Source organism: Ectobacillus sp. JY-23 (assembly GCF_023022965.1).
GTDB lineage: Bacteria > Bacillota > Bacilli > Bacillales > Bacillaceae_G > Ectobacillus.
In genome coordinates this window covers 3498089-3555759 of sequence record NZ_CP095462.1, presented here as the reverse complement: position 1 = coordinate 3555759, position 57671 = coordinate 3498089, and the positions used below count along the sequence as shown (strand labels likewise).

The window sequence follows — 57671 nt, the reverse complement described above, 5'->3', positions numbered from 1 at the left end:
ATCACCGTACATGTATCAGCTAAACGCTGTATATCATAAGGCTGCCGTAGTTTTTTTAACAGCACCTCGATGTCTTCAAAATCATGATACGTAGAGAATATCACATATACAGGAAGCAGAGAAATCTTGCGAAAATATGCTGACAGCATACTTTTCACTTCAGTAGGTTGAACATAATACCTATATTTCGGTGCACCTATTACTCGAAAAAAATCTTCTGTTTCACTATGTGTGTCAATAGAAACTGTAATCACGCTTCTCCTCCTTTGCTACAAGTTGCCGCTTTCCTCCATACGCTTATAGCCTTGTTTCAGTTGCTCAGTCGTAGTTGGATAACCAAGCTCTATCGATAGATCCTTATATACTCCCCTTAACCCTACATGTAATCTACAATACTAGAAAAATATGGTACAATCAAATCTAGAAAAGGAACTATCTAAGAAAGGGGCACTTTATGAACATAGTTACACTTGTTGAAATAAACGAAGACAATTGGTATACGTGCTGTCAGCTTCAAGTTTCTGCTGCACAAGCCGCGTTTTTAGAGCCGAATGCTATCTCCATTCTACAGGCTAAATTCCAGCTCACTCTCCGTCCATACGCCATCTACTACGGAGATGAAATGGCAGGATTTCTTATGTATAACACAGAGCTTGAGGAGTTGGACGGGTATTGGGTGTACCGCATTATGATTGGCGAAAGATTTCAAGGCAGAGGCATCGGGAAAGCAGCTACAAAGCTGATGCTCGCGGAGATCGCTGCACTGCCGGATGCTCGTAAAATTGTGGTCGGCTATCACCCGACGAACGAAGGTGCGCATCACTTATACAAAAGCCTCGGCTTTGTTGATGAAGGAGATCGCTTTGGGAAAGAAATGGCTGTGGTGAAGTATATAGATTAACAAAGCAATACATGCTTTTAGATTTGCATTACCCTTTCAAACAAAGAAAAAGGTTCAGCACCCCTACTGGACCTTTTCCCACTACTAGCTATTTCCCTCGCGATACTGACATAAATGAATCAATATGCTTTCTCGCAAACTCCTCAAACGTACGCGGCTGCCTGCCAGTCAGCTTTATAAAATCTGTAGTAACAGCCTTGGCCGTTCCCAGCCGCGTCATGAAATACAACGCTACTGTTACATTCACATACGCCTTATCAAGGCCTCGCTGCTTGATATAGTATCTTCTGTACTTCCAATAGCTTGGCTTTGCGTAGGTGATTGTTCTTCCTGTTACTTTTGTGAGAATATCCGCGATTTGATAATAATCAAGCGCCTCTCCCCCAGTAAGCGTATGGGCCGTATATTGATAGGTTTCAGGGCTGCGGAGCAAGATTGCCGCTGCCAAGCCAATGTCTTCCGCATCGATAAAACTGGTTTTACTGTTACCTGCCGGCACAAAAACTGCATTTCTTTCCCGAATCTCTACAGCATGTATACCCGATAGGTTTTGCATAAAAAAGCCGGGACGAATATGTGCATACGGCAGACGGGATGCTTCTATGTATTTTTCAATCTTATGATGAGGGGGAATGGTATTTTTCTCAACGCCCATCAGCGATAAAAAAGATACTAACTTTATATGATGCTGCTTCATCGCATCAATAAACGGATATAAATCCTCCGGTTTGCCAAGATGCGGTGGTCTTATCAGAAACACACGGTCTACATCTTGTAATGCTGTTTCGTAAGTAGCGGGATTTGTAAAATCCAATACAACCTTCTCCACTTCGCTACCAAACAGCTTGTCCAGCTTCTCGACACGAGTTCCCGCTGCGACAACTCTCTCCCCCATCTGTAACAGCTCATTTGTGACATACTGCCCTACATTGCCGGAGGCTCCAGTTACTAATACCTTCATCTCTTATTCCTTCCTTTCCGTAAGCTATTTAGCTAACCTAGCTCGTACAGCTGTTATGACAAATAAAAGCAGGGGGACAACAATTTGCAGGGGCACATGTACAAAGGGCGGGACGATTTCCAAGCCTAGCTTTAGATGCTGCGGGGGATTATTGGACATAAAATAGTATCCTCCCATAATGAGACTCAATCCAATTGTAGTAAGAATCCCAGGTTTTACGCGTGGTAAGCATTCCTGCATCATCCGAATCGAACCGAAGGCGAACACAAAAATCTTAAAAAAGCCACCGATAATAAAGATAATGACCGCGATGAGATCTAAGCGCTGAATGTAATTTAAGACGTGCACACGCTCAATGGCTTTTACAAGCGGAAATATATGCTGCCAGGCTAAGTCTGGGTGCAGCACGGAAATGGTAAGAAAAGCAGAAAAAGACAGTATAACGGTGGATACAAGAATCACAACACTGCCGCCTTTCCACACAACACGCTTTTCTATCACGTATGGCAGCAATGTGAAAAATACGATTAATTCGCCGAACGGAAGAGTAATCAGTAGTGGAAACACCGCTTTTCGAATATTTGCAAACGGAACCGGGAGCATAGGTTTCATGTACTCTAGATGAAACAAATCGCTTAGTAAAATGAAGGCAAACATCGCGATGATAAACAAAAGCGTCACAAACCCAAACAAGATCGCCGAGCGGATAAATGGTTCAATTCCCTTAGAATACGTGTAAAGTACCAATAACAAAATGGATACCTTGATATAAAAAGGATTCATATTATAAAGTAAGGAATTGCTGATGAACTGCGTAAAATCAATAAGCACCCTAGATGCAATAAACGAGAAATACAACGCGTATATAATCGCCAATACAAAACCAAGATATTTTCCGAATTGCTGCTTTAAAATAAAGCCTAAACTACCATAATGGTTATGCTTCCAAATGTATACGTACATACCAAACAAAAGTGTGCCTATCATACCGGCCAGCAAGATCGCAAGCCAAGCGTACTTGCGCGCCTCAAGCCCGACGCCCAGTACAATAGCGCTGCCGAGCAAAAACAAAAGCATAGTACAGCATAGTTCAATGACACCGAACGCTTGCTTGGACTGCAATTCACTCACTCCCTACTTTAAAATCACCGATGTTTGGAATCCTGATATCCGCATCAATAGAAATAGACGTTGTTTTGAGTAAAGCAGGCCACCTTGCTTTTATTGTATCCCACTCCTGCTGACTATGCTTTTCCAGCATCACACCTAACCCAAAGGGATCTATCTCATAGTTCCGAAATACCACCATGCCCTCCTCCACATGATGCTCAATATCCTTCACAAGCTCCTTTTTCAGTAATTCAATTGTCTCAGGATCACCTAAGTCATGACGACAGTTGTACTGACTGACGGTACCATCTAGCTTTAGATTAAATAGAAAACGTATGTTATCTCCATTTATCTTTACATCCCGTAGCTTCGGGCGACTGCCGGATACCTTGAAGGTAAAATAATTCTTTTCATCTTTAGGACAGCTAGCAGCCAACAGAAAATTAGATGTTTTTTTCTCTAACATGTATAGGTATAGCGATTCCCTCGAATCAATAAAGCCCTTGAGCTTTTCTCCTTTGAACAAAGCGGTTCCCCCATACGCCAAATGCGTGGGCTTTAGGGTCTCAAAGTTAGCTTGCTTCTCACCTTGCTTGCGCTTGCCCATGATGTAGATATAAGGTAGCGTCAAATCTTTTCCCTGCTGCATTAAATCGATTTTAATATCACTTGCCGTTTGCGGAATTTTTCTTCCCAGCTTTTGCAGGATGCTTGTGATTTCAAGGCCCGAAAATCCTTCCACAGGTGCAAAGACCTTGAGCATCTCATAAGCGGTTGCATCTCTTGTCGTTACAACCAGAACATTGGCTGGGATATCCGTCGCCTGCAATAGATAGTTAGCAATCTCATGAATCGGTCTGTTTCGTGCCATCTTTTCGCCAATGACGATAATTTGCATTTGCTTTAGATGCAAATGACGTGACATATACACAGACAGGTGCTCTAGGGCAGCATCAATTGTCTTACCGCTTGCTTTATATACTACATAAGGAGAGTTTTTGATCGGTTTTTCGCCCGATAAAGCGCTTGGATTGATGAGCTGCAATGACACCTCATAGCCCTTCTCTGCCTCGTCTACACCCATCGCAAAGGAAAAGCCAATTTGATTTAATTCATTTTTATCACCCTGTGAAAACGAGAGCGAAGCAGCTGACAAAATAATAAATATAACATATAGATACCTCATAACAATCACTCACTCGGCTGATTCTGTTCTGTTTTGTATTTCTTTTTCGTATTTACAATCTTTTTAAGACTCGTACGAACAAACGTGTCTTTTAAATCAGGAATATGAAGCGGCATAATGGGCGACAAGTACGGAACGCGAAAGCTCTGCAAACTGCATAGATGAATCACAAGTGCAATGGTCCCCAGCATAATGCCGTAAAACCCGAAGGTACTCGCTAGAAATACAAATAAATAGCGAATGGTTTTGACGGAATTGGCAAAAGGCTGTACCGGTACCGCGAAATTCAATACATACGTCGCCGATACCACCACCAAGGTGGCCAGCTGCACGAGGCCAGCCTGCGCCGCCGATTGTCCCAAAATGATTGTTCCAATAATCGCAAACGCTAATGTCAGCCCGTTTGGCAGCCGAATCGAGCTTTCTAGTACAATTTGAAATAGCAACATAAACAGAAGCACCTCCGCCAATACCGGTAAGGGCACAACCTGCCGCTGCGCCGCCAGGTTAATCAGTAATTCACTCGGAATCATCTCTGGATGAAACAATGTGAATGCAATATATAGTGGAATTAAATAAATGGAAACAACAAAAGACAGAATCCGCAGCAGTCGCGTCCATTCCAAAAAAGAGGGCTCATAATAATCTTCAGGCGACTGCAAAAACTGAATGAATAGGGCAGGCACAATCAGTACATTCGGAGAACCATCACATACAATCACAATCTTACCCTCAAGCAGATGCGCCGCTGTTACATCAGGTCGCTCGGTCACTAATACAAGTGGAAAGGTGGTTTGTTGCTTGTCGGTCATAACCTCTTCAATGTAGGATGAATCGAGAATGGCAGATAGCTCAATGGCGGCGAGCCGTTCTTTTACATCTCGTAAAATCTCTGTATCTACCTTCTCGGCTAAGTACACAATCGATACATTCGTTTGAGTTTCCTGACCGATGCTTTGCTCCTCGATAACCAAGTCGGCATTCTTGACAACTCTTTTAATGAGCGATAGATTATTTTTGGCCAGCTCCGTAAAGCCAATCTGCGGTCCCTTTAATACGCGCTGTGTTTGCGGCGGCGCTAAGGAACGATCCTTCCAATCTGATGTATCAGCGACGATGCAAGAATCTGTCCCCTCTATAAACAACAGCGTTTTTCCGTTTGTCAGCTCCGCAACAGCTTCCTCCATGGAAGAAAGCACCTGTGCATCTGCAATCTCAATCGTATTCATTACACTGAGCACTGCATCCTCGTGCGAAAGAGAACGCAGCTGCAGCAAGGGCCGCATGATATGATTTTGAATGACATCCTTTGATGCAATCGTGTCCACATACACCATACCAATCGCAAGCCCTGCAACGCTCACAGTTCTCGTGATGACTTCTTTGTTAAAATGAAGCGCTTGCCGCGCATAAAAAAGATTCGTTTCCACGATTGTTGATATTTGTTTCATATGTAGGCTTCCTCAATGGCAGATTCTTGTAATATGCGTTAGTATGACCTTCCTTATGTAAAGTATACTAACAGACGTTTCTACCAAAAAAGCTACCCTCCATATGGAAGATAGCTTTTAAAATTATCGTCGTTTGAAATACTTTATCATCCACAGCGTACCGCTTCACTTCATCTAAAGCATCAATCGGTAGCACACCCACAATCAGTCCAAATAAAACTAGAAGCGTCGGATACGGCTGCTTTATTTTTTCAGCTATAAAGACAACCGCTACAGCTATCGCTAACAAAGTCACCCAATAGTGCGTCACAGCGCATTCCCCCTCCTTCCCACCCTCACAACATATTTATTTCACGTGCATAGGATGTACGTTCCCCGCTTTTGTCATTCTCCCCCGCATCTTTAGATGATACAATATACAAAACACAAATAAGGAGACACTATGAATCGTATTAAAACGTGGGCAAAGCAACTCAAACAACATATTTTCGTTCTATATCTCGCCTGCAAATCGGAGGATGTGCCTTGGTACGCCAAGCTCTTTGCTGTATGTGTGGTAGCTTATGCGTTCAGCCCCATTGATCTGATACCGGACTTTATTCCGATTTTAGGCTACTTAGATGACCTAATCCTGATACCACTTGGCATTATGCTGGCACTCAAACTCATTCCTAAGCATGTGCTCGTCTCTTGCGAAGCGGAGGCACAGGAAATGATGAAAAAGGAAAAACCAAAGAACTGGTTTGTAGGCACACTCATTTTACTTATATGGGCATTCGTTTGTATCTGGGTAGTGCAGTCTCTTATCCGCAAATAAGCATTTATCTGGAGGTCTTAGTCATGAAAGCAATGATTATTGAAACATACGGAAAGGTTCCGCTGCGTCTAGCAGATATGCCACTTCCGGAAATTGGGGAACATGACGTACTCGCGGAAATTCACGCCGCAAGCATCAATCCCATTGATTTTAAAATACGTGATGGAAAGGTAAAGCTATTACTTCAATATAAGATGCCACTCATTTTAGGAAATGATTTTTCCGGCGTTATCACGAAGGTGGGAACAAAGGTCACCCGTTTTCAAGTGGGCGATGAAATATACGGTCGTCCGCGCAAGAGCCGCATTGGTACGTTTGCGGAATATATTGCCGTTCATGAGGAGGATATAGCGCACAAACCTAAAAATACAAGCTTTGAAGAAGCAGCATCTATCCCGCTTGTAGGTCTCACCTCCTACCAGGCCCTGCATGATGTTATGCATCTACAAAAGGGGCAAAAGGTTTTGATTCAAGCTGGTGCCGGCGGTGTTGGTACCTTTGCAATTCAGCTAGCGAAATACATGGGCGCCGTTGTAGCGACGACGACTAGTGAAGCCGGTACTGCGCTCGTAACATCCCTCGGCGCAGACACCATCATTAATTATAAAACGGAGCGCTTTGAAGAAGTGCTGCAGGATTATGACGCGGTATTTGACACCATCGGCGGCAAGACGCTCGAACAGGCATTTCAAGTTGTGAAACCGGGCGGCAAAATCGTTTCAGTTTCAGGCGTACCAAATGCTCGTTTTGCGGACGAGTACGGCGCAGGCTTTTTCAAAAAGCAGTTGTTCACCTTAGTCAGCCGCAAGCTGACAGCACTCGAAAAACAGCATCATGCCGAATATACCTTTTTATTCATGAAGCCAAGCGGCGAACAACTACGCATCATTGCAAATCTAATTGAAGCCGGGCACATCAAGCCTGTTATTGACAAAGTCTTTTCCTTAGAAGATGCCCAGCAAGCAATGACGTACTCTGAAACTGGGCGAGCAAAGGGCAAAATTATTATTAAAATCAAATAATCATTTGAATTCTTCTATATAGATAACGCAACAAAAATATCATCAAAAACGTTATTTCTCTTACGGAAATAACGTTTTTTATGCTTGGCTGTGTTAAAGCCCCATGTTGATCATTTGTACTTCTTGATGGGAGTGACTCCTGAGAGAAGACCTCACAGGCATATACCGAAAAATACTTCGATAAAAACACTACCTTGACAGTCGTGGTAATACGGTGTATCTTATAATCATGGAGGTGACACCATGACGGATTTTAAGGTTTCTTCTGACCTGCTTAGAGGACACACCGATACGATCATTTTAAAGCTGCTGATGAGCGGCGATAAGTATGGCTACGAAATATCTAAACTCATACTTACAAACTCTAACCATGAATATGAGCTGAAAGAATCAACGATGTTTTCTAGTTTGAAACGAATGGAGAAAGACGGGAATGTCACTTCGTATTGGGGAGATGAGAGTCAAGGCGGACGAAGAAAATATTACACCATTACAGAAAAAGGCAAAGCCACTTATCTTGAGAATAAGCAAAACTGGGACCACGCCAAGCGGATTCTTGATTTATTATTATAAAGGAGGGGCAGTGAGATGAACGAACGATTGAAAAAGTACTTAGATGCCATGTTTTCATCCTATGAACATTCGCAAGCAGTAGCGGAATTAAAAGAAGAATTATACGTAAGCTTGTGCGAAAAATATAGCGACTTAAAAGCGCAAGGCTATGATGAGGAAGCAGCTTATCAAATAACCTTCCAATCTATTGGAGATATTGAAGAAATGGTGGAAAGTGTATCGGAGAAAACAGAACCACAGATACAGAAAGCAGCAAAGCACTTGCTCAGTGAAATCATTTCGTATATTTCGCAAAAAGCAAGAGAGCTGCGTGGACCGGGAGACAACATTTCCAAAATGAATTTACGCAATTCCGATTTGTGGGATATCGTCGCGCATAACAAGAATTTTAATTACAGTGACTTGAAAGGCTCAAATTTTAGCCGGTCAGATGTAACAAACAGCTCGTTTAAATGCGCTGACTTACAAGATGTGAAATTCGACGGCGCGAATTTAACAAGAGTCACATTCAAAATGGCAAACCTTACAAACACCAGCTTTAAAGACGCCATATTAGACCATACGGACTTCAGCTATACTAGCTTATCCGGCATGTGCTTTGACGGTCAAACCTTTTCTGGAACAATCTTTAACTGTACAGACCTAACCAAGGCATCCTTTAAAAATGCGACATTCAAAAATATTTCCATCAAGTATGCAGATTTCTCAAAGGCCGTTTTTGACGGTGCTCAGATGGATAAACTCACTTACGCCGTTTTAAAGGGCGCAAAAGCCGATGTAAGCAAGGTAACGATTATATAGATTACGCATGCCAAAGAAGACATCTTTTCGGAAAGATGTCTTCTTTGCGGATTGCTACTGCTTCTTTTTTTCTTCTAGAACAGCTATACGCTGCTCCAGCTTATGTACTCTACCTTTGTAATTCTTTACAAACAAAATGAGCCATATAAACGCAATCGGTATTGCGATTAACATAGCGAAAATAACAATTTGATAGATGATTGTGCCCCAAGGCATGGATTCCATTGCATTCCCTCCTTTTCTTATTAATATATCATAAAAACAGAATATAAACATATAAATTATGAATCATATTTGATATTCACTTGAAACTACCCTAGCCCTGTCTTCGTAGCTCCCTATTTCCAAATCCGCTCATAGGTTACCTCGTCCGCCATTCGCAGCACAAATACATCCGGGTTACTCAAACTGCGCCACTCTGCAAATCCTACCTTATCATCGTAGTACTTCAGCAGAAGGCTCATGATATTGCCGTGCGTCACCAATACCGTGTGCATAGCTTCCCCTGCCCATATCTCCGCAACGACAGATGCAATCCGCTCCATTGCTTGGCGGCTGGATTCCCCGCCCGGTAAGGTGAGGTCGACATCCATAAACGTTTCCTGCAGTTTTTCAAACCAATCAGGCAGGTGTTCTGCGCTCAGTATGCGCTCTGTTAACCGCTCATCCTGTTCTACGTCCATATGTAAGCGCCCCGCAAGCGGCAGGATTGTTTGAACCGCTCTTTTGTAGGAGCTGGAAAGAATGCAATCAATAGGCTTGTCCGCCAAAAACGCTGCGAGCTCCAAAGCCTGTGCGTACCCTGCTTCAGTGAGCTCCGCCTCCCGTTCTTGTCCTTTTGCGGCGCAGTGCCTAACAAGATAAATTGTTTTCAAGGCTCCACCCTCCCTTTGCTTCTGCCTGTTCAATACTCTCTTTTAAATAGCTTGGAGCCTGCGGGTGCTGCAGGATCTCTTCCGTTGTTAACCAATACACATGCTCAACTTCTTCAAGAGATAATGGCCTAGCTTCTCCAGACTCGTGCTCACAAAGAAATACAACGTTCACCACGTGTACACCGCGCTCTGTCACAAATGAAGTACTATGGATATACGTCATGTTATTTATCTGTACACCGACTTCCTCCTCTATTTCACGCCGCAGGGTTCGCTCCAAGATATCTGTCGTGTTTCCTTCCTGCTCTACCTTCCCCCCAACAAGCGACAGCAAGCCGCCTGCATGCTCTTCCTGCCTGCTTCTTTCTATCACAAGCCATCTATCACCTTTTTTGATTGCACCTTCCACATTTACAATAAACATACCTTCCCCTCCCCTCCCAATTCTAACATATTCTAACAATACGAATATATCGAATCTTTTGCATACATGGTAGGATTTAAACAGGTACAAATGATTCAGCATCGCTTCCTATCCTCTAAAACTATTTATTAGGAGGTCTCTATGAGCAAAATAGGCGTTTATCGTACAGATATCACTCTGCCTTTAGGTATGCCGTTTATCGGCTATCATCGGCCAAATGGCCTTCGCAATGCCGATGAGCATATTTACGCAACAGCGTTTGTGTTTTATGCAAATTAGCAAAAGGCTGTTCTCATCGGCATGCTAGTAGATGACACGACCACCATTCGTACGCAGCTGCGCTTTCCCTTGTTAAACAAAAAACGCCTCTCGCCTTTTTTGGCGGCTATACAAATGGCTACATTGATTACCGGCCAACAAAGGAAGCCTATGTACAATGCGGATATGAAGCAGTTATGTACTAATTTCTCCTCAATAACCGCCCTCTTAATTCGGCTACAGCCAGCCTTTTTCCTCTGCCACAGCAATGGCTTCAATACGATTACGAACATGAAGCTTATTCAAAACTTCAGACATATAGTTTCGCACTGTTCCTGCAGATAAATACATAAGCATAGCAATCTCATTGGTCGTCTTTCCTTCCCGTGCGAACAAAAGCAATTCTCTTTCTCTCTCTGTTAACGGGTTAACTTCCTGCCACATTCCAAACATTAGATCTTGAGAAATCTCACGCTTTCCGTCCATTACATTACGAAGAGATACGGCCAAATCTTCTACTGGTCCATCTTTAAGTAAATAACCGTAAATGCCAGCTTTCATTGCACGTCCAAAGTATCCCGGACGCGCAAATGTCGTCAAAATGACGACTCGACATGTAGATTTTTGTTTTTGTAGCTCTTCTGCCACATCCAAGCCGCTTTTTAGTGGCATCTCAATATCTAATATACAGATATCTGGCTTTACATTTGCAATTAACATCAGGGCTTCTTCCCCGTTCGCTGCCTGCCCTACTACTTCTATATCATTCTCCAAATCTAACAAAGCTCCGAGCGCTCCTCGAAGCATGCGTTGATCTTCAGCAATTATAACCCGTATCACCCTGTCATCCCGTCCTTTTGTTTTCTCACGATGGGAATCGCAATTATTAATGTCGTGCCTTGGTCTCCGGAAACAATGCGTAGTATTCCTTCAAGTAAGCCAATTCTCTCTAAGATGCCATTCAACCCGTTTCCTTCTTTTTTTTGAATGCCAATTCCGTCATCACGTATCTCAAGCACAGTTTCCCCTTTCGTCACATACACTCCGACTCTGCATTCCTTTGCTTGGCTGTGCTTCACGACATTTGTCACAGCCTCACGCAAGCACATGCCCAGGACATTTTGTGTAAGTGGGGGGATATTCTCTAAATCTGCTTCTACATCGTAGATAAACGCAATATCCGCTGCCTGCAAAATCGCTTGCACCTGCATAATTTCTTCGGCAATCGTAACAGAGCGCATATCTGTAATCAACTCCCGTACCTGCTTCAATGCCGCGCGGGAGGTTTTTGCAATCTCTTTCGCCTCCATTTGTGCACGTTCTGGCTGCTTCGTGACAAGTCTTTCCACAAGCTGACTTTTCAACGTAATCAATGATAACGTATGACCTAGTGTGTCATGCAAATCGCGCGCAATCCGTTGGCGCTCTTCCTTCTTAGTCAAAAGTTGAATTTGCTCGTTCGCTTCCTTCAATTGCAACTGAAGTTCGTGCCGCTTCATCATAGAGCGGTTGACAAACGGAAAGACGAACATGAGAACAAATGCAGGCGTGGCGCCCAATATATCTTTAATAGAACCCCTCAACCCATATTTCCAAAGCACCAAGGCAACTAATGCCGCTAGCATGGCAAATAACGCCGCAAAGGTTTTTCGAGTTTTGGCGGCACCTATGAAGTTCGCCGGGAAAAAGCCCATATATATATAATTGACATGATAAAACCACGACAACGTGAAAATGATGAGCATTTGTAACGCAATCAAACCAAAGAAATACTTTGTTGCAAAATAAGCCTGCCTATAGATAACAACAAAGATTGCCAGCATAATACAACCGGCAATCCTTTTTCCTATCGGTTCTTGTAGCACATAATATAATGGCATCAATAAGTAAATTAACCATACAAGGGGGAAATGGCCCATATTGTCCGGGAACAGCCGGAATTTCGTTTTTCTCATTCATATCGCTCCCTGACGTTTTCTGATATATATTGATAATACTATAAAGACCATCATATATCCTGCTAACGCCATAATACTAGTCATGTCCGGCATTTTTCCAGCGACAATGTTCCAGGCACCGTGACCAAATCGGTATGTCGGCAGCCATTCGCCGATGGCACGGATTGTTTTCGGCATGATTTCAAGCGGCATCCATAAGCCTCCCAGTATCGAAAGCAGCATATACAAGACATTGCCTACAGCCGCCGCCGTATCAATGCTTTTGAAAGTACCAATGAATGTGCCCAGTGCCAAAAAAGGAAATGCCCCAATTAAAATCCATGCACCGCTGCCAATCCACTGCATAGCACTCAACTCGACGTTGTTGATTAAAGCTCCTACCAAAAAGATGACAATAATAGAAAACAAGTTGATGATTGTTTGTGCTACCATTTTCGCCACCAAATACGTACCAGCAGGTAGCGGTGTGATATCCATCAAGCGTGACCATCCTTGGCTTTTTTCTTGCACAAGTCGAAGACCTAACGTATTAATAGCGGATCCGATTATGCTGAACGCTGTCATTGAGATTAGATATTGTGCCTGCCAGGCCTTATCATTCGCCGCTCCGCTCAGGGTGTTTGTGAAAATATAATAGAACATGACAGGCATTACTAAAGATGCGATGATAAAATGACGGTTTCTAAGCACACGAATAATTTCCATTCTGCACTGCGACATGAGCATGTTCATACAGCTTCTCCTTTCTGTTCTACAAGCTTTTCAAATGCATCTTCCAGTCCGCCGCGTTCAACGAGCACATCATACACAGGAAGCTTCTTTTCAAATATATACCTGAGCACCGCATCTGAATCAGTGGTGGCAACTGATATACCTTCCCCTTCCGCGATTACTTCTGTCACATACGGGAGCGATGAAAGCTCTGTGTCTGCAAACAGTCCATGCGTACGGAACAGGACTGCCTGCTTCGTAAAGGCGGATTTCATTCCTTCGGGTGTATCGTCAGCAATGATTTTCCCGTCGGCCACAAGAATGATTCGATCAGCAAGTTGATCCGCCTCTTCCAAGTAATGCGTTGTCAAAATGATTGTTTTTCCAGATTTGGCAAGTAAACGGATGCTCTCCCAAAATCGCTTTCGTGACGCGATGTCCATACCCACGGTCGGCTCATCTAGGAAAAGAAGATCGGGATCGCCGGCCAACGCAAGAGCGAAGCCTAAACGACGCTTCTGTCCCCCGGAAAGCTTATGGGCCATGGACTTTTCTTCCGCCTCTAAATCCGCCATTTCCAAGAGCCTTTTCTTGGGCATCGGATGTGTGTAGTAGCCGCGGAATAGGTCTATCGTCTCTCCCACCGTCACGCTATCAATCACACTTACCTCCTGCAGCATGGCCCCCATTCTGTTACGTACATATGAAGCTTTCGGACGCCTGCCAAATAATTTCACTTCTCCTTCCGTTGGCTCTAAAAGCCCCAGTAGCATGGAAAGCATTGTTGTTTTCCCAGCTCCGTTCGGTCCTAAAACCGCCGTAACAGTCCCCTTTTCAACAGAAAACGAAATATTGTCCACAGCCTTTTTATTTTTAAACACTTTAGAAACACGGTTTGCTTCAATAATATATTCCATTTTTCCACCTCCACTGTTCTATTTTCATTGTATGAGTTTCCCAGCTCCATAAAAAGTAAGTGATGTCACAATAGAGAGATGACAATTGTCATGAAAACGCCAGAGGCATTTCCGAAAAACGATTATGTTATAATGAGATGTATAAGATCATTTTGATTAGCACTTTAAAGAATTTGCGATACGGGAAAGCCCACTACGGTGCAATAGCACCGCCTTTAGGCGTGGGATGCAATAGAAAAACATATGTTTGTATGCTATACTTGGTTCATAGACAAGCAAAAGTCTCTAAAACGACATGTTCTCTGAAAACAGAATACATATGAGGTTGGAGTAGCAAATTCTTCTACTCCGTAAAATGTATTAAGTCGTCAAGAATAAGACGCTAAAACACATTTGAGAACCAAAAGCTAGGCTATTTGGTAACAGAATAGTCGCCATAGGTGCTATACGCACTGCCTATGGAAGGGTGATGGCACACCCTCATCTTGTAGGCTGTTCAAAACAGAAATGGACTGCGAACGCAAAGTCATACAAGAATCCCACTGGCGTTAGCCAGCTTGCCCCTTTAGGGGTGGGAGTGTCAATAAAATGTGAAACACATCTAATTTCGGATGCCAAACCTCTTTATCTGGCAGGGCAGATGCTTTTTGATTCGTACATTAGGTAAAAGAACGTGGAACGACTGATTTAGCCGTTCCACGTTCTTTTACCTTTATGTATAAATTTATGTGATTTACATATAGGGGTAAGAGTAAACGCAGCTTACAGATATAAACATATACAAACATCTAGATTAGGAGACTTTAGGAAAGATATTTACTATCCATTCAGAACTAGATACGCCTGGAAAAAACATAAGCCTCAGTCAAGAGACTGAGGTTTTGAACGGAGGGGAAAAATTGGGCCGATTATTGCTATTATTCGTTGTCGGTGCGATTGCTATGACGGCGCGCTTTTTCATATTAGGTGTCTATGACTGGGAACAAATGTTAACATTACTACTATTTCCAGCCGGTGCCTTGGTGCTATTTTTCATACGCCTATGGGAGCTGCATCAAGAAGCACGCTACGTACCGAAATCAACTCAAAACGTCTGGCATACCTATACACGAGAAAAATATGCAACAAATGTAAAAATACTCTACAAGGGGATAGAACAAATCGCAACCTATCAGCGCTTTTATCGGCACTGGTGGCAAAAAGTAGTCACTATGATTCTAGAAGGCGAAGGAAAATGGTATATGAACCTTTCCTTTACGATGCAGGATAATTCGCAAATTACGTTTGTAGAACAGCAAAGCTCGATTTGGAAAGCGAACGAGATGTGGCACATTGTACGTGATGGCGAGATCATCGGCAGTGTAGAAACGGACTATTCCCTAAAAAATGCGGTAAAGCTGCAGGAAGGTCTGTTTTTACAGCTTGGGGATACAGCCTATTATTATAAATCCTTCGGTATCGGCTCAAAAACAGAGGTTCTTCGTGAAGGTACAGTCATTGCCACCGGCAAGCGTATCACACGCTGGGAATACAGCTTTGATGGAGAGGATCTCCCCCTCGTTATGACGTATATTCTCTTCAACTATGTGTTTAGTCAATAACACTTACACACCAAGCCATTTTTTCAGCATAAGCACCGCAGCTAAAAACAACAGCGCATACGACATGTGAAGCAGTTGCTTCTCATAAAAGCGATTGCCTTGCAAAATAGCTTGCCGCACGTTAATATTTTCTTTTGTTTGTTCAATCTGCTTTACAACATCTGCATATTTGCTTTCCCAGTGCATAAAATGAGTGTTCGGTAGGTTGATTGTTTCAGCGAGAATGCGCATTTCCTCCAGCTTTCGCTTTTGCAGGCGATAGGCGGCAAGCTGCTGCTTTTCCATGTGACAATCAGCCTCGGCCTGCTTTCTCTTTTTATGCATATAACGGCAGAAAAAAGCGGCGCCTATACACGCAAACAGTAAAATAAAAACCATCACACAGCCCCCTTGAAAGCGGTTTATATTTCCATCCTATGAGCATGCTAGAAGGGTTATGAAAAGGAAAGGACGCGATGCTATGCAAGAGTGGCAACAAGAACAGCAGCGAGTCAACGAAGTAACAAAAAAGATACGTACAAAAGCCGCTGCGCTTGAAAAACAAACCGGCACTGTACGTTCGGAGGTAACGGAAATTCGCCAAAACTTTTGGGAGGATGTGACCGTTAACTTTGACAATGCCGAAGAAGCGGCCGAAACACATGCCAGCATTAAACAACAGGCAGAAATGCTGGCCGAGCGCGAGCGCAGCCATCACCACCATACGAACCAGCTGAAGCTGCTGCGCCGCTTGATGAACACACCTTACTTTGGCAGAATTGATTTTGCTGAAGAAGGCGAACCGGCTGAAGCCATTTATCTTGGCATCGGTTCATTTTATGATGAAGAACAAGAAGAATTTCTCATATACGATTGGCGCGCACCAATTTCAAGCGTGTACTACGATTATGCGGCCGGCCCGGCAGCATATACAGCCCCAAGCGGTACTGTGCACGGCACACTTCAGCTCAAGCGGCAGTTTGTGATTCGAAATGCGCAAATTGAGGGTATGTTTGATACGGGTGTGACAATCGGCGATGTGATGCTGCAGGAAGTGCTTGGCAAGCAATCCAACACACAAATGAAAAATATTGTCGCCACCATTCAAAAAGAGCAAAATCTCATTATCCGCAACGAAAGCAGCCGTCTTCTTATCGTGCAAGGCGCGGCCGGAAGCGGTAAAACATCAGCAGCACTGCAGCGCGTTGCCTATCTGCTGTATCGCTATCGCGGCTCGCTGCGCGCGGATCAAATGATTTTATTTTCACCAAATCCGCTCTTTAACAGCTACGTTTCCACTGTTTTGCCGGAGCTTGGCGAAGAAAACATGCAGCAAACCACCTTTCAAGATTATCTAGCGCATCAGGTAACTGGATTTACACTTGAGGACCCGTTCACACAGCTAGAGTACATGCTGCGCAGCAATGACGCGGTGCGCCGCTCTGTTATTCGTTATAAAGCAGAGCTCGATTTTATGAAGCTCATTGACAGCTATGCGGCGCATTTACAAATACAAGATATGCGCTTTACGGATATTAAGTTTCGCGGCACGGTCCTGCTTACTGCCCGTGAAATTGCGGCATACTTTTATAGTGTTCCGGTCGACTCGCTCCCAAGTCGTATGGAGGAAACCGCGCGCTGGATTAAGCGCGAGCTAAAAAAGCACGAAAAACGTGAGCGCACGCGTCCTTGGGTCGAAGAAGAAATGGAGCTTCTCGATAAAGACACACTCCAGGAAGCTTATGAAACACTGCAAAGCAAGCAGCGTTACTCTGAGCACACCTTCAACGACTTTGAGCGCGAGCAAGCGCTGCTGCGGGCCATTGTGGTGCGCAAGCATTTTAAAAAGCTGTACGTACATGCAAAAAAGCTGCGCTTTGCTGATGTACCGGCGATTTACGCCCAGCTGTTTGCACCTGGCTTTGCACAGTTTGATCAGCTACCCACCAACTGGCAGGATATATGTGATTATACAACAAAGGAATTGATGCGCCGCAGCCTGCCGTATGAGGATGCTACACCATTTATCTATTTGAAGGAGCAAATTGAAGGCTTTCGCCGCAATACATCGATGCGCCATATTTTTATCGATGAGGCACAGGACTACGCACCGTTTCAGTTCGCCTTTTTAAAACGCTTGTTTCCGCTTGCGAAAATGACTGTGCTCGGTGACCTGAACCAAGCCATTCATGCCCAATCCGCACATGTCAGCCTGTTTACCCTTTCGTCCTTATACGACCAATCGGAAACCATTGAACTGACGCGCAGCTACCGCTCTACGAAGCAAATCATCGAATTCACACGGCAATTCGTAACAGGCGGCGAACGCATCGAAGCCTTCCAGCGCGAAGGTGCTCTGCCTGTTGTCGAGCAAGTCCCTGCTGATGGGCTGCCTGGTCAAATAGCCGCACGCATCGCTACTTTACAAGGCGCAGGTCATCAAAACATTGCCGTGATTTGCAAAACAGCGCATGAAAGCAAGCAGATGCATCAGCAATTACAGCCGCTTATCTCACTCCGTCTCATTACGAAGGAAACGTCCTCCTTCGAGCCGGGCGTATCCATACTGCCCTCTTATCTCGCAAAGGGTGTGGAATTTGACGCTGTCATTGTTTGCGACGCTGCTGCTGACGTATACGGTGAGCAGGATGGTAAGCTGTTTTACACAGTATGCACGAGAGCCATGCACGAGCTGCATCTCTTTACGACCAAGCAAATCTCACCGCTGCTGCGACTGGCCAAAGCCGAGACATACGAAAACCGCCCTTAATTTTTTGGGGGCGGTTTTTTACAAGGAATATTTTCCTTTTTGTCGAATATTCGTGTGAAGGGATGTGATAAAATGTGCACTAGCTTTGTTTGGTACGGCACAGAGACGTTGATTGGAATGAACTTTGATATTAGCGAACGACCGATTAAGCTTTCCCTGCAAGACAATCGTTTTCTGGTCCTGCAGCGTGAAAACGGACAATTTCTCCCGGCATTTGGCGTCAATGCAAACGGCACGTTTATGAATCTGTTAATGGTGGAGGAATGTGAGGAAGGTAGGTATCGCCGCGGTAAGAACTGCGTACATATAATGCGGCTATTTGATGATGTACTCACAGAACGCATCGAGCTATCCGACCTGCCCTCTTTTTTAGCAGAAAAAACGATTGTCAATGTACCCCATTACAGCGTACATAGCATGATTGCCGGAAAGAACGTATCTTACATCGTCGAACCAGGGCGCGCGAACATACATACAAGCTCACAGGACCAACATTTCACGGTCTTAACCAACTTTCCTCTTTCCGATTACGCACATGAAACATACGATTGCGTCCAAGGATGCGGGAGCGAACGCTACCAAACAGCTTATGCCATTCTTGAAAAAGAGCATACATTTGATGTAGATACGGCGTTTTCTATCCTCCAAAAAACAGCACAAACAGACGGCGATTTTCCGACGCAGCTTTCCCTGGTAGTGATACCCGAGCAGGGCATCATCTCTTTTACAGTCGGACAACATTTTCATACGAGATTTCAATTCTCGTTTGCAACACAGCAAATAACAGGCGGTACCAAGCCTATTACACTTTCTAAAAAAGGCGTTTTGCTTTCAGAACTGCAGAAGGCGTGAACTTCTGCAGTTTCCCCCCTTTGGTGATATAAAGGGCTATGTAGGCCTTTACCCACAATCGGTACAATCCCCATTTTACAAACGATCTATCAAGGCAATTAGCTACAGAAGTATATGATGAATCCTCCAATCTTCCCACATAAGTCGGCTTGACGCTGCAAAAGTACTCCTGCTATCCTTACATGTATCATTAGTTATGGAGGTCTTTTCTTGAAGTACAAATCTTTTTTTCTGTATGCACTATTACTCTGTCTTTTCATCGGCTCTATCGTTTTCGTCAACCACAACGACTTTTTATATAAACAACACATCGCAAAGGTTGTAAAAGCAACATCGGCAGAAGCGGAAACAGTAACCGATATGTATGGCAATAGCGATCGGATCTTTAAGCAACGCATTACCGCCAAGCTCCAAAACGGTCCGCACAAGGGCGAGCGGATTTACTTAAGCAATGAGTACTCCATCTCGGGCGCCTATGATCAAAAGTACACCGCGGGTGACAAGCTATTTGTTTCGATTCGCACCCATACACAAAACGGTGAATTAACCGGCCTCATCAAAGATGCCAAACGCGATACGAACGTACTCATCATCAGCTGGATTTTTATCTTTGCTTTGCTTGTAGTCGGAAAAAAACAGGGATTTCTTTCTCTCATTAGTTTAGCAGTCAACAGCGTGCTTCTTTCCTACGCCTTAGATATGTATATTACGACATCGGGGACGAGTCTATTATTCATTTGCGGCATCAGTGCAATTCTATTCACCTTTGTCTCTTTATTACTTGTAAATGGCTTAAATGAGAAAACATATGCGGCTATGCTTGCAACATTGCTTGGCACCTTTATTGCGCTTCTTATTATGTACTTGGTAATGAAAACAACGGGTGAAAAAGGACTGCGTTACGAAGAAATGCAGTTTTTAACAAGGCCGCCTCGTGTGGTGTTCATGGCAGGTATTTTAATTGGCTCGCTAGGCGCTGTGATGGATGTGGCGATTACAATGTGTGCCTCCATGTTCGAGCTGTACGAAAAAAACCGCGATATTACCGTGCAAGCACTGAAGACTTCCGGAAAAGCGATTGGGAGAGACATTATGGGACCGATGACTAACATTTTGTTTTTTGCTTATATCAGCGGCTCGATTCCTATGCTGATTTTATACATCAAAAATCATGCGCCGCTCGGCTATACCTTTTCGATGAATTTGTCCCTAGAGCTGGCCCGGGCCCTAGCCGGCGGAATTGGGATTGTTTTGACCGTACCGCTCGCTTTATATATATCCATTTTCTTTATTGAAAGAAAGAGGCGCACAGCATGAGTACATTATTTTGCTTAAGTATGTTACTCCTTATTTGCATGTTGCTTGTTGGCGGACGAAAAGGGCTGCGGTCGTTTATCGCATTATTTATCAATTTTGGAATTTTGTTTATTTCCATTTTATTTATGGCAGATCCGACCGTAAATCCGGTTATCATAACATTCATCGGCAGTGTCCTTATCAGCTGCGTAAGCTTATTTTATATCAACGGTATGAACGTAAAGACGAAAACAGCGTTGCTGGCGACGGGGATTGTATTTGTCATTTTGCTTGTATGTATTGTTGCCTTTACAGATCGCTTTATGATTAAAGGCTTTGGCGAAGAGGAAGTGGCCGAGCTCAGCATGTTTTCGCTGTTTGTCGGCGTCGACTTTTCTAAAATAGCTGTGTCTGTTATCATTATGAGCACAATCGGGGCCATCGTAGATTTGGCAATCTCTATTGCTTCACCCCTTCGTGAAATCTATACGCAAAGTCCCGCTCTAAGCAGAAAAGACTTATATCAATCTGGTTTAGGCATTGGCCGCGATATTTTAGGCACTACCACAAACACCTTATTTTTTGCCTTTTTTGGAAGCTATTTGGGATTGTTTATTTGGTTTAAGGACGCGACGTATTCGCTTGGGGAAATCATCAACTCCAAGGTATTCAGCGGTGAAATGCTCACCATTCTGTTTGCGGGAACGGCGGTTACCCTGACCATTCCCGTCACATCCTGGGTGACAGCTTACTTTTTAACCAAAAAATAAAGGCATGCTACAGGCATGCCTCTACCTCTCTTCGCCAAATCATATGATGATACCCTTCATCCCAAAAATCGGTCAGTACATATGTTGGTTCTCCAAACTTTTGCTGCCAAACTTGCTGTGCACGTTTGTAGCCGCTATCCAGACAAAACTCATGTATACCTCTCTCCTTCATTAGTCTCAGCATTGCCTGTACAAGCTGAGAACCAATCCCCTGCCCCTGATGACCCGGGTGCACAAAAACAGTCCCCACCTTATCAAGGTGCGCTAGTGCGCCGTTTGTATGTGTAGACACAAATTCACCGGCTTTTCCGTATTCAATGCACCCTATCACCTTAGCACCTTTCGTCGCAACTAAGAAAGACCGTGCGCCGCCATTTATATATTCCTGCCAGTATGTTTCCTTTTGATGGATTTCTTGTGCCAACTCCTCTTGTAAGTGTCCAATTCCTTCGCTTTCAAACGTATGTACAATCACCGTACGAAACAATTTATGCATATGTGCCGTATCATCGGCAGTTGGATGTTTGATGGTAATCAATATACTCACTCCTCTGCCGAGCTATATACGACACATATCATCATATCTCCTGCTTTACCTGTGCGTTGCCACGCGTTTCCATATGTAACTCCTCTTTTCGCAGCGTCTCCTCGACATGATGCATCGTTTCGTATTGTTGTCTGTAGATGGAGACATCCTCAAGAACAGTCGGATGCTTGACAACCTCTACACGCTCTTCACAAATAGGAATTCGAATCACCTCGTCGCCATTTTTTATGACCAGTTCTTCACGCGTGACAGGCACAACAATCGTTCGATTCTCGGTAATCACTTCTTTGTGCACCTCAACATCACCAGTGGCCACCCATTGCTTCACAATATCTAATTCCTCTTGACGTAGCTGCATCTTTTCCATCGGCACTCCTCCTAAAAAGCACCCCGGCCAAGGCCGAGGTGCTTCACTTCATTTATTCGTAGCGTGGCTCTTCATCATGTACCACATGAGCCTCGCCCGTTGTTTCAACGCGCGCTTCCTCACGTCGTAGCACCTCGTCCACATGATGCGTTTCTTCTACTGCACGCTTATAAGCGGAAACCTCGCCAGTAACCACCGTATGCTTCCCAACCTCTACGCGCTCTTCGCCCACTGGAATATGAATTGTTTCTTCTGCGTTGATAAATTCATCCGTAGGCTCATGGTCAATAGCTCTTCTCTCGATAACCACTTCTTCATGCATAACCGGAACGTCAACGACTTTGTGTTCTTCTACAATTTCTTTACTTAAAATAACTTCTCCTGTATCCACACGGTCTTTATGAATATCAAGCTCCTCTTGATGCAGACGAAGCTTGCCATCTTCTACAACATCCGTGCGCTCACGTCGGTCTTCTCTTTCGCGAATTTCTTCTCTCTCACGAATGTCTTCTTTTTCATCGTCAAATAATCCAAAAAAATCGTTCATCACGCATTCCCCCCTGTGCAATTTATGTTGCACCCCTAATTTGTGCTCATCAGACATATATCATGCGGTGTAGAATTTGGTACACATAAAAAAGCGACGCACCGTGGTGCATCGCTTTTTACTATTTAGGGCGAAGGAGGAAAATTGCGTGACGTATCCTTATACGTGTTTGCTTCATTCATCTCTTGGTTCAAGCTTTTTTCAGGAGAAGCCTGTTCCTTATTTTTCCGTATACTCCAAAGTGAATAACCAACAATCATTATGCACAAACTCCAAAAGATAATCATAAACCAGCTCATGCAATCACCTCCTTTTATTGCCCTAAATACGTTGCAGCTACAGAAATTTCTTCTGCTCCCTTCAATTGATACGCACCTGCCTCAGGACGGGAGCTGACAATACGATGTAATGCATCGCCTATGTAATGCAGCGCTACACTATCATCCGCCGCAATGCCGCCTTTGATTTGCCCTGCTGCCACCAGCTTTTGATAAGCCGGTCGGCGCTCTGGTTCACCGTCATAATGCGGACAATTGCTTCCTTTTAAAAAGCCGAGGCAGCGCAAGGGTTCTAGACCGTCGCCGTAGGAATCGGTCACACCCTCTTCAAACCAGCAAATCGAGCCCGCGCTAATCCCGGCTAAAATGATGCCCTGCTCCCACGCTTCTTGTAAGATAGAATCAAGGCCCCACTCGCGCCAGATGGCGAGCATATTTTTCGTATTGCCACCGCCTACATAAATGATGTCCTGCGACAATAAAAATCCGCGCACATCTCTTGTATGCGGCTTAAACAAAGACATGTGCGAAGGAACGCATGCTTGTTTTTCAAAAAAATCATAAAACCTTTTGATATACGAGTCCGCGTCACCGCTCGCCGTCGGTATAAAACAAATCTTCGGCTGCGGCTTATTTGTCTGTGCTAATATGTATTGATCTAAAAGCGGATTGTCCGGCTCCATCGAAAAGCCCCCGCCGCCAAGTGCGATAATTTGCTTCATCTTGCTCCTCCCGTAAATTCATATACCTTATAACGACCGTTGTCAGATGAGAAACGCAAAATATTGCCGTCCTCTGGCAAGCCGTGAAAATAAGCGCCCATACAGCCGGTCGTGCAGCGATGACCTGCAATCAAAATGGGCACATCATGTCCGTATGTTTCCTCGATTTCTCGCATAAAGCTGAAAATCCGCTTTGCGAATGCTTCCGGCTTTTCCATGCTTGGATACGCCTCTGCATCAAACATGGCACCCTTCCTTTTGACCTCATCAATCGGCAGACCGTCCGCTTCCCCTAAGTCAAATACATCTAAGCGCGGATCTGTCTGCACCGTCTTGCCCGTAATCAGCGCTGCCGTTTGGACAGCTCGCTCCTGCGGTGAAGAAAACACGTACTGGAACGGAATTTCACGAAGCTCCTGCCGCAATGCTTCTGCCTGTGCCACACCCGTTTCGTTCAAAGGCAATCCGTTTTTTCCTTGCATTTTTCTCTCCACATTGAAATCTGTTTGCCCATGCCTCACAATATAAATCATACAGTTACCTCGCTCATAAACGCATGTGTATTGCCCTCTGTGTCCTTGAAAAACACCATCCACGTTTCAACATTGCCGATTTTCGCAACGACATGCGGTTCGTCAGTAAACTGCATGCGTGCCTGCAAACTTTCGTATGTTCTATGAATATTTGCCGTCTTAAAATATAGAACAGAACTACAGCCCGTAAATTCTGGCTCTGGCTCGCTCAGCAGCAAGCGCACACCATCGCAATCAAAAAAAGCAAGTGAACTCGCCGTAAACAGCAGTGGCAACTGAAGAATATCGCGGTAAAAAGCGATCGCTCTTTCTAGATTTTGTACAGGTACAGCAATTTGTCCAATCGTTTGAATCGTACTCATCTCATACAACCCCTTTTTCATACTCTTCTGTCTATTATACACGACACATACATTCTATTTGGACTATTCTGTAAATATTTTGTCTGGTTCAGCTATTTATTTGGCAACTTTGAGCAATAATCTGGCGACTCCCTCCAATTGTTATATAATGGAATTACCCCACCTAAAGGAGGTCCTGTTATGAATCTACAATCTGTACAGCTGCATTACATACGTGAAGGGCAAGGTCAGCCTGTACTGCTCCTGCATGGCTGGCCTGGCTTTTCCTATGATTGGCGCCGCGTCGTGCCGCTACTTGCTCCGTTTTGCGATGTGATTGCCCCTGATTTTAGAGGCTTTGGGCAGTCACCAAAGCCACAGGGCACAGCTTACACACCGCAGCATCTCGCCGCGGACATTATTGCCCTTTTGGATGAACTTGCTCTGTCAAAGGTCATCGTTGCCGCGCATGATATGGGGTCTACCATCGCGCAAACCTTGGCGCAGACGTATCCAGAGCGCATTGCTTCACTTATTTTGCTAAACCCGCCTTACCCAGGTATTGGCCTTCGCCGCTTTGACAAAGATGTGCAGCATGAGTTTTGGTATCAGCAGTTTCATAACATGCCTTGGGCCGGTGCTGTCATCGGCAGTTCAAAAGAAAATGTGCGATTATATCTCAGCCACTTCTACGAGCACTGGGCGGGAAAAGCTGCTATCACGCCAGACGAACTCGACACCATTATCGACATGTACAGCAAGCCAGGGCACTTTGAAGCGAGCATCGCCTACTATAAGGCGCGCGCCGCAGCAAAAACAGCAAGTGCCATCACAACAGCCGCACCCGTTACCATTCCCCACCGCACGACCGTACTGTGGGGCGATGCTGACCCGGTTATGCGGTCGGATTGGAGCGATCGACTAGCAGACTATTTCGACCAAGTGACTATCACCCTATTGCCTGGCATCGGACATTTCGTACCAACAGAAGCACCGCAGGATGTCGCCGCTGCCATTCGCTCACATTTACAAAAAAGCGAATGAGATGGTAAGATAATGCAGTTATCAATAATCTAATCAAATGCAGCAATATTCCGGTCAAACTCAGTAGCATTCCGGCCACTTTACAAATATTCCGGTCAAATGCACCAGCATTCCGGCCACTTCACACATACAGGAGGACAACATGGAAGATTACCTATGGACCCTACATCAACACAGCAGCAACCATCGCACCGTACTCGAACAAGACAGCTTATGCGGTTGTTTTCATTGCTTGCGCTTGTTTCATCCCTCTCTTATTGACGAATGGATTGATGATACCGCATGCTGTCCGTACTGCGGCATGGATGCAATCATCAGCGAAAGCGCCGGTGCTCCAATGACCAAGGAATTTCTGCAGCAAATGAAGGATGTGTTCTTTTACCTATGAAGCTACTGCTCTTTCGCTACTTTTTATTCTTTTTTGGCTTAACATGCTTTGGACTTGGTAGCGCCACCGCGGTTCAGGTGCAGTTTCTCGGTCTGCATCCATGGGACGTATTAAACGTTGCTTTATTTGATAAATTCGGGTTTACAATCGGTACATGGAGTGTTCTTTGCGGCTTCATCCTTCTCATCATTTCATTTGTCGTTGACCGAAAATATATTAATATCGGAACCTTTTTGAATGCGCTCTTAATCGGGCCGATTATGGACTTCTTTCTGCGCTCCGGCTGGCTGCCGCAGGCGACCGACTCACTCCTCCTAAACATTGGTATTTTACTGATGGGTGTCACTATCACAGGCATCGGCGGCGGGGTGTATGTTGCAGCTGGAATCGGCGCGGGGCCACGCGATGGGTTCATGCTTTCTCTATCTGATAAAACCGGACTATCTGTAAGCCGGGCGCGCATGCTTGTGGAAAGCGCCGTGCTTGTTGTCGGCTTTTTTCTGGGCGGACCGGTGTTTATCGCTTCCTTTTTGTACACCTTTGTGCAAAGCCCGATTTTTCAGCTAGCATTAAAAGCAATGCGGACCCTTATGCATATACTAGAAAGCAAGCAGACGATGAATGTGCAAGGCTGACATTCATCGTCTGTTTGGTTTATTTTGAAATTATATTTCTATAAAAATATAATTATTTATGAAATTAAGTTCAAAAATGACTAGAACTCTCTTTTTATCTTTGTTATTCTTAAAATGTAAGCGTTATATTTAGAAGATTCGAATAAAGGGGGAAGGAATATGAAAAAAAGATTAGGCTTGGCGTTAGCCGCTTCCTTGTTACTTGGCGGTGTGCCAAACACACAAGCAAGCAGTGTGACCATTCCATTAGAAACACCCATCGTAAAGCATGAAATGCGCGCCGCATGGATTGCATCCGTTGTCAACATTGACTGGCCTTCTAAACCGGGGCTGTCGATGATGCAGCAAAAAACTGAGTTTTTAAAGTTACTAGATGATGTACAAGCTATGGGAATGAACGCGATTGTCATGCAAATCAAACCGACAGCAGACGCATTTTACCCTTCTCAATATGGCCCGTGGTCTAAATACTTAACAGGTGTCGCTGGAAAAGACCCTGGCTATGACCCGCTTGCATTTATGGTCGAGGAAGCCCACAAGCGCAATATTGAGTTTCACGCTTGGTTCAACCCGTATCGCATTACAATGCCCGGTGCAGGCTCAACCGATCTAAACTCACTTGTGGAATCCCACCCTGCGCGTCAGCACCCGGACTGGGTTGTCACATACGGACAACAGCTTTACTACAACCCAGGTATTCCGGAAGCACAACAATTCATTATTGATGGGATTATGGAGGTTGTAAAGCATTATGACATCGATGCGGTGCATATGGACGATTACTTCTACCCGTACCGAATCGCGGGCGTTGATTTCCCAGACCAGGCTACATACGAAACCTACGGGGCAGACCGTTTTGCGAACAAAGATGACTGGCGCCGCGACAATGTAAATAACCTTGTTAAAAAGATTAACGAAACCATTAAAGCGGAAAAACCATATGTAAAATTTGGTATTAGCCCGTTCGGTGTATGGCGTAATATTGCCAAAGACCCGACTGGCTCTAACACAACAGCCGGACAAACGAACTATGATGATTTATTCGCTGACACACGCGAGTGGATTAACAAAGGCTATATCGATTATATGACACCACAAATCTATTGGAATATCGGCTTTGAGCCAGCTGCCTATGATATTTTACTAGATTGGTGGGCAAAGGAAGTCCGCGGTAAAAATGTGGATTTATATATCGGACAAGCCGACTATAAGATCAACGCTAACAACGCGGCGTGGACAAACCCGCAAGAAATGCCAAATCAAATTAAGCTAAACCGTACGTATCCAGAAGTTGACGGCAGCATGCATTTCAGTCTCAAAGATTTAAACAAAAATCCGCTCGGTATCAAAGATATATTAATGAACGACTTATATAAGCCGAAAGCGTTAATTCCGGCCATGCCTTGGCTAGATAACGAAGCACCCAAAACACCGAAGCTTCGTGATGCGGCGAGAACAGAAGAAGGCATCGCCCTCAACATCGAAGACCATCAGCTCAATCAAGACGTAACGTATTATGCGGTATATCGCTTTGATGGCACGAAAAAAGGAAGCACGGAAGATGCGACAAAGCTTTTGACTACTGTTCGTAAAACCGGCGCTGAGCAAGTATTCGTTGACGAAACAGCAGATCCGCACAAAGCATACACGTATGTCATCACTTCGGTGGATCGCATTCACAATGAAAGCAAAGAAACACGAGAAATTACGATTAAATAGAGGATGCATTGCATCCTCTTTTTTGATTCTGTTCCTGCTCCTTGTGCCATAAAATACAGTAGGAGGGGATCGAATGCATATGCAAGCATTTTTACCGCCACATGCGGTTTTGCTTACGTACAACGGCTTTCCCGCCGTTGGGACAGGCGATGTAGATGGAGACGGGCAGGCTGAAATAGCCTGCGTCTATCGATATTTTCATACAAGCTATATTTTACTGCTGAAGCAGCACCGCGGCATGTGGTATATGCTTAGTCATACAGAAGGCAAAGGCACGCGCCTGTCTCACTTCGGCATGGCACCCGTCACAACACCAAGCCGAACCGATTTGATGATTCATTGGGAGGATGCACGCTCATTATCTGTCTATCACTGGACGCCGTCAGGTCTTCAGGATGTAAGTCGGCAAACCGAACATTTGCATCCAGCACCGGTGTCTACAGCAACCGGAATCAAATGGGGTTATATCAACGATACGGGTCAAATGGTGCTGAAGCCGCAGTATGAACAGGCGCTTCCGTTTCAAACGAACGGACTTGCAGCGGTAGAGGCTACAGGACGCTACGGACTCATTGACACCACAGGTCAATACCGTGTTCCCCCACGCTATGATATGGCACCGTCCTTTACAGAAGGACGCGCGGTTGTCACGCAAAACAATCGCTTTTACGTGATTAACGAACAGGGAAACACACTTTCTGAAGGATATGACTATATCAGCATGTACAAATCAGGCCGAGCTGTGTACGGTATAGGAGATGCATATGGTTATCTTGATGAGAGCGGGAAGGCACTAACAAAGGCGCTCTATAAACGTGCCGACGACTTTGTCGGTGACAAAGCGGTCGTACAGCTACAAAATGATACATATGCTCTCCTTGGTCGTAGCGGTGTGCAAATCCAGCCCTATCCCCACGCATTCGTCGGTATGCTAGGTGACGGCTTACTTGCGTTCACAGCTGAAAGCGGCGGCTTATACGGATATATGGATGAGAACGGAAAAACAGTCATTCCCCCGCAATATACCGGCGCACAGGTATTTGCCAAAGGACGTGCCATCGTAAATACCGGCAAGGATTTTACCAATCAATACGGCCTAATTGACCATACGGGGCGCTTTGTTATACAACCCGTTTATGAAAGCCTTCTATCCCTCGGTGAAAAACGCTTTGCAGTCGGCAAAGCGCTTGATCCGGCACAACCCTTTCTCGGCTCTCGGTACGCACTTGCTGATCAAAATGGGCGCTTTTTCAGCAGCTTTATCTATGAAACCATTGAACCCTTTCAAAACGGTCTTGCCTCGGCATCCGACCGAACTCGCACCTTTTTTCTTACTCGAAATGGACATGTGCATCATCCCGTTTTAAACGGCCGCGGTACATTATCTCAGGAAGGCGCGCTCATCCGTGCTCATATTGATGACCGACTTTCCTATTACCGAGACAATCGCCTGATTTGGCAACAAAACATGACTATTTCTTTTGGCACACTTACCGTGCAGCAGCATACCTACAAGCCGCGCCCTGACTATATCGTGTACTATCCACAAATCCAAGACATACCACAGCAAGCTATGTTAAATAAAATCCTAAGAGACATCTCACAGGTTAAGCAACCTGAGCCGGGTGAATACAGCTACAGCGGTGATTATGAGGTGTTCTTTTATAAACCGAATTTGCTTATTCTTCGGCTTTCTGGCTACACATTTTATTACGGTGCAGCGCACGGTATGTCAACGATGCGATACGTTCACATCAACACGGAAACAGGTGAGATGTATGCGCTCAAGGACTTGTTTCTACCAAACAGCGACTATGTAAAAACAATTAGCGATATCATCGCCAAGCAAATTCAAACAGACCCGACATATAGCTATGTATTTCCTGATACCTATAAAGGAATTGCACCCAATCAGCCATTTTATGTAGATGAGCAGGCACTCTATGTGTATTTCACACCATATGAGATTGGTCCGTATGCCGCTGGCTTTCCAACGTTCACCATTTCGTTTCCATCTCTGACTGCAATTTTATATAAAGAGGGGTCGTTCTGGCGCTCTTTTCATTAGGCTCTTTTCTAAGCGATTGTTGTCTTTAGATAGGTTTAGTTGGAGTGGAAGGCGCGAGACTCCTGCGGAAAACGAGCAACCCCGAGCGGAAATCAACTACTCGCCACTATTTGTTACATCGCAACAAAGTTTACGAAAACAGCCTTTCATTAAAACCCGTTCGGACGCATCATCAACCATCTTGCCAAGTGTGTATTGCAGTTCTTCTTCCATATACAAAAAAATGTTGTTTTTATAAACAAAACGTAGCTTTCACATGACTTTTCCAAATCGTACCCATATAGTTCACCTCACAATTATGTTAGAATGAGGGGTGGATAAAATGGATTGAAGGTGACTGTAATGCTTGTACTCAATCAAGATGTAATTAACAACTTTTTTTATATTTTATTAAGTATTTTTCTCGCTTTCTTCTTAATAGAGAAAAAATATGTGCCTTTGCACCGAGCAAAGCCTGTGTTACTGATAGCTGCAGCTGTTTCCATTGTGCTATGTATGCTCTCTCCTATCGATGTAATTGCAAACTGTGTACATGATATGAGGCAAATTCCATTTATGCTTGGTATTTTATACGGCGGCTGGCCCATCGGTGGCATCTTATTAGCGGTCTTAATCGGATTTCGCACAATGATTTACGGCTACACCATGATTTCGACTGTCGTCTACATCACCATGTTTGTCTTAACACTTTTCTTTGTCAAACCGTTCGCACGCATGAAAAGTAAACAAAGGGTGCGATTGGCGACACTGCTGTACATCATTCTCGCTACTGTTGCAGCCATGCAAGCGCAGCTTTTAAACAATTTCCAAATCACGTGGAGCTATGTAATCAATTTTATTTTGTTTCCTGCGGCAGGAATGTTTATGATTGCCTCTATTGTAGAAACACTGCGAAATCATTTGAGCTTCAGCAATAAGATGGTACGTCTTGAAAAAATGGAAGTTGTCAGCCAGCTAGCAGCCAGCATTTCACACGAAGTGCGAAATCCGTTAACAGTTGTGAAGGGGTTTTTGCAGCTGTTTAAAATGGACGGTTTAACGGAAGAAGAAAAAAAACGCTATATTGATACAGCTCTGATTGAACTGGACCGTGCGGAAGGAATTATTAGCGATTACTTAACGTTTGCCAAACCAACTTCAGCAAATATAACTACCATTGATGTAAAACAAGAAATGCAACGAATACTTGATATGCTTCGTCCATTCGCTTATGAAAACAGCGTCCTGATACACGAACATCTCGAAGAATGCAGCGTGAAAGGAAATGTACAAAACGTTCAGCAGGTACTATTGAACATTGTGAAAAATGCCATTGAGTCGATGCCAAATGGCGGTGTATTGCGAATTCAAACCAAAAAAACACGCAATAAAGTAATCATTCATATTCAAGACACGGGATGCGGCTTAACAAGTGAACAGCGCGCCCGTTTAGGAGAGCCTTACTTTTCCACAAAGGAAAAGGGAACGGGTCTTGGCTTAATGGTTTCTTATCGCATTATTGAAGCCATGAAAGGAACCATAGAAGTGGAAAGTCAATTGGGAACGGGTACTACGTTTACAATTGCGCTGCCAGTACCACTTTGCAATAAAGCACACAATGTCTCGCCCAAAACAAACAAGGAAACCGTCAGCTCACTATAAGCTGACGGTCTCTTTTATTCCTCATTCACTTCTTCTTCCGTCTTAACAGGTACGCTTTGCACCGGCTCGTTGATGGACACCACAACATGTCCCTCACCTTTACACACCTTGCAAGTCATAAACGAAAGCAAGCGCAGCTTGTACTGTGTCCCACTGCCTTGACAATGCGGACAAATATATCGAAATGGCATATTGTAACCTCTTTTCATAATCGCTGATCCATGCAGGTGCTCCTGCTAGCGCTATTATAACGAAGGAAGTTTCAGATCACGTTACAGCCATATGAAAAGTTCATTACAACCCGTATTTACATCTATATATAAAAGTTCATTGTTGCTTTTCAGCTGCCTAACACCGTATAGGCATAAAATAAGGCTGTTCCCTCATGTGGAACAGCCTTCGCTTATTCATCCATGCAAAAACTTCACACAAACTGGATATGGTACAGCTACATCTTTTTGCAGCAGCGTAAGTGTTCCTGCTTCCGCATCTCTTGCGAACAACGTTAAGCTGCCGGATTCTTGGTTGGAAGCGACCAGAAACTGTTCTGTCGGATCGAACATAAAATCACGCGGCCAGTCACCTTCCGTATGCGTGTGCGCCACAAACGCAAGCTCACCTGTTTCTTGTGTTTGAAACACGGCGATGCTGTTATGGCCGCGGTTGCCTGCGTACACAAAACGTCCGTCACTTGACACATGAATGGCGCTGCCCTGGTTGTTTTCTGTAAAATCGCCTGGAATCGTGGAAATGTACTGCATTTCTTGGAATACGCCCTCTTGATAGGACAATACGATGACTTCAGAGCTCAGCTCCGTCATCACATACGCAAGCTTGCCATTTGGATGGAATGCGATATGACGCGGTCCGCTTCCCGCCTTGACCTTTAACGTATGTACCCTTGTAAGCTTGCTATCCTTTACCTCATATGTAATGACTTCATCTGTTCCTAAATCTACCCCGATTACATACGTTTCATCAGGTGTAAATCCTGCATAGTGCGCATGCGGCTTTTCTTGTCTTTCCTCATTTGGACCAGAACCGCTATGCTCCATCACCGATAAAACGGAACGCAAGCTACCGTCTTCATTCACCTGATAAGACTCAATCGTTCCTTTATGATAATTCGCCGTCACGACTGTGCGCTTTTCGCTGTCCACACTCACATGACAGGGTGATGCGCCTTCTGTTACCTGCGTGCCTAAAGCCTCTAGACGTCCGCCCTCGATACGGTATGCGGCAGCTCCGCCCTTGTCTCCCTCTTTTACAACCGCATACAAGTAACGGTTGTCCTTACTCACTGTTACGTATGTAGGATTATCAAGCTCCGCCGCTAATTGTACGTCACGAATTTGCTGCGCTTCTGTGTCAAGCGTGAAGGAATAAATACCCTTGCTGTCACCTTTTGTATAGGTGCCGATATAGCCTGTAAAGTTGCTCATCCATGCTGCTCCTCTCAAATGGTTTGTCTCCATTATACCTGAACTTCAATCATGTTTATACTTTTACCCCCTCATACATATAAATTCATTTCACCAAGCTTCCGAAAAAAGCGTATACGCGGTCCGCAAACGTAGGCAAATGCTCATGACCGTATTCAGGGAAAATGACCATCTCCTTGGAGGATTGTATTTTATTATAAGCCGCAAACTGCGTGGAAGGCGGACAAATCGCATCCTCTAGCGCCGTTGCCCACAGCACGTCCGCTTGAATTCTGTCTGCTAAGTGCTGGATGTCAATATAGCCAAGCCTATTAAAAAACGCAGCCTCCCGCTCATGTGTTGGATCGAAAAACCTGAAATAATAATGTATTTCTTCATAGGCGGAATTACGGATATCCAACTCCCACACTCGTTTATAATCCGATAAAAACGGATATACAGCCGCCGCTCGTTTAATTCTCGGCTCCAGCGCCGCACACGCGATGGCGAGCGCGCCGCCTTGGGATGCACCGTACACACCGATCCGCTCCGCGTCCACCTCTTCCATCGCACATAAAATCCGCGCCGCCTGCACCGTATCCAAAAATACATTGCGATAATAAAAGCGCTCGGGATCCGGATCGTCGATGCCGCGGATGATATGTCCCTTCAGCGTGGGACCCTTCACCTGCAGATTGTCCTCGGACAATCCCCCCTGTCCTCGGCAATCCATCGCCAAAATAGTAAACCCCTCCGCCGCGTACGCCAGCTTTCCGACCCAATCTCCGCTGTCGCAATGATAGCCATGAAAGAATAAGAGTCCCGGTCCTTTTCCCTGTTTCCGCTTCGGCTTCACTAGCTGACAATGCACACGCGCACCGCCAACACCTGTGAAATACAGATGATAGCAATCCGCGACTTGAGATGGAAATGCTGCCGGCACAAGCTCATAATCTTTCCCTCTTTCCTCCACATCGCGCAAGCCCTTCTCCCAAAATGCGTCAAAATCCGCCGGCTTTGAATTTGTTCCTTTATACGCCCATAAGTCCGCAAGCTTCATATCAAATTTCATTACCCTCCGCTCCTTCCCCGATCCGCAGCCGTTCCAGCAGCTCTAGACAGCATCTTGAATTATGGTACAGCACCTTCCAATCATTCGAAACATCGAGCTTCATGGCGATGCCTTGTTCATCAACAGCCCAGTGCCATTCCCCATTCTTGCGTGTATCGCTCATATACACCTTCACATACGTCCAAAGCCTTTCTACCAGCTGTAAAAAACGCTTATCCCTCGTGCGTTCGTACGCGTTGAAAAAGCCGACCAGCGCTTCTGCCTGTACCCACCAAACACGCGTCGTATCCAAATCCTTCCCTACACGTTCGTTCGCCAAGGAGCCGTCAGCCAACACCGCGCAATCTGCAATACAAGAAGCGATATGCTGCACCATTACACCGCACTCGCTCTCCCTTAGCCCAAGCTCCTTCAAAGCATCATCAATCAGCCAGCTCGCCTCAATATCATGACCGTACGAATGTACATCCACAAGACTATTCCAATTCTCATCAAAAAAAGCGTGCATTCGTTTTGAATCTGCATCATAAATCCGTTCATGAAACACGCGAAGCAGAAGCAGCAATTTATCGCGCAGTTCTGCAGACGGCCACACTCGGTACAGGTTCGTATAGGCCTCCAGCACATGCAGAATCGTGTTCGTGGTGATGGGAGCTGAACAAGTGCCCCCAAGCTTATCATTAGGAAGCGCCTGCCAATCTCTTGTGAACTGTTCCGCATATGCGTTCCTTTCCGCTTGGTACGCCCGCTCCTCCACGAGCCGAAACAATGCCTTGGCCCGTTCAAGCGCCTCCTGCTGTCCTGTCGCCCTCGCGTATTCACTGAGTGCATACATGCCGAAAGCTTGTACATACACATGCTTTGTCGCATCCTTTACATTTCCTTTATAATCAAGCATCCAATACAAGCCGCCCGCTTCCTGGTCATACAGCCGCTCTGTCAACAACAAATACGCATGACGGGCGCAGGAAAGGTACACATCCCGCTTCGTGACGCGATATGCCGCCGAAAACGCCCAAAGATATCTTGCGGTCGCCACGCCGCCTTTATCAGCAAAATGGTCAACGCGCAGCTCGTGATTGACGCGTCCGTAAAACCCACCGTTTTTTTCATCCTTCAGTTTCATCCAAAAGGGCAGAATATGGTGCTCCAGCTCGTACGCGACTTCATCGAACATCTCTTTCATGCCAAGCACCTCCCCTCGCATTTGTATCTACCATCACATTGCGAATCCATTTCCCCGACAGCGTCCGTTTTACGCCGAAAATTGCCCGGGCACATTCATGAACGTTTGCAAGTCCGTAAACTGCATAAATCGGAAGCTGCAAATACGCGCCGACAGCGGCCAGCGGCAATCCCAAGGCCCACACGCCAATTGTATCCACGTAAAACACAAACCTCGTGTCTCCTCCTGCTCTCAAAATGCCGATATTGTTCACCATGTTGAGCATTTTGGCCACGAAGATGATGGCATACACGAACAAAACATCTTTTGCGTATGTGGCCACGGCAGGTGATACCCTATATATATCGATGAAAACAGATGACAAAATCACAATCCCAACAGAAGACAAGATTGCCATTTTGGTTGTGATGGACAAGAAGCGTCTGGCATACGCTTGTGCACTTCGTTCCTCTCCTGCGCCGATGCTGTTGCCAATGATAGTTGCCGCGGCCTGGCTGATGCCTGAAAAAAGCGCAATGAAAATGAAAATCAAAGGATCTACTAGTGAAACGGCCGCCGTCTCGTCTGTCCCCATACTCGCATATATCCAAAAATACGTCACATCTCCTAATGTCCAGGTAATATGATTCAAAATGGAGGGCGTGGCAATCCGAAAGAAATCCCTTTTGAGCGGTCCTCTCCAAGAAGCCTTGAACATAGATCGTTTTATGGAAAACAATTGCTGATGCCATACGAGCCAAAACAGCACAGTACACTGCACAAATCTAGAAACAACGGTTGCAATAGCCGCTCCTTCCACGCCAAGCGCCGGTAGACCTAGGTTTCCGCCAATGAGCAAATAGTTCAGCACTGTATTTAGCAACAAGGCGAACACGCTCCCGTACATCGGGACTTTGACCTGCCCGACCGAGGCGAGGACACCTGAAAATAGAATGGTGGCCGCCGTAAAAAAATAGCTGTACGACAAAATCTGTATAAAGCTGGCTCCTTGCTTGATTACTGCAGGATCATTTGAAAACAGTGCGATCCATTCATGAGAGAATACAAGTGTCGTTCCCATAAAAAGAAGAGAAAAAAGCGACATGATTCCGAAGGTGAGCAGCAGGATATGCTTAATACCCGTCATGTCCTTTTTCCCCCAATATTGCGCTGTAAAGATCGCAGCTCCGCTTCCAAAGCCCTGTAACATGATAATTAGAATTGTGGTATATTTATTGGCAATACCCACAGCCGCGATGCTGCTTTCTCCCAGCTGTCCCACCATCACCGAATCCACCATGTTCAGACTGGAGGTGATCAGGGACTGAATTGTGACAGGAATAACAAACGCCAGCATCATGTGATAAAAACTGTTATGATCTCCCTTTTCCATGCTTCTTCCTCACAAAAGCTGCCGCATCTTTAGAAAATGATACAGTGCCCCAATTTTGCCGGCTTGGTTCCGAAACTGGCAAACATCAATCTCTGTCAGCTCGGCGGTTTCTGGTCGTATCTCCTTCATATTCATCCGAATGCGTGAAGCAAAATCCTCTCTGGCGCTGATTGCCCCGCCCAGCAAAATCTTTTCAGGTGCCAGGCTGTACACGATATTATGCAAACCAATGGCCAAAAACGTATAGAACTTGTCAATTGCTGCAAGCGCCGCCTCGTCCCCCTGCGCCGCCAGCTCAAATACGCGCTTACCGTCCGCGTCCGGGTATTTATTTGCAACATTGTCAATCAAGGAACGTGTAGATGCACTTTGACTGAAGGAGTGAGTTTGCACCAGCTGCGCAAGCTCTCCTTCCGCGTGCAGCGTCATCAAGCCAAATTCACCGGCCATGGAGTGCTTGCCCCGATATAAGTCGCCATTGATGAAGATACCGCCGCCAATACCCGTTCCAACCGTGACGCAAACGAAGTTTTCACAATCTTGGGCGTTGCCCTTCCATTTTTCCGCAAGCGCGACGCAGTTCACGTCATTATCGGCTTCGACCGGCAAGCCAGTTCGTTCTTCTAAAACATGTTTGATGTTGATATGCTGTAAATCCGTAACTGCGCCCATAAAATAGACATAGCCGCTTTTCACCTCGATTGCGCCGGGTACGCTCATGGCGATGCCGGATACCGGCGATTTCTCCTTATATGCCTCGATGATAGAAGCAAGAAGCGGTATCGTCTCGCCGTTTCCCTGTCCTGGCGTAGGTACGCTACCTTCCTCCAAGATGTTTCCTTCCTTTGTCATCAAAGCATGCTTAATTGCCGTGCCGCCAATATCGAATACCACAAATGTTTCCATAACCGTTCCTCCTTATAGGACAAGTGCCTGTTCAGGTGCTGAAGCTTGCCGCTGCTTTCTTTATGAAAAATGACCTGCAAAGAGGTCATTTTTCCTTGGTTTTATTCATCAAAAGCCGCCGTTCTTCGTGACTTCCTTAAACCAAAGACCGCTCTTTTTCACGGTGCGCTTGCAGTTGTTCTGCAGGTCGATGGAAACGAAGCCGTAGCGGTTCTTGTAAGCATTCGTCCAGGACCAGTTGTCCATGAACGTCCATAGATGGTACCCCTTCACGTTGCTGCCTTCTTCGAGCGCTTTATGCAGCCATTTCAAATGGTCGGCGATGAACTCGATGCGATAATCATCCTGAATCATACCGTCCTGCATAAAGCGTTCTTCTCCCTCGACACCCATGCCGTTTTCGGAGATAAAGCATTCGATGTTTCCGTAATTTTCTTTCACGTTCATTAAAATATCATAAATACCCTTTTCATAAATCTCCCATCCACGGTAGACGTTCATTTTGCGGCCCGGCATCACGTAGTTATCGAACAGGTGCTCAGGCATAAACGGTGCATCTGGATGCGGCATACTTTCTTTGGCCTTCACGCGGCGTGGCTGATAGTAGTTCACGCCAAGTAAATCTACCGTATTTTCGCGAATGATGTCCAAATCGCCTGCCTCCATCTGCGGGAGCAAGCCACGCTCCTTTAAAATCTCAACCAGCTCCCCAGGAAACTCGCCTTTTACAGAAGGATCTAAGAACGAACGGTTGAAAATGGCATCCGCGATGCGAGACGCCTGCAAATCGGCAGGGTTTTGGCTTCTAGGATAAGATGGTGTCAAATTCAAAATGATGCCGATTTTTCCGTCTTGCCCGCTGTCTCTATAGGCTTTGATTGCCAGTGCGCTCGAGAGCATCGTATGATACGCGACCTGCACCGCACGTTGAAAATCCACCACGTTCGGATAATGAAAATCATATAAATAACCGCCCTCGACCGGCACGATTGGCTCATTGTGTGTGAACCATTTTTTCACGCGATCGCCGAACAATGAAAAACATGTCGCCGCGAAACGCACATAGGCATCCACAACCTCTCTGTTTTCCCAACCGCCGATGCTTTGCATCTCGTAAGGCATATCAAAATGAAACAGGTTCATGAACGGCTCGATACCGCAAGCAATCATCTTATCAATTACCTTGTTATAAAACGCCACAGCTTCGGAATTCACCTCTCCCCTTCCGTCTGGAATAAGACGTGACCAGGAAATGGAGAAGCGGAAGGAATTGTGACCAAGACGTTGCATCAATTCTAAATCCTCTTCATATGTGTGATAAAAGTTTGACGTGCGCTCTGGTCCCACACCATCGTGGAACCGATTCGGCTCTTGCTCATACCAATGGTCCCAAATGCTTTTACCTTTTCCACCCTCACTTGCCGCTCCCTCCGTTTGCGGAGCTGAAGAAGCCGTTCCCCACCAAAAATCCTTTGGAAATGCGTATTTCACCATGTTAATCCACCTCTTTGTTTTATTTTGGCGCAGCCTCTCATCAAGGATGGGAGACGATGATTTCACAGCGCCCTTCAATTTCAAAATCCCTGAATCCCACCGGCAGCAAGAAATGTGCTCCCTTTTGCAGCACATAGACTTCATCGCCATAGGTCATATTTCCTTCCCCTTGAATGACGCTAGCGAGCAAGTACCGATCCTTGCACGAAAATCCTGCCCTACCACTCACTTCCCATTTATAAACGGAAAAGAAATCTGATTGAACAAACGCTGTGACAACCACAGCTTCTCTTGTTTCCACAAAGACTTGGCCACCTTCGGCACGATGAGGCACCGTGGTCACCTCAATCGCTTTGTCCAAATGTAGCTCCCGCTTATTGCCATCTGTGTCCGTCCGATCATAGTCGTACACCCGATAGGTCGTATCTGAGCTTTGCTGCGTTTCTAGCACGAGCGTTCCCTCACAGAGTGCATGAATCGTGCCGCTTGGGACATAAAAAAAGTCGCCAGGCTTAATCGGCACCCGCCGCAGCAAGCCGTCCCAATCACCATGGTCAATCGCAGCTGCCAATTCTTCCTTCGTTTGTGCATGATGACCGAATATCATTTCAGCGTTTTCCTTACAGTCAATGATGTACCAGCATTCCGTTTTGCCAAGTTCGCCATTTTCATGGACATTCGCATACACATCGTCGGGATGCACCTGTACAGAAAGGTCCATGTTCGCATCCAAAATCTTCGTCAATAGCGGAAATACAGGATGTACCGGATTTCCGAACAGCTCCGGGTTCTCGTCCCACAGCTGCGCTAATGTTTTACCGGCGTATATGCCGTTGGCGACGCGAGAGGAGCCATTTGGATGTGCTGAAATCGCCCAGCACTCCCCCGTTCTTTCAGAAGGAATATCATACTGAAACTCCCTCTGAAGCGCTGTTCCGCCCCAAATTCTTTCTTTGAATACTGGTGTAAAAAAAAGCGGTTGCAACTCAATCCCTCCAAACTCCTATGAAACTATGCTTGTATACTCCTTCTTATATGCCTGCTCGGCGATTAACAATGAACCGATCACACCTGGATCCTCCAGAGCAGGGGGCACGATATACGACTCCAACGCCGGAAGCTTCACGTACCCGCTCAGCAACGCTTCCACATGCTTAAAAATGTGCGGAAACAGCTGCTTTTGTCCCATCACGCCGCCGCCAAGAACGATTCGTTTCGGAGAAAGAATTAAAATGTATTGCAGCAGCGCCTGTGCAATATAGTAGCCTTCCATTTCCCAAACCTCGCTGCGGTCCGCTAAAGCAGCGCCCTCTGCACCCCAGCGCTCCTTCAGCGCCGGTCCCGCCGCAAGACCCTCTAGACAATCCGCATGATACGGACACCTTCCTCGATATAAATCCTCAGGGTGACGCCGCACAACGGTATGACCCATTTCAGGATGAGATAAGCCTTCTAGTAACTTCCCTCCAACAATTGCTCCCGCACCGATTCCTGTACCAATTGTTACGTACAAGCAGCTATCCAATCCCTTTGCCGCACCGTACGTCGCTTCTCCGAGCGCCGCGGCGTTGACATCGGTATGAAAACCGACAGGAATGTGAAAGGCTTCCTGCAGCGTACGCACAATCGGATACTGGCGCCATGCCACTTTCGGTGTTGTCGTGATGCAGCCGTATGTCGCACTGCCCCGATCTACATCAATTGGTCCGAACGAACCTACGCCAATGGCCACAAGCTCGAACGCTTTGAAAAAGTCCATCACCCGGCCCATCGTTTCCTCAGGCACAGTCGTGGGAATCCGCACTTTTTGTATGATGTTTCCGTTTTGATCGCCGACCGCACAAACAAACTTTGTGCCGCCGGCTTCGATTCCCCCAAATAGCATATCAATACCTCCTGCTTCCCTATGCTTCTAAAAAACTTGTAACCTAGCCTTTACCTCCTCGTCCGTTCCGCTGAGCAAAAGGCAAGCAAGACAGGTCACGCTAAAGGTGAAAAAGAAAAGCAGAATTTGCATATGTAGGCTTACCCACCCGCACAGCAGCAGCGTCGCCAAAATCGCGATGCTGGACACTGGCTTGTAAAACACCCGCAGCAAGCCTTGCTTACCCAGCTCTTTCACTTTCCAAGTACCTCCGCCCAAGCACAGCATATAAAACGAGGCGATGAGAAGGACACAGCCGACATACAGCAGCACAAAGAATGCTAGCTGTGAAAAAGTGCCCTTCATGTGCCAAAGCACATACAGATCGGATAGGAGAATGGCAGCGCACACTAACAAACAAGCACCCAACCGGTTTGCATACAGAAAAGAACGCCTATATGTCCGCCAAAACATGCGGACAGGCCGTGTCTCCTCGCCGCGCAGCCATTGCCGCAGCACCGATATCATCGCGAACAGAGCTGGAAAGACACCGAACAGCCCGAAGCCGAGAAGAGTAAAGAGTAAAAACAAGATGTTCAAACATGCCAATCTCGCAATCCACAAGGAAGCGGTATACAGCCAAAGCGTACCTTTATTCTGTGGCATCCTTTCTCCTCCTTACTTCACGGCACCATTGGAGATGCCCTCATAAATATGCTTTTGCAGGAACAAAAACAGCACAATCGTCGGAATGAGGACGATAAGAACGCCTGCGCAAATCACATTCCATTCCGCTCCGAGCGGCCCCATGAATTTATAGGCAACCGTTGATACAACCCCCATGTCCTCACCTGGCATATACAAAAACGGAATATAAAAGTCGTTATAAATATTAATTGTTTTGATAATAACAACTGTTGCGGTTGCTGGCGCGAGCATCGGGAAAATGATAGAACGATAGATTTTAAAATACGACGCACCCTCAAGCATCGCTGCTTCATCAAGCTCCATTGGAATCGTGTCGATGAATTGAATGTAAATATAAATCATCACTACATCCGCTCCCAAATACAGGAGAATCGGTGCCCAAATGGTATTAACCAATCCCAAGTTGCTTACAATTCCAAAAGTAGATACCTGCGTGGTTACCAAAGGAATTAACGTAGCAACCAAATATGCGCCCAAAATGAGCTTTTTCAGCTTGAAATCAAAGCGACTCAGCGCATAGGCGACCATCGTTCCGATAATGACGTTACCAATGACGGCCAACCCAATGATGGTAATCGTATTTTTAAAGGCGATACCTAATCCTCCGGCTTCAAACACTCTCACAAAGTTATCGAGATGCAGAAAGCTTTCCGGGAGCGCAAGGCGGCTCGTCAAGTTATATTCTTCCTTTGTTTTAAAGGCGGAGAACACGATCACAATGAGCGGAAGCAACACGGTGAACGCTCCTGCCACCAGGGATAGATATTTCATAATTTTCCAAAGCAGCGCCGATACGCGGCGGTCCGGCAACGCTGGCTGCACGTCGGCACGCGCCTTGAGATTCGTTTTCACGGTTTGCATATCAGTCACGCTCCTTCAGCAAAATTCTTTGCAGGGAAATGACCACTACGACCACAGCCAGCAACACAATTGCCATCGCAGAAGCAAGGCCGATATTGCTAAACCGGAACGCAGTGTCGACGGTTTGAATGACAAACGTCATGCTGCCATTTGCACCCTTTGTCATGATGAACGGTATTTCGAACACGGAAATGGCCCCTGAAATGGTCAAAATCATGTTGAGCTCTAAAATACGGCGGATACTCGGCAGCGTGATATACCGGAATTGCTGCCACTCTGAAGCGCCGTCAATTTTTGCCGCCTCATATACATCCTGCGGAATCGATTGCAGAACACCGAAGAAGATAATCAAGTTCAAGCCCATGTATCGCCAAATGGACGTAAACGCCAAGGAATAGTTGATTAAATCCGGATTTCCAAGCCAGCTTTGCTTCCAGTACTCCAAACCCAACAGTGTCAAAAAGCTGTTCAGCGTTCCTTTCGGATCAAAAAACACGGTAAAAATTAACGCGATCGCCACGCTGTTCATGATGAAAGGGAGAAACAGCGTCGCTTTGAAAAAGTTTTTCCCACGTACCTTCGAATTGAGGATGACTGCGAAATACAAGGCCAATGCCAATTGAACCAATCCGCCTATGAAATAATAGATGCTCGTGCCGAACACCTTAAACATATCGGAGCTGCTGAAGATTTCCTTATAATTTCCGAGTCCTACCCAATTTTTCTCCGGACTTAAGCCGTCCCAAGAGGTGAAGCTGTAGTAAAAGAGCTGTGTGGCGGGATAGTACGTGAATGTGACCAGCAAGGTCAAAGGTATCAATAAGAACGAAAACAAAATGATATATCGCTGTGCTTTATAGCTGAGTTTCGACATATGGCCAGCCCCCTTTTGCATCACAATGAAGGAAAGAGGGGCTTGCGCCGCCTCTTCCTAGGATTACTTGATGTTCAAGCTATCCTTTGCTTTTTTCCACTTTTCATTTAAGTCCTTCAGACCGTTTTCGTAATTTTTATTCAGCATCAAATCTTGTACGTATTTACCGCCGTAGAAATCGATTTGCGCTTTGTTCGCGATATTCGTCAGCTCCGGTTGGTCAGATACACTGTAAATCAGCTCAGGCTTGTAGCTTAAGAATTCTTGTAGCTGCGGAATTTTCGGTTCTTTATCCTTAATTGTTGGAATCAAACCAGAAAAATCATCATAGCCGGACTCTTCTACCAGGAATTTCACGAACGCTTTCGCTGTTGCCACGTTTTTACTGTTTTTGCTGACTGCGTAGCACCAGTCGCTGCCCATCAAGGATTTCACTTTGCCGGAATTGTCCGTTGGGAATGGGAAGAACCCAATATCTGCTGGCTTCGCGCCGTTTTCAATGATCTGGTTGATCACCCAGTTGCCTAAGAACATCATGCCGAATTTTCCTTGCGCCATGTCGCCTTTTGAGCTTTCCCAGTCAGTCGCGATCAAATCAGGCTCTGTGTAGCCTTTATCAATAAACGTTTTCAAAATGCTCAACGATTGTTCATATGGTGTGCCCTTGGCAAACGGTTCGTTTTCTTTAATCAGTGTGTTGCGGAAATCTGCATTGCCTGTCATGATTTGCGGCAGCTTATCCCACTGCTGCAGCGGCCATTGCGCGTTGAAGTTTGTCGCCAGCGGCACGATGCCAGCCTGCTTCAACTTTTCAGCAGCTGCATATAATTCATCTAAGGTTTTCGGGACCTGCTGAATACCTGCTTTTTCAAAAGCTTTTTTGTTGTATACGATGCCTTCCGCAACCACACCAGATGTCACACCGTACATTTTGTCTTTATATGCCTTGATATCAGGGAAATATACCTTGTCTTCTAGTCCCAAATCATTGAGCGGCTCGAAATAATTGGCAAATTGCTCAGGAGATACTCCATTTGGAATCAAAAGCGCATCGCCGTATTGCTTCGAGGAAAGACGCACTTTAATATCACCGTCATAATTACGCAGCGCTTCAAATTTTACATCCTTTACATCCGGATACTTCTTCTTAAAGGCCTCTTCAATTTTCTTGTATTCTGTATCTACCAAATCCGTACGATTCGTAATAAAAGTGATCGTACCACCTATTTTGTCGCTTTGTTTCTCTGTACTTGTGCTTTCTTTGCTGCTGCAGCCCACTAATGCGAGAGAAGCTGTCAAAAAAGCGACAGACAACACCTTCGTTACCTTCTTCATCCCCTTTAACCCCCTATAAACCGAAATGAGTGTGCAAACGCTATCAGGAAACGCTTACACACTCATTATCTCTTACTCCCCTTATGGTCACAATGTACGCTCTTTACATTTTCTTGTTCAATTTTGAGGTCCTATATTCCTTAGGTGTAACCCCTTCTCTTTTCTTAAATACTTTGTTGAAATAAATAGGATCGCTATACCCCACTGCATGTCCTACTTCATATGTTTTCAATGCTGCTGATGCTACTAGCAGCTCCTTAGCCCTTTCAATTCGCACACTCATAATAAAGTCCGTGATGGTTTCTCCTGTATTTTCTTTAAACAATCTGCTTAAATAGCTCGGATCAAGAAATACCTGTTCCGCCAGAATTTGGAGTTCAATTTTCTCTTGATAGTGATTAACAATATAGCTCTTTACCTTCCGCACCGTTTGATGCTCACCCAGATCGTAAGCTTGTTCCTTTTTCCCATGAATGCTTTGTAGTACATGAAATACTTCCCGTTTATTGACCGGCTTTACTAAATAGTCCTGCACACCGTAGCGGATTGCTTGCTGTGCGTAAGGAAAATCGCTGAAGCCTGACAAAATGATGCATGGCAAATTGGGATAAGTCTCTTTCACTTCTTTGACCAAGGTTAAACCATCCATTTCAGGCATTTGAATATCGGTAATAATTACATCGATATCTGGCGTAAAACGTTCTAGTGCTTCCTTTCCATTTCGGCAAAGAGCTACAGCCTGATAAGCATCATTTCCCTTCTCAATCATTCGTGCCAAGCCAGCACGAATAATCTCTTCATCATCGACAATCATGATTTTCAACATGCTATTCCCTCCCCATAACACACGGAAGTTTGACTTCCACTGTTGTGCCGGCTCCTTTCACACTGTAAACCTGCAGACCATACATCTTTCCGTACAGGACTTGAATGCGCTCATTCACATTTCGCAGACCAATGCTTTTCTTTTGTGTTTCGATTGGATACTGCTGCTCTGTCTTCAGATTGTTGCGAACCTGCGTCAGCCTCTCCTCGCTCATGCCAACACCGTCATCTTTTATATATAAATAGAAGGCCTCCTCCGTTCGTTTGCAGGAAATCGTAATGTTCATCTTTTCGGTGTTACTATCATAGCCATGCATGGTCGCATTTTCCACAAGCGGCTGCAGCAGCATCTTCATTACTGGATACCCTCGATATATCTCTTCTGTCTGGAGGTGCAGCATAAACTGATTACCGAATCGAAAGTTCATGAGTTTCATATAATTCTCAACATATTGCAATTCTTCGCCTAGCGTACATGTTTCAAAACCGCGCTTCATGCTGTACCTCATCAGCTGACTTAGCTGATAAATCATGTCTCCTGTTTCCTCATCATCATGCATTTCCGCGTTCATCCGAATTGTTTCTAGCGTATTGTAAATGAAATGCGGATTAATTTGGCCCTGCAGAGCATCGAGTTCTACCTCTCTGTGCTTTCGCTCCATTTGCTTCGTCTGCAGCATCAGCTCGCGTATATTTTGAAACATACTATTAAACTGCAAATATAATTGCCCGATTTCATCCTTCCGATCCGTATTAAATGTCGCCTTTAAATCATCTGTTTCTTTGATGCTTCTCATTTTTCTCATTAACCCCTGCAAAGGAGTGACAATGTTTTTGGATATAAGTAAAATCACCAAGATTGTAATGCACATCAAAAACACAATTGCCCCCAGCAGGACAACCTGAATCTGCGTGATATCAGACACAAGCTGATGTACAGGCACCGTAATAGATAGCTTCCAATTATACAACTTCGACGGCACTTCAATCGTAATGGCCTGTTTAGCAGCATCATAGTATTCTGGGTTTGGCATCCACATATCAAAAATCTTCTGATTCCACGATTGTTTCCGCTCTGTACGCTGTTCATCAGCGTTCGCTTCTGTAATCGTCACCTTTCCTTTTGTAATCGAATTCAGCTTCTCGAGGGCATCCTCCACAACAGAAACATCTGTTTCCGCCACAACCATGCCGAGTACTTCCTGCGTATACAAATCCCGAATTTCCCTTAGTACGGAAAATGTATAAAAGGTTTTGGAGTGATTTTCCGCTGGCACTTGATTCAAGATAACAATGGGAACACCTTGTGTTCTCGCTTTATACAGCAAATTTTGCAGTGTAATATAATCTTCCCTTGTATAAGCAGACGTTTGTGAGTTCTTTTTATCGTAATACGCTCGCCCATCGCGATTAAAAATATAAAGAGAGTTACTGCCTTTCCCTAAATTGTTATAGACTTTAAGACTTCTAATAAAGTCTAGTTCCCTGCGATACACCTCTTTTTTCTCTTCTACATTCATCGTATACATAGCTATGTTATTAGATTGAATGAGAAAGCTTTGAATATCACTGGAACGATTCGGAATATCTGCCGTACTAAGCGCATCACCAATAATACTCTCTATGGCTGCTGTGGTTTGTTCTCCTAGAATTTGTGTATTTTCAATTGTTTTCGATTGCATCAAATGAATCATGCTGCTGTAGGAAATAAATACGACCGCGATTAAGCAAATGGTATAAAAAAGTAGGACATACGTCAGTCGTTTTGACAAACTGATTTCTTGAAAAAATTGCAGTATTCTCTTTTTCATCCTGTATTAAACCCTCTATGAATATCGTGAAGAGAGGCGCTCCTTCTTTTTGATATACTACATCTATAAATCACACTTTAATACTAGATATGTAAAACGCTTTCATAAATAGTAGCTTGCCGTTTTTAAGAATGCAACGTAAAGTTTTGACCTTTTATTGTTTTTTCTTGTGTTATTTCACAACAACAAAGAGCATCGTTTCTCTAGAAACGATGCTCTTTGTATAGCTACTGCATAATATTGAGTTTGATGTCCTCATAAAACATGTCTTTTACTTTTTGCAAATCTGCGATTGTCACATTTCCCTTTTCCTGCAAATCTGCCAGCATAGCATCTCTTTTCTTAAGCTCCTCACTCACCAGCTCTTTCATTTTTTCAGGCATTAAAGGCAGATCCTGCTTTTGAAATTTGGCAATTTCATCTCTCATACGTGCCATCGCGTCTTTGACCTGTTGCTGATCTATCTGTTGTCCTTGCTTCATGAAATCATTCACATCATCTCGAAACATCTCCACTTTCTTCCCAAATGCATCCGCTTGTTTTGCAAATACATCTGCTTCTTGTTCGAATTGATTTACCTTCTCCTCAAGCTGCTTTGCCTTTTTTTCTACATCAAACGAACAACCAGCTAAACATAAAACGGCAATGCCTGCCATCATCATATGCCTCATTCTACAACACTCCCTTTTCTTGATACTTTCATTATAGGCAGAAAAAGTAATACCCTAACCTGACTTTCGGATAAAAATCAGTCATAAAATGACTGAAAAACTTCATTTGAAGCAAATCTGCAAACTACGCTATACTGAAAGGACTATATCTAAAGGAGAATATTATGGCTGCTAAAAAATACTATGTCGTCTGGAAGGGACGAAAAACAGGCATTTTCAACACATGGGCGGAATGTGAGGCACAAACAAAAGGATTTACTGGCGCTCGCTTCAAATCATTTCCAACGCTGGCGGAGGCACAAGCTGCCTTTAACGGTACTGCAACAACTGCAAGCAAGCCAAAAGCAAAAGCAACGGAACCGATTGCTATTGACGAAAACAGCATTTCCGTTGATGCTGCCTGCAGCGGCAATCCAGGTATGATGGAATACAAAGGTGTTGATACCAAAACAGGGGCAGTACTTTTTCATTTTGGTCCTATTCTTGGTACAAATAATATCGGTGAATTTTTAGCAATCGTGCATGCACTTAGCATGCTGAAAAAACAAGGCTCAGCAAAAACCATTTACACGGACTCTAAAACGGCACTCGCTTGGGTACGCAATAAAAAAGCAAACACCACACTGCGCCGCGATGCCGGTACCGAACAGGTGTGGACAATGGTGGAGCGTGCAGAGAAATGGCTGCGTGAAAACACCTATCCCAATAAAATTATCAAATGGGATACCGCACAGCTTGGTGAAATTAAGGCTGATTTTGGGCGGAAGTAACAGCTGACTTTTACATGAAGGTTTCCTCGCTTTACAATGCGTATTGCGACCATTATGAAATTTAGAGAAAAACAGCAGATTACCAAAAACGCTAGCCTCTTTCTAAATCATCTAAACAAAAATCAGTCGCGATGATTCTAATCTTAATTATTTCATTTGTCACATCATATAAAATCCCCTGGGACGCCCCTGGGGATTTTGGATTTAACAGCGCGGATATACTGGTCGGCAAAGCGGTTGCGGCGATTGTGTCGGTTGCGGATACGAAATAATGTTTGTATTGCTTTGTACGGTTTGTCGATTTGATGATGAACCGAGTATGAAAGATAGATTAGCTGTGTTAAGGAAGACAAACCGCGGCGGTACAGCAACAACCCTTACAGAAAAGCTGACTGTTACGGTTGCGCCAGGTGCAATGTCAGAAAGGTATATTCCTTGTATTGGGTTGACGTTTGGCAAAGGCTCTTCATCGACAGTTACAGAATTGATGATAAACTCTGTTCCTTGCGGCGGTGTATCCTGGAAAATCACTTTCGTCAATGGAACTGTGTTTGGATTAATAATATCAACGGTATACACAATAGTTTGCCCTCTTCTAGCACTACTTCTGTCCGCCCGCTTCCGTAACGTGACCTGTTGCGGCACTTGTTCGAATGGAATAATATTTGTATTACTTTCTGCTGTGCCTCGAGCTGCAACGCTACCAGGTGGTTGATATACAAACGACAGTGTTGCTGTATTTGCAATATCCTCATCTTCCGACCCACTCACAACAGTGACATCAAAGCTTACTGCTACTGTATCTTGTGCAGCGATTGTACCAATTGTAAATCCTGCTACAGGACTAGCAGTTCCAAACTCTGCACCGTCTACACGAACTGTTCCTTCTACAAAGTCTAGCTCTGGTGGAAGTGGATCTTGGAAGAACACCTCTGTTATAGGGAATTCTAGTACGTTTTGAATGCTGACCGTGTACGTGAACCTTGTTCCCACAGTCGCACTGGATACGTTTGCTGTTTTTATTACGACTGGTAACGGGAACTGCACATAATTGACGCTATTCGAATTGCTTCTCGTCGTTCCTGGAATTGGCGCGATTACACCGGACGGCTGATACGTGTACGTGACAGTCGCTGTATTATCAAAGCTTTCATCCTCTGGTTCTGCAGTAACAGTTGCCGAAAAAGTGATAATAGCGGTTTCTCCGGCGGCTAACGTATCAATTGTGAAGCCGGCGATCGGATTCAAGTCCGTAAACGCTTCTCCGTTAAGTGTCACGCTTCCTTCATTGAAAGCAAGCTCTGGTGTGAGTAAGTCACGGAAGAACACGCTTGTAACTGGAATAGTTGCCGCATTTTCCACACGAACTGTATAAACGATTGTTTGCCCTAGAGACGCTTCGCTCACATCCGATGTTTTAGTGACACCCAATAACGTCGGTAATGGTGCTTGATAAGTGACTGTGCTCGGATTACTTGTGTTCGTTTGCGAAATGATTGGGTCAGTCGGTGTTGGACGGTACATGAACGAAATACTCACTACGTTCACATATTGATCTTGAGCCGGTTCGACGATGACCACCGCTTGAAATGTGATTGTAGTAGAGGTATTTGGCTGGATATCAGCAATTTGGAAACCATTAATTGGATTAGCACCTGGAACAGGTACAGTATTCACTCTCACAGAGTTTTCAACAAATTGTAGCTCAGGAACAAGAACGTCACGGAATATAGGATTCATAATTACAAACGTATTTGGATTGTTTGCAATCACTCGATACGTAATCGTATCACCAATTCGCGCCTGCACAACGTCCGCTGTTTTCGTAATGCCTAGAACCACTTGATCAATAGATGTTGTGACAATATTAGACGCTGCGTTACCCGGTACTGGCAATGCTTGCGGATCAACCACATATTGATAATTTGTCGTCGAATTGTTGCGCACTAATGCATTCGCCGGTGCTGACGTAATCACCACTTGATACGTAACTTGTGCGCTCTCACCTGGTTGTAAATCAGGCAAGGCAATTCCCGTTCGGGCATCAGCGTTCGTATTAGCTACACCGTTTACCGTGACACTACCTGGAATAAAAGACGTGCTCGGGTTGCTCGATGAAGACAAGAAAACCGTTTGTGCTACTGTATTGCCCGTGTTTGTTACCGTAACAGTATACGTTAGCGTATCTCCTACTTGCGCAGTTGCTTTATCAACAATTTGGACAGCTCCTAAAATGGCTGTGTTAATTCTTGTTTGCGTTTGTCCTGACGTTGCCAAAGCCGACACTTGCGGAGCAGTCGGATCTACCGTATATCTATACTGTGCATTTGCCGTATTCAATACTGGATTTTGTTGCGGAATCCCCGTTGGTGTGATGCCGAATCGGACGATTACATTCTGTCCTGGCGCAATGGTTCCCAGCTCTAATCCCGCTCCTGGATTACCAGAAACAAGTGCACCATCAACTGTAAGGGTGCCGTTCACCAGTGCTGTATCCGGCGGAAGCAAGTCGGTGAATATCACCTGATTTGCAGGGGTGTTTCCTGTATTCGTAATCGTAATCGTATACGTGATGGTACTGTTAATATCTGCAAAGGCTAAGTCTGCTTCTTTTACAACTACAAGATTTGCATTGTTCACCTGTACCGTCACCGGCCCAGATGTTGTGGTTCGCAACGAGGATGCGCCGATCGGACTTACCCGATACGTATAGGACACACCGACTGTATTCACAACGTCATTAGCAGATGGCAGTGCTGTTACAGTCACTTGGAAGGTGATGGTTGAAGTTGCCCCTGGTGCAATGACGCCCACAGCAATATTCGCCGGTGTTCCGGCTTGCGGCACACCATCTACCTGCAGCGTACCGTCCACGAATGTGATGCCGCTTGGCAGGTTATCCGTGGCAATGACGTTCAATGCGTTGACATTTCCTGTATTGGTCAGCGGAATCGTGTACGTTAACGTATCGCCTATGTTGGCAAACGCAGGTGTTACCGATTTTTCCGCAACGATATTCGCACGGTTGATTTGAACGAGGACTGTGCCAGAAGTAGTGCTTCCCTGTACAGGTGGTTTAGCCGGATCTCCCGTGTAGCTGAATGTAGCGTTGCTCACGTTCGGAATCGGATTCACAACCGGGAAGTTGATGACTCGGACGCTGAACAGGACATGCACCGCAGCACCTGGTGCCAAGCTGCCAAGGTCGATACCAGTGTTCGGGTCACCTGGGAATAACACTCCATTTACGAACAACGTGTTCGGTACAAAGATCAAGTCATCGTCTACAATATCAGTGAACCTAATGCTGCTGGCAGTAGTGTTTCCAGTATTGACAATGTTGGACATATACCAATACGTCGTGCCAATATCGGCGAATTCCACCGAGCTTGACTTGGTGATGGACAATTGCGCTAAGTTTACTTGCGTCGTCACCATGTTGCTGAGAGATGTTTGTGAAATGGGCGGATTGAGCGGGTCCGTTTGGAACGTATAATTTGTTGCAGACATGTTGGATACAGCTGTACTGCCTGTAATCGTCACCTGAAACGACACTGTTGCCGTGCCGAGTGCCGCAAGAGTTCCTACGTTCACATTGGCAGGAGTTACGCCCGGCTGCGAAATACCATTAACAGTCACACTGTCAAGTACAAATACAGTACCGCTTGGAATGGTGTCTGTAAGGGTAACATCATTAGCTACTGTGTTTCCTTCATTCGTCAAGGTGATCGTATACGTTAATACATCGCCAATCGCCGCCTGGGTAGTATTCACAGTTTTATTGGAAAGAACGATAGCGTCCGTAACCGTCGTGAACACTGTATTAGAGGAAGCGGTGCGCGATACTGGCGGATCCTGCGCCGTTTTTATGAACTGATAAGAAAGGGTGGCGCTGTCTGGAATCGGGTTCACCGCAGGAATGTTTGTCACTGTCACCTCAAAGCTCAAGGAAATGCTGCCGCCCGTAGGAGCCATTCCCAAATTCACACCGCCCGCAGGATTTATATTGTTGATTGCTCCATTGATAATCAAACTGTTCGGCACAAACGCTGTTCCTTGTGGAATCAAATCAGTAAATACAACATTTGACGCATTCGCGTTACCCGTATTTGTGATGGTGAACGTGTACGCTAGAATATCATTAACCCTGGCAAGCGTACGATTCACCGCTTTGTTGATAACAAGAGTCGCATCCACGACTGTCGTGGTGACTTCGTTCGCTGTGACCACTTTTGTGACCGGTGCAGTGGCTGGATCGACAACGAATGTGTAGGAAGTGAAGTTCGTATTTGGAATAATACCTCCAGGCGGAATTGAAATAACGGTAGCTTGATACGAAACCGTCACACTTCCTCCCACAGGAATATCTCCTACATTGAATCCATTCGCGGGATCGAACGTTATCGGAACGCCATTGATAGTCACACTGTTCGGTACGAACGCCGTTCCCAAAGGTGCAATGTTCATGAAAAACGGATTTATGGCTGTCACGTTTCCTATATTGGTTAATACAGTTGTATACGTAATCGTATCGCCGACCGATGCCACCCGTGTAGCACTTTGCACAGCTGTAATGGTCGCTTCACGAATTTCCGTGGAAACCGCATTTGTTTGCGAACTTCCCGCAACAGGAGGCTGCCCAGGTGTAACAACATAATTATAGGAAATAGAGGCTGTATTTGTTGCAGTGGACGGAGTGGGAACACCTGTTACTACCGCTTGAAAACTTACCGTTGCAGTCGCGCCGCCAAGGATGCTCGGCACGGAAATTCCCACGCTCGGACTCGCTGCTGGTTGTGTTGTGCCATTGATAGTGACGCTATTTGGTACAAACGCTAAGCCTGCTGGAATACTATCAGTAAGCGTAATATTATTTGCAGACACGTTACCCGTATTTGTCAGCACGAAGCTATATGTCACTGTATCACCAATTGTCGCGAATGCTTTATCAACACTCTTCACACCCTGTACATTGGCATTGTTTACTGTCACAAATACCGTATTAGAAGAAGTTGTCGCGGCTACTGGTGCCCTCGCTGGATCAACAACAAAGTCATAAGACACTTGCGCTTGGTTCGGAATGGGATTCGGTGTCGGCAATGTTGTCACATTAACAAAGAAGGTGACAGACACAGAGTCATTAGCGGCAAGGGTGCCAACAGGAATACCTACCGCAGGATCTGACCCTGGCTGTGTCACGCCTCCCACCCGGACGCTGTTTGGTACAAATGCTGTTCCGCTTGGAATTATATCTGTCACTGTAATATTATTTGCCGCAACATTTCCTGTATTGGAAAGAGTAATCGTATATAGAATGGGCTCGCCAATTTGTGCAAATGTGAGATTTGCAGCCTTAGTTGCGGAAAGAATCGCTTGATTGATTTGCGTCGTAACAGGGTTGCTGACAGATGTTTGCACGACCGGCGGCTGATCTGGATTAACTCTGATGTTATAGACAGTGGAAGCTGCATTGATGATGGGATTGATGCTTGGTACAGATACAACCTGCACTTGGAAGGAAATAGTCACTGTCGCAAACGCATCGATGGTGCCAATTGTAATGCCATTAGCCGGATTGATGCCAAGATGCTGCACACCATTAATTGTAATGCTGTTTGGTACAAAAGTCGTTCCTGGTGGCAGGATATCTGTGAGAACACTATTATTCGCCGGCACATTACCTGTATTTGTCAACGTCACCGTATACGTGATTGTATCCCCAATCGTCGCCGCGTTCGTTGCAGAAGTCCGCAACACACCGTTATTAACAGCTCCTTCTTTAATGGAAACGACTGTCGCATCATTAACCTGCGTAAACACCGTGTTCGTACTTCCGCTTCTTGCAATAGTACCGCCGCGCTCAAAGCTGTACGTAAACGTTCCGCTGTTCGGAATTGGATTGACCGCAGGTACACTTGTAACCGTCACCTGGAAGGAAACCGCTACTGTTGCCTCCGGTGCTAGTGGCCCAAATGGAATTCCGCTTGCTGGATTCAAGCCAGACTGCGGTACACCATTGATAGAAACACTGTCCCCGACAAACGTCGTTCCTTGTGGAATTAGGTCTGTGAAAACGAGATTGTTGGCAACAACATTTCCCGTATTTGTAAGAATTGTTTCATATATGAGTGTATCATTGAGCTTTGCAAATGTGGAGCTAACCACCTTTTGTCCGGTCACGATCGCTTCGATAATTTGTGTCGTTACACTATTGGAAGTGAACGGTTTTGTCACAATGGACTGACCGGCACCTACTACATACTGATACGTACCTATAATTGTATCCACTACCGTATTACTAGGAGGTATGCTTGTCACCTGGGACTGATAAGTCACCAAAATAGTCGTTCCTGGTGCAATACTTGCTACCGTGGCAAAATTCGTGATATCAACACCTGGTTGTGCGACTCCGTTGATAATCACGCTACCTGATACAAAGACCGTTCCTGGTGGATTACCACTGGTGAACTCAACATTAGTAGCATTGACATTCCCATTATTCGTTAATGCAATTGTATACGTCAAAATGTCATTGATTGAGGCGGTTGCCTCATTAACGCTCAAGGTCGCTGTTACCACTGCGGTATTAATTTGGGTAGAGACTGTATTGCTCGTTGTCGATGCTGGCACAGAAGGCCCAAGCGGATTCACTTGATACGCATACGCCACATTCGCGCTATTTTGAATCGGAGACGCAGGCAATGTGATGACGGTAACCTGGAAGCTTACCGTGTATGTCGCGCCCGGCGCAATTGTCCCAATATTAATTCCCGCTCCTGGATTACCGGGCTGCGGTGTGCCATTTACTACTACACTGTTCGGCACAAATGCCGTTCCAGCCGGAATTGCATCAGTGAATATCACGCCTGTGGCCGCGACATTTCCTGTGTTAGTAATTTGGGTTGTATAGGTCAAAACAGTGCCTACATCGGCTACCGTATTACTTACCTGCTTTACGGCTGTCAATATGGCGCGATTGACCTGTGTTGTGACCGTATCCGAAACGGCCGTCGCCGAAATTGTCGTTGCATCCGGTGTATACTGATACGTCGCGCGGCTTGTATTTGGAATCGGATTAGGCGTCGGAATGGCTGTGACTGTAACCGTAAATATGACTGTCGTTGTTGCACCTGGCGCAATAGAACCAATAGAAAAGCCAGCTTGCGGATTTCCTGCCTGTGGTACACCATTTACAAGTACACTACCAGCGTTGAATACAGTACCAGCTGGGATGCTGTCACTAAAGGTAACTGCATTAGCTATAATATTTCCCGTATTCGTAAGCGTCGTCGTATACGTTACAACCTGCCCAACGTCCGCATATGCTGCATCTACAGACTTATCCAGCACAAGCGTCGCGTTTCGTACCTCGGTGACAACCGTGTTTGTCGTCGCACTGCCGCTGGCCGGCGGTCTTGTCGGATCGAACGTATATTGATACGTGGCTGCCGCGAAATTGGACAATGTGTTTGATACTGGAATCGTATTTACAACGACCTGGAAGGTAACATTTACGACACCCCCTGCTGGGAGGCTTCCGATTGGAACACCCGTGGCGGGGTTAGCGCCAAGCTGTGGTACCACACCGATATTGAAGCTATTCGGAACAAACGATGTGCCTGCCGGAATAATATCTGTTACCACGATATTATCAGCTGCTACGTTTCCACTGTTTGTGAGCTTAATCGCGTACGTGAGGGTTTGACCCACATCGGTAATCGCTGCGCTCGCGCTCTTTTGCGCCGTAACAATCGCTGTGTTGATTCGCGTCGCAAGCGGATTGCTACTAGCTGTTTCAGGCAAAGAGGGATTATACGTGATAGAAGCAGTATTAACAGTTGGGTTAACCGCCGGAATACTTGTCGCTGTTGCCTGGAAGGTAATCGTGACGCTTCCGCCTACCGGAATATCGCTCAGTAATACCGGACCTGCCGGATCCACACCAGGCTGTGGTACACCATTGATTGTGAAACTATCGGCTACAAAAGTAAGCCCGGGCGGCAATACGTCCGTAAATTGCGGCGCCTCAGCCGCTGCCGTACCATTGTTCGTCAGCGTCACCGTATATGTCAGCACTTCACCTACATTAATAGTAGCTTGATTGGCTGTTTTTACCACCACAACATCTGCATCCGTAACCTGTGTGAGGACGGTATTAGATGACGCTGTTTCAAAGGCAGGTGCTTGGTTTGGATCAACGCTGAAATTGTAGGAAGCAGAAGCTGCGTTCGGAATCGGATTCGGTGTCGGTATGCTTACGACCTGTACGGTGAACGACACCTGTGCCGTACCACCTGCTGCAATACTGCCTATTGTGATGCCTGATGGATTCGCTCCCGGCTGCGTCACACCATTCACCACAACGCTGTTTGGCACAAGAACGGTTCCCGGTGGTACAGCATCGCTAAAAAATACATTGAACGCCTGCACATTTCCTT

Annotated in this window: 56 protein-coding genes (2 of these 56 running past the window's edge); 18 read left to right on the top strand and 38 right to left on the bottom strand. The window is 45.3% G+C overall.

All coding sequences use genetic code 11. The annotated features are described in order from the left end of the window. Positions 1–254: the 5' end (the start) of a hypothetical protein gene (locus MUG87_RS17910; RefSeq protein ID WP_247083992.1), read on the bottom strand. It extends 331 nt beyond the left edge of the window; only the first 254 of its 585 coding nucleotides appear in the window; its start codon is at positions 252–254; its stop codon lies off the left edge, out of view. A gap of 200 nt (positions 255–454) precedes the next feature. On the opposite strand from MUG87_RS17910, the gene MUG87_RS17905 reads away from it, so the two are divergent. Further along, the gene (locus MUG87_RS17905) at positions 455–901 is read left to right on the top strand and encodes a GNAT family N-acetyltransferase (RefSeq protein ID WP_247083991.1); all 447 of its coding nucleotides are present in this window, start codon (positions 455–457) and stop codon (positions 899–901) included. An 88-nt stretch (positions 902–989) separates the two neighbouring features. On the opposite strand, the gene MUG87_RS17900 is transcribed toward MUG87_RS17905, so the two are convergent. The 5 genes from MUG87_RS17900 to MUG87_RS17880 all read right to left on the bottom strand — a co-directional run bounded on the left by MUG87_RS17900 (position 990) and on the right by MUG87_RS17880 (position 5919). Then, positions 990–1862 (bottom strand): SDR family oxidoreductase, encoded by an 873-nt coding sequence (locus tag MUG87_RS17900; protein ID WP_247083990.1) that lies wholly within the window; start codon positions 1860–1862, stop codon positions 990–992. Between the two features lie 24 nt (positions 1863–1886). After that, entirely contained in the window at positions 1887–2984 is a 1098-nt protein-coding gene (locus tag MUG87_RS17895; RefSeq protein WP_247083989.1) for a GerAB/ArcD/ProY family transporter, read from the bottom strand. A 1-nt stretch (position 2985) separates the two neighbouring features. Beyond that, the gene (locus MUG87_RS17890) at positions 2986–4158 is read right to left on the bottom strand and encodes a Ger(x)C family spore germination protein (RefSeq protein ID WP_247083988.1); all 1173 of its coding nucleotides are present in this window, start codon (positions 4156–4158) and stop codon (positions 2986–2988) included. 5 nt (positions 4159–4163) lie between these two features. Then, entirely contained in the window at positions 4164–5609 is a 1446-nt protein-coding gene (locus tag MUG87_RS17885; protein ID WP_247083987.1) for a spore germination protein, read from the bottom strand. A 67-nt stretch (positions 5610–5676) separates the two neighbouring features. Beyond that, a complete protein-coding gene (locus MUG87_RS17880) occupies positions 5677–5919 on the bottom strand; it encodes a hypothetical protein (protein ID WP_247083986.1) in 243 nt (80 codons plus the stop codon). Positions 5920–6051: 132 nt separating this feature from the next. Here MUG87_RS17880 and MUG87_RS17875 point away from each other — a divergent pair, with 132 nt between their 5' ends. The 4 genes from MUG87_RS17875 to MUG87_RS17860 all read left to right on the top strand — a co-directional run bounded on the left by MUG87_RS17875 (position 6052) and on the right by MUG87_RS17860 (position 8822). Continuing rightward, positions 6052–6426, top strand: a complete 375-nt coding sequence (locus MUG87_RS17875; RefSeq protein WP_247083985.1) for a YkvA family protein — start codon at positions 6052–6054, stop codon at positions 6424–6426. A 23-nt stretch (positions 6427–6449) separates the two neighbouring features. Then, on the top strand, positions 6450–7448 hold the full coding sequence (locus tag MUG87_RS17870; protein WP_247083982.1) for an NADP-dependent oxidoreductase: 999 nt from the start codon (positions 6450–6452) through the stop codon (positions 7446–7448). A gap of 243 nt (positions 7449–7691) precedes the next feature. Next, positions 7692–8021 (top strand): PadR family transcriptional regulator, encoded by a 330-nt coding sequence (locus MUG87_RS17865; protein ID WP_247083980.1) that lies wholly within the window; start codon positions 7692–7694, stop codon positions 8019–8021. A 15-nt stretch (positions 8022–8036) separates the two neighbouring features. Then, positions 8037–8822, top strand: a complete 786-nt coding sequence (locus tag MUG87_RS17860; protein ID WP_247083978.1) for a pentapeptide repeat-containing protein — start codon at positions 8037–8039, stop codon at positions 8820–8822. Between the two features lie 54 nt (positions 8823–8876). On the opposite strand, the gene MUG87_RS17855 is transcribed toward MUG87_RS17860, so the two are convergent. The 3 genes from MUG87_RS17855 to MUG87_RS17845 all read right to left on the bottom strand — a co-directional run bounded on the left by MUG87_RS17855 (position 8877) and on the right by MUG87_RS17845 (position 10121). Then, a complete protein-coding gene (locus MUG87_RS17855) occupies positions 8877–9047 on the bottom strand; it encodes a hypothetical protein (RefSeq protein ID WP_247083976.1) in 171 nt (56 codons plus the stop codon). A 113-nt stretch (positions 9048–9160) separates the two neighbouring features. Beyond that, positions 9161–9697, bottom strand: a complete 537-nt coding sequence (locus tag MUG87_RS17850) for a histidine phosphatase family protein (protein WP_247083974.1) — start codon at positions 9695–9697, stop codon at positions 9161–9163. After that, on the bottom strand, positions 9675–10121 hold the full coding sequence (locus MUG87_RS17845) for an NUDIX hydrolase (RefSeq protein WP_247083972.1): 447 nt from the start codon (positions 10119–10121) through the stop codon (positions 9675–9677). The genes MUG87_RS17850 and MUG87_RS17845 overlap by 23 nt, the downstream gene beginning before the upstream one ends. Positions 10122–10262: 141 nt before the next feature. Here MUG87_RS17845 and MUG87_RS17840 point away from each other — a divergent pair, with 141 nt between their 5' ends. Continuing rightward, positions 10263–10400, top strand: coding sequence for a hypothetical protein (locus tag MUG87_RS17840; RefSeq protein WP_247083970.1), 138 nt, complete (start codon positions 10263–10265; stop codon positions 10398–10400). Between the two features lie 216 nt (positions 10401–10616). Here the strand turns inward: MUG87_RS17840 and MUG87_RS17835 are convergent, their stop codons facing one another. The 4 genes from MUG87_RS17835 to MUG87_RS17820 are packed head-to-tail and all read right to left on the bottom strand — an operon-like array spanning position 10617 to position 13965. Then, on the bottom strand, positions 10617–11219 hold the full coding sequence (locus tag MUG87_RS17835; protein WP_124565170.1) for a response regulator transcription factor: 603 nt from the start codon (positions 11217–11219) through the stop codon (positions 10617–10619). Further along, positions 11216–12334: a sensor histidine kinase gene (locus tag MUG87_RS17830; protein WP_247083969.1), complete on the bottom strand. Its 1119-nt coding sequence runs from the start codon at positions 12332–12334 to the stop codon at positions 11216–11218. Before MUG87_RS17830 ends, MUG87_RS17835 begins: the two co-directional genes overlap by 4 nt. Next, complete coding sequence (locus MUG87_RS17825; RefSeq protein ID WP_247083968.1) at positions 12335–13069, bottom strand: ABC transporter permease; 735 nt, start codon at positions 13067–13069, stop codon at positions 12335–12337. Next, a complete protein-coding gene (locus tag MUG87_RS17820) occupies positions 13066–13965 on the bottom strand; it encodes an ABC transporter ATP-binding protein (RefSeq protein ID WP_247083967.1) in 900 nt (299 codons plus the stop codon). Before MUG87_RS17820 ends, MUG87_RS17825 begins: the two co-directional genes overlap by 4 nt. Before the next feature lie 899 nt (positions 13966–14864). On the opposite strand from MUG87_RS17820, the gene MUG87_RS17815 reads away from it, so the two are divergent. Continuing rightward, positions 14865–15566, top strand: a complete 702-nt coding sequence (locus MUG87_RS17815; protein ID WP_247083966.1) for a tubby C-terminal domain-like protein — start codon at positions 14865–14867, stop codon at positions 15564–15566. 3 nt (positions 15567–15569) lie between these two features. On the opposite strand, the gene MUG87_RS17810 is transcribed toward MUG87_RS17815, so the two are convergent. Then, the gene (locus MUG87_RS17810) at positions 15570–15944 is read right to left on the bottom strand and encodes a hypothetical protein (protein WP_247083965.1); all 375 of its coding nucleotides are present in this window, start codon (positions 15942–15944) and stop codon (positions 15570–15572) included. Positions 15945–16026: 82 nt separating this feature from the next. Here MUG87_RS17810 and helD point away from each other — a divergent pair, with 82 nt between their 5' ends. The 4 genes from helD (at position 16027) to MUG87_RS17790 (ending at position 21233) form a co-directional block, all read left to right on the top strand. Further along, positions 16027–18315, top strand: a complete 2289-nt coding sequence (gene helD / locus MUG87_RS17805; RefSeq protein ID WP_247083964.1) for an RNA polymerase recycling motor HelD — start codon at positions 16027–16029, stop codon at positions 18313–18315. 72 nt (positions 18316–18387) lie between these two features. After that, a complete protein-coding gene (locus tag MUG87_RS17800) occupies positions 18388–19167 on the top strand; it encodes a hypothetical protein (RefSeq protein WP_247083962.1) in 780 nt (259 codons plus the stop codon). A 210-nt stretch (positions 19168–19377) separates the two neighbouring features. Beyond that, positions 19378–20484: a YibE/F family protein gene (locus MUG87_RS17795; protein ID WP_247083961.1), complete on the top strand. Its 1107-nt coding sequence runs from the start codon at positions 19378–19380 to the stop codon at positions 20482–20484. Continuing rightward, positions 20481–21233 (top strand): YibE/F family protein, encoded by a 753-nt coding sequence (locus tag MUG87_RS17790; RefSeq protein WP_247083960.1) that lies wholly within the window; start codon positions 20481–20483, stop codon positions 21231–21233. The genes MUG87_RS17795 and MUG87_RS17790 overlap by 4 nt, the downstream gene beginning before the upstream one ends. Before the next feature lie 7 nt (positions 21234–21240). On the opposite strand, the gene MUG87_RS17785 is transcribed toward MUG87_RS17790, so the two are convergent. From MUG87_RS17785 to MUG87_RS17755, 7 genes are all read right to left on the bottom strand, one after another. Further along, positions 21241–21771 carry a GNAT family N-acetyltransferase gene (locus MUG87_RS17785; protein WP_247083959.1) on the bottom strand — a complete coding sequence of 177 codons (531 nt, stop codon included), beginning with the start codon at positions 21769–21771 and terminating at the stop codon, positions 21241–21243. Between the two features lie 40 nt (positions 21772–21811). Then, on the bottom strand, positions 21812–22147 hold the full coding sequence (locus MUG87_RS17780; protein WP_247083958.1) for a YsnF/AvaK domain-containing protein: 336 nt from the start codon (positions 22145–22147) through the stop codon (positions 21812–21814). 52 nt (positions 22148–22199) lie between these two features. Continuing rightward, positions 22200–22694 (bottom strand): YsnF/AvaK domain-containing protein, encoded by a 495-nt coding sequence (locus MUG87_RS17775; protein WP_247083957.1) that lies wholly within the window; start codon positions 22692–22694, stop codon positions 22200–22202. 125 nt (positions 22695–22819) lie between these two features. After that, complete coding sequence (locus MUG87_RS17770) at positions 22820–22993, bottom strand: hypothetical protein (RefSeq protein WP_247083956.1); 174 nt, start codon at positions 22991–22993, stop codon at positions 22820–22822. 14 nt (positions 22994–23007) lie between these two features. Then, positions 23008–23694 (bottom strand): Type 1 glutamine amidotransferase-like domain-containing protein, encoded by a 687-nt coding sequence (locus tag MUG87_RS17765; RefSeq protein WP_247083955.1) that lies wholly within the window; start codon positions 23692–23694, stop codon positions 23008–23010. Then, positions 23691–24227 (bottom strand): histidine phosphatase family protein, encoded by a 537-nt coding sequence (locus tag MUG87_RS17760; protein ID WP_247083954.1) that lies wholly within the window; start codon positions 24225–24227, stop codon positions 23691–23693. The genes MUG87_RS17765 and MUG87_RS17760 overlap by 4 nt, the downstream gene beginning before the upstream one ends. After that, positions 24224–24589 carry a VOC family protein gene (locus MUG87_RS17755; RefSeq protein ID WP_247083953.1) on the bottom strand — a complete coding sequence of 122 codons (366 nt, stop codon included), beginning with the start codon at positions 24587–24589 and terminating at the stop codon, positions 24224–24226. The genes MUG87_RS17760 and MUG87_RS17755 overlap by 4 nt, the downstream gene beginning before the upstream one ends. Positions 24590–24769: 180 nt before the next feature. Here MUG87_RS17755 and MUG87_RS17750 point away from each other — a divergent pair, with 180 nt between their 5' ends. The 6 genes from MUG87_RS17750 to MUG87_RS17725 all read left to right on the top strand — a co-directional run bounded on the left by MUG87_RS17750 (position 24770) and on the right by MUG87_RS17725 (position 32063). After that, the gene (locus MUG87_RS17750; protein WP_247083952.1) at positions 24770–25612 is read left to right on the top strand and encodes an alpha/beta fold hydrolase; all 843 of its coding nucleotides are present in this window, start codon (positions 24770–24772) and stop codon (positions 25610–25612) included. Between the two features lie 142 nt (positions 25613–25754). Beyond that, positions 25755–26000: a cytoplasmic protein gene (locus MUG87_RS17745; RefSeq protein WP_247083951.1), complete on the top strand. Its 246-nt coding sequence runs from the start codon at positions 25755–25757 to the stop codon at positions 25998–26000. After that, positions 25997–26635 (top strand): YczE/YyaS/YitT family protein, encoded by a 639-nt coding sequence (locus MUG87_RS17740; protein WP_247083950.1) that lies wholly within the window; start codon positions 25997–25999, stop codon positions 26633–26635. The genes MUG87_RS17745 and MUG87_RS17740 overlap by 4 nt, the downstream gene beginning before the upstream one ends. Positions 26636–26794: 159 nt before the next feature. Continuing rightward, positions 26795–28354 carry a glycoside hydrolase family 10-like protein gene (locus tag MUG87_RS17735; RefSeq protein WP_247083949.1) on the top strand — a complete coding sequence of 520 codons (1560 nt, stop codon included), beginning with the start codon at positions 26795–26797 and terminating at the stop codon, positions 28352–28354. A 73-nt stretch (positions 28355–28427) separates the two neighbouring features. After that, the gene (locus MUG87_RS17730; protein WP_247083948.1) at positions 28428–30422 is read left to right on the top strand and encodes a WG repeat-containing protein; all 1995 of its coding nucleotides are present in this window, start codon (positions 28428–28430) and stop codon (positions 30420–30422) included. Between the two features lie 333 nt (positions 30423–30755). After that, the gene (locus tag MUG87_RS17725) at positions 30756–32063 is read left to right on the top strand and encodes an ATP-binding protein (protein ID WP_247087772.1); all 1308 of its coding nucleotides are present in this window, start codon (positions 30756–30758) and stop codon (positions 32061–32063) included. 14 nt (positions 32064–32077) lie between these two features. Here MUG87_RS17725 and MUG87_RS17720 read toward each other — a convergent pair whose 3' ends face one another. From MUG87_RS17720 to MUG87_RS17645, 16 genes are all read right to left on the bottom strand, one after another. Further along, on the bottom strand, positions 32078–32254 hold the full coding sequence (locus MUG87_RS17720) for a hypothetical protein (protein ID WP_247083947.1): 177 nt from the start codon (positions 32252–32254) through the stop codon (positions 32078–32080). Positions 32255–32470: 216 nt separating this feature from the next. Next, positions 32471–33505: a lactonase family protein gene (locus MUG87_RS17715; protein ID WP_247083946.1), complete on the bottom strand. Its 1035-nt coding sequence runs from the start codon at positions 33503–33505 to the stop codon at positions 32471–32473. A gap of 85 nt (positions 33506–33590) precedes the next feature. Further along, a complete protein-coding gene (locus MUG87_RS17710) occupies positions 33591–34556 on the bottom strand; it encodes an acetylxylan esterase (protein WP_247083945.1) in 966 nt (321 codons plus the stop codon). Then, positions 34546–35742 (bottom strand): AGE family epimerase/isomerase, encoded by a 1197-nt coding sequence (locus MUG87_RS17705; RefSeq protein ID WP_247083944.1) that lies wholly within the window; start codon positions 35740–35742, stop codon positions 34546–34548. Before MUG87_RS17705 ends, MUG87_RS17710 begins: the two co-directional genes overlap by 11 nt. Further along, the gene (locus MUG87_RS17700; RefSeq protein ID WP_281503705.1) at positions 35723–37078 is read right to left on the bottom strand and encodes an MATE family efflux transporter; all 1356 of its coding nucleotides are present in this window, start codon (positions 37076–37078) and stop codon (positions 35723–35725) included. Before MUG87_RS17700 ends, MUG87_RS17705 begins: the two co-directional genes overlap by 20 nt. A 45-nt stretch (positions 37079–37123) precedes the next feature. Further along, positions 37124–38020, bottom strand: coding sequence for an ROK family protein (locus tag MUG87_RS17695; RefSeq protein ID WP_247083942.1), 897 nt, complete (start codon positions 38018–38020; stop codon positions 37124–37126). 108 nt (positions 38021–38128) lie between these two features. Then, positions 38129–39514 (bottom strand): glycoside hydrolase family 1 protein, encoded by a 1386-nt coding sequence (locus MUG87_RS17690; protein WP_247087770.1) that lies wholly within the window; start codon positions 39512–39514, stop codon positions 38129–38131. Between the two features lie 40 nt (positions 39515–39554). Next, the gene (gene manA / locus MUG87_RS17685; protein WP_247087768.1) at positions 39555–40505 is read right to left on the bottom strand and encodes a mannose-6-phosphate isomerase, class I; all 951 of its coding nucleotides are present in this window, start codon (positions 40503–40505) and stop codon (positions 39555–39557) included. A gap of 12 nt (positions 40506–40517) precedes the next feature. Then, complete coding sequence (locus MUG87_RS17680) at positions 40518–41399, bottom strand: ROK family protein (protein ID WP_247083941.1); 882 nt, start codon at positions 41397–41399, stop codon at positions 40518–40520. Positions 41400–41426: 27 nt separating this feature from the next. Next, a complete protein-coding gene (locus MUG87_RS17675; protein WP_247083940.1) occupies positions 41427–42044 on the bottom strand; it encodes a YesL family protein in 618 nt (205 codons plus the stop codon). A gap of 12 nt (positions 42045–42056) precedes the next feature. Next, positions 42057–42947, bottom strand: coding sequence for a carbohydrate ABC transporter permease (locus tag MUG87_RS17670; protein ID WP_247083938.1), 891 nt, complete (start codon positions 42945–42947; stop codon positions 42057–42059). A gap of 1 nt (position 42948) precedes the next feature. Further along, positions 42949–43821: a carbohydrate ABC transporter permease gene (locus MUG87_RS17665; RefSeq protein ID WP_247083936.1), complete on the bottom strand. Its 873-nt coding sequence runs from the start codon at positions 43819–43821 to the stop codon at positions 42949–42951. 63 nt (positions 43822–43884) lie between these two features. Further along, positions 43885–45156: an ABC transporter substrate-binding protein gene (locus tag MUG87_RS17660; RefSeq protein ID WP_247083934.1), complete on the bottom strand. Its 1272-nt coding sequence runs from the start codon at positions 45154–45156 to the stop codon at positions 43885–43887. 103 nt (positions 45157–45259) lie between these two features. Then, positions 45260–45982 (bottom strand): response regulator transcription factor, encoded by a 723-nt coding sequence (locus MUG87_RS17655; RefSeq protein ID WP_247083932.1) that lies wholly within the window; start codon positions 45980–45982, stop codon positions 45260–45262. A gap of 1 nt (position 45983) precedes the next feature. Continuing rightward, positions 45984–47792: a sensor histidine kinase gene (locus MUG87_RS17650; protein WP_247083930.1), complete on the bottom strand. Its 1809-nt coding sequence runs from the start codon at positions 47790–47792 to the stop codon at positions 45984–45986. 227 nt (positions 47793–48019) lie between these two features. Then, positions 48020–48463 (bottom strand): hypothetical protein, encoded by a 444-nt coding sequence (locus MUG87_RS17645; RefSeq protein WP_247083927.1) that lies wholly within the window; start codon positions 48461–48463, stop codon positions 48020–48022. A 164-nt stretch (positions 48464–48627) separates the two neighbouring features. Here MUG87_RS17645 and MUG87_RS17640 point away from each other — a divergent pair, with 164 nt between their 5' ends. Continuing rightward, positions 48628–49233 (top strand): ribonuclease H1 domain-containing protein, encoded by a 606-nt coding sequence (locus MUG87_RS17640; RefSeq protein WP_247083925.1) that lies wholly within the window; start codon positions 48628–48630, stop codon positions 49231–49233. A 204-nt stretch (positions 49234–49437) separates the two neighbouring features. On the opposite strand, the gene MUG87_RS17635 is transcribed toward MUG87_RS17640, so the two are convergent. Continuing rightward, positions 49438–57671, bottom strand: partial view of a DUF7507 domain-containing protein gene (locus tag MUG87_RS17635; protein WP_247083923.1) — the 3' portion only. The gene runs 2761 nt beyond the window's last position; the window shows 8234 of its 10995 coding nt (coding positions 2762–10995); its start codon lies off the right edge, out of view; its stop codon occupies positions 49438–49440.

Coding starts and splice junctions, on each gene's coding strand:
- MUG87_RS17845 (WP_247083972.1), bottom strand. CDS start 10,121: ATGTTTATTGTAAATGTGGAAGGTGCAATCAAAAAAGGTGATAGATGG.
- MUG87_RS17775 (WP_247083957.1), bottom strand. CDS start 22,694: ATGAACGATTTTTTTGGATTATTTGACGATGAAAAAGAAGACATTCGT.
- MUG87_RS17900 (WP_247083990.1), bottom strand. CDS start 1,862: ATGAAGGTATTAGTAACTGGAGCCTCCGGCAATGTAGGGCAGTATGTC.
- MUG87_RS17885 (WP_247083987.1), bottom strand. CDS start 5,609: ATGAAACAAATATCAACAATCGTGGAAACGAATCTTTTTTATGCGCGG.
- MUG87_RS17855 (WP_247083976.1), bottom strand. CDS start 9,047: ATGGAATCCATGCCTTGGGGCACAATCATCTATCAAATTGTTATTTTC.
- MUG87_RS17760 (WP_247083954.1), bottom strand. CDS start 24,227: ATGATTTATATTGTGAGGCATGGGCAAACAGATTTCAATGTGGAGAGA.
- MUG87_RS17770 (WP_247083956.1), bottom strand. CDS start 22,993: ATGAGCTGGTTTATGATTATCTTTTGGAGTTTGTGCATAATGATTGTT.
- MUG87_RS17890 (WP_247083988.1), bottom strand. CDS start 4,158: ATGAGGTATCTATATGTTATATTTATTATTTTGTCAGCTGCTTCGCTC.
- MUG87_RS17820 (WP_247083967.1), bottom strand. CDS start 13,965: ATGGAATATATTATTGAAGCAAACCGTGTTTCTAAAGTGTTTAAAAAT.
- MUG87_RS17825 (WP_247083968.1), bottom strand. CDS start 13,069: ATGAACATGCTCATGTCGCAGTGCAGAATGGAAATTATTCGTGTGCTT.
- MUG87_RS17720 (WP_247083947.1), bottom strand. CDS start 32,254: ATGCCATTTCGATATATTTGTCCGCATTGTCAAGGCAGTGGGACACAG.
- MUG87_RS17680 (WP_247083941.1), bottom strand. CDS start 41,399: ATGCTATTTGGGGGAATCGAAGCCGGCGGCACAAAGTTTGTTTGTGCG.
- MUG87_RS17640 (WP_247083925.1), top strand. CDS start 48,628: ATGGCTGCTAAAAAATACTATGTCGTCTGGAAGGGACGAAAAACAGGC.
- MUG87_RS17840 (WP_247083970.1), top strand. CDS start 10,263: ATGAGCAAAATAGGCGTTTATCGTACAGATATCACTCTGCCTTTAGGT.
- MUG87_RS17690 (WP_247087770.1), bottom strand. CDS start 39,514: ATGGTGAAATACGCATTTCCAAAGGATTTTTGGTGGGGAACGGCTTCT.
- MUG87_RS17705 (WP_247083944.1), bottom strand. CDS start 35,742: ATGAAAGAGATGTTCGATGAAGTCGCGTACGAGCTGGAGCACCATATT.
- MUG87_RS17665 (WP_247083936.1), bottom strand. CDS start 43,821: ATGTCGAAACTCAGCTATAAAGCACAGCGATATATCATTTTGTTTTCG.
- MUG87_RS17730 (WP_247083948.1), top strand. CDS start 28,428: ATGCATATGCAAGCATTTTTACCGCCACATGCGGTTTTGCTTACGTAC.
- MUG87_RS17865 (WP_247083980.1), top strand. CDS start 7,692: ATGACGGATTTTAAGGTTTCTTCTGACCTGCTTAGAGGACACACCGAT.
- MUG87_RS17700 (WP_281503705.1), bottom strand. CDS start 37,078: ATGCTGGCGTTTGTTATTCCTGTCACAATTCAGTCCCTGATCACCTCC.
- MUG87_RS17860 (WP_247083978.1), top strand. CDS start 8,037: ATGAACGAACGATTGAAAAAGTACTTAGATGCCATGTTTTCATCCTAT.
- MUG87_RS17645 (WP_247083927.1), bottom strand. CDS start 48,463: ATGAGGCATATGATGATGGCAGGCATTGCCGTTTTATGTTTAGCTGGT.
- MUG87_RS17810 (WP_247083965.1), bottom strand. CDS start 15,944: ATGGTTTTTATTTTACTGTTTGCGTGTATAGGCGCCGCTTTTTTCTGC.
- MUG87_RS17755 (WP_247083953.1), bottom strand. CDS start 24,589: ATGAGTACGATTCAAACGATTGGACAAATTGCTGTACCTGTACAAAAT.
- MUG87_RS17695 (WP_247083942.1), bottom strand. CDS start 38,020: ATGGAAACATTTGTGGTATTCGATATTGGCGGCACGGCAATTAAGCAT.
- MUG87_RS17800 (WP_247083962.1), top strand. CDS start 18,388: ATGTGCACTAGCTTTGTTTGGTACGGCACAGAGACGTTGATTGGAATG.
- MUG87_RS17830 (WP_247083969.1), bottom strand. CDS start 12,334: ATGAGAAAAACGAAATTCCGGCTGTTCCCGGACAATATGGGCCATTTC.
- MUG87_RS17790 (WP_247083960.1), top strand. CDS start 20,481: ATGAGTACATTATTTTGCTTAAGTATGTTACTCCTTATTTGCATGTTG.
- MUG87_RS17745 (WP_247083951.1), top strand. CDS start 25,755: ATGGAAGATTACCTATGGACCCTACATCAACACAGCAGCAACCATCGC.
- MUG87_RS17750 (WP_247083952.1), top strand. CDS start 24,770: ATGAATCTACAATCTGTACAGCTGCATTACATACGTGAAGGGCAAGGT.
- MUG87_RS17710 (WP_247083945.1), bottom strand. CDS start 34,556: ATGAAATTTGATATGAAGCTTGCGGACTTATGGGCGTATAAAGGAACA.
- MUG87_RS17715 (WP_247083946.1), bottom strand. CDS start 33,505: ATGAGCAACTTTACAGGCTATATCGGCACCTATACAAAAGGTGACAGC.
- MUG87_RS17875 (WP_247083985.1), top strand. CDS start 6,052: ATGAATCGTATTAAAACGTGGGCAAAGCAACTCAAACAACATATTTTC.
- MUG87_RS17735 (WP_247083949.1), top strand. CDS start 26,795: ATGAAAAAAAGATTAGGCTTGGCGTTAGCCGCTTCCTTGTTACTTGGC.
- MUG87_RS17660 (WP_247083934.1), bottom strand. CDS start 45,156: ATGAAGAAGGTAACGAAGGTGTTGTCTGTCGCTTTTTTGACAGCTTCT.
- MUG87_RS17675 (WP_247083940.1), bottom strand. CDS start 42,044: ATGCCACAGAATAAAGGTACGCTTTGGCTGTATACCGCTTCCTTGTGG.
- MUG87_RS17765 (WP_247083955.1), bottom strand. CDS start 23,694: ATGAAGCAAATTATCGCACTTGGCGGCGGGGGCTTTTCGATGGAGCCG.
- MUG87_RS17655 (WP_247083932.1), bottom strand. CDS start 45,982: ATGTTGAAAATCATGATTGTCGATGATGAAGAGATTATTCGTGCTGGC.
- MUG87_RS17740 (WP_247083950.1), top strand. CDS start 25,997: ATGAAGCTACTGCTCTTTCGCTACTTTTTATTCTTTTTTGGCTTAACA.
- MUG87_RS17780 (WP_247083958.1), bottom strand. CDS start 22,147: ATGGAAAAGATGCAGCTACGTCAAGAGGAATTAGATATTGTGAAGCAA.
- helD (WP_247083964.1), top strand. CDS start 16,027: ATGCAAGAGTGGCAACAAGAACAGCAGCGAGTCAACGAAGTAACAAAA.
- MUG87_RS17650 (WP_247083930.1), bottom strand. CDS start 47,792: ATGAAAAAGAGAATACTGCAATTTTTTCAAGAAATCAGTTTGTCAAAA.
- MUG87_RS17905 (WP_247083991.1), top strand. CDS start 455: ATGAACATAGTTACACTTGTTGAAATAAACGAAGACAATTGGTATACG.
- MUG87_RS17670 (WP_247083938.1), bottom strand. CDS start 42,947: ATGCAAACCGTGAAAACGAATCTCAAGGCGCGTGCCGACGTGCAGCCA.
- MUG87_RS17870 (WP_247083982.1), top strand. CDS start 6,450: ATGAAAGCAATGATTATTGAAACATACGGAAAGGTTCCGCTGCGTCTA.